Below are 41,612 nucleotides of genomic sequence, written 5' to 3' on the forward strand. Positions count from 1 at the left end.
CCAGAAAACAGACAGCCAGAACGCCTCGCGCCCCGGGCGACATCAAATCGGAATGGTGGGCGAGATCATCTCGGAATCCTGGGCGAGATCAAATCGGAATACCCGGGCGAGATCTTCGGAATCAGCAGGTGGGCAATGATCGCCCAACGAGGGGGATAGCTCTTGAAATCTTTGTCTTCGTTTTCCCGTCGAAGCATCGCCGATAGCTCGGCGCGCCTACCCCTGCAATTCGAGTGCAGAGCGTCCACTGACGACGAGCGGCGAATAGTTGAGAATGGTCTGAAGCGATATGACGACCTGCCACCAGCTCAAAGTTCCGCGCGGCCGGCGAAATACGCTGCCGGCGGGTTGTTCGAGCCAACCGGATTTCACGTAGAGATGTTGGAGTTGGGTCGAGTAAAGCTCTCGGAGAGCGCAGGCTTGTTGACGCGCTTGATGACCAGGCAGGACGGCTTCAATCCTCATCAGATTGCGATCAGCACCAAGCGATCGGTGGTGCCGGCGATCTCGGCGAGCAGTGATAGGGGCGAGGACGTCGGCAAGCCAGGCCTTTGGACCAGCTGATCGCACTTCGGCAGCAGAACGCCGCCTCGCTGAACTTCGACCCATTTCAGCGATGAATGACATCGAGCATCGCGGAGGCCGTTTTTCCGCCCTCGCGATGAGGACGCTGAAGAGCAACAGATGTATGTGGCGGGATTCCTCGATGAAGAGGACGAGGCGTGGGGTGCGCTGATCCCACTGGAGGCGGAGATGGTTGAGCAAGCCGTTATGAGGCACCAGACATTCGGCTGCAAACTGTGGGAGCGGCGGTCGGCGACTCGCGAACAATTCGTTCTCTCATTCATGGCTCTGGCGGATAAACTATTCTTGCGCGCAACGTGATCGAAGCGGACGACTTTTGTCATCTTCCTGCGGTCATGGTTATGCCCACCTGCCCATAAGCGCGACTCGCGCAATCTCGTCAGCGACTGCGCTCGTGGCGCGCACCAACCGTTCATGCGCAGGCGATGAAACGGAGGGCGAGAGCGCTGAGTGGGCGGAGAATCTGCTTCCAGCGCCCGACGACGCTCGATGAGTGGCTCGGTGCGCTCGGCCGGACAGAGCTGATATCGAGGAGGACGTGGCGATTTCGACCGCACCGAGAGCCCGGCGAATGAGTTCGATGGTGACAGACCGCGGAAACGGCAGGAGCGTCGGATATCGACCGCGACGCTGGACGCCGATGGATGAAAGACAGCGCCGAAGACGACGGACGCATTCTTCTTCCGCAACGTCTTCAGCCATTCGCGAAGCTGCAGCGGGCGCCACGGCTTGTGCTTCGCCGAGCTTGTCGACCTGCACCACCCAGGGAACCACGGTGCCATGCGTGGAGAATGCGATCGGGGCGCAAACGCAGCGAAGACCGGACCAGATCCGGACAGCGACGCCGTCCTTGGTGCGCAGCGCGACCAGATTGGGCGCCCTGCACTGCAGCTCGCGCGTGTCCTCGTGATGCTCCACAAATCTCAATAAAGGAGGCAATCTGGCGTCGGCACCGGGGCTGGACTACATTGCGTCTTATTGAGTTATTTCCCGGAGAGCCGCGGATCTGATCTGCGGCTGCATTTTATTTCGTGACTGTCTTTGAGAAGAATGTCGCGATGGCCATCCAGGATTTAAGTGACGCGAGCGTCCTTAAGCTCTACGAAAATATTCGGCTGCGAGTTGCGGCCGATCTGCGCCTAGGCAGCAGACATCGTCTGTTGGGCGAGACTGCAAAACGAGAAGCGCTGTGCCTTGAGGAAGAACTGAAGGGGCCGTCGAGTTCCGTATACCCCCATCAGTTGGGGCTGACGCTCGATCAATATGAAGCCGGCGCGAGCCGCCAGACGCGTGATCAATGGCGCTTGCGTTTGCGAAAGCAATATTAACGTTGCTTATTCACCACACCGGCAGCCCTGCCACCTGGACTACCCGGACGCTCTCAGACTGTCCTGGACGGCAAAGTTGCTGTCTTTCGGTCCGGATTCACTGTTTAGTCGTTTGTGCATTTCCTTGCTCGCCTTGAAGAGCGGAAAGCGCTTCTCGTCGACTTGCACGAGCGCGCCCGTTCGCGGAATTTCTGCTGATGCGCGCCGGCCGTTGCTTGGCAGAAAACACTCCGAATCCTCGAAGCTCAACCCGATCATAAAGGCGCGGATTTCGACCGGCGATACGCTCAACGAGTTCGGACCTTATCATTGGCAATGGCGTCCACGGAATTTGCGGGTGATCATTCCTCGACAACTTCGTCGAAACAGCGCAGGATGCGATCCATGGCCACTTGCCTTTGCGGGCCGTGGCGGTCACGGCCTTCTCCTTGCCGATGCGCCCAGAGATCCGTCCATAAAACCCGCCGAGCGCGGGTGTCTGTACGACCGATGGTCACGGTGGCACGCGTGGAGAAGCGCCGCCCCCCGGCCGCCGGATCGGCGCGTTCGGGACGAGAGCATTCGGCCGCCGGAGACCTTGTTGATCGGCGCCAGTCGCAGCGTTGTTAAAGGAAACTTGGCCGGCTTCGCCGATGAGGAGTTGGGTAAGATGACGCTGGCCCACGCTCGTTTTTGGCATTCTCATCAGCGAGGTCCCACTTGTTGTTGCCGTTCTGACCATCAATGCCTTCGGATGAGACAGGAAGGACGATCTGCTCATGTTTGGCTCTGGCAGGATCGAAGCCCAGTGGCTCGATAGCTCGAGCACGTCGGCGAGCCTCGCCATGTATCCTTCTCCTCAATCAACAATGTCGATTGGGTGTGGTAAAAATGAGCCGCACAGAGGTCCCGCAAGGCCCTCAGTCCGGCCAGTTACGCGGGGATCGAACCCGCGCGAGTGATGCATCGTCGCGTCGAGGCAGAAATCTGCCTACAATTGAATACCGTCCGAGTTCAACGTAAGAACGTCTTTCTACAAAAGAAATTGGCGGTCAGTTGAGAAATGTCACGCCCAAGCGTCGCTCGTCACGCCAGATGACGGAACAATAAAAATCACGTCCAACGCTCGGAATGCGCAGACCGAAAGCGGCTGGCATAAAAGGCGCATCCAAGGTCTGAACGATTGCGGAGGAAGCCGAGAGATGGCGCACCTTACAGCGCATCGGAGAACCATCAATAACGATCTCAGCTATGCGAATACCCCTGTTTCGGCGCTCTTTCGTCACGTCTCTCATCTCTCCCGCTCTAGGGCGCGGGAGATGTGATTGGCGATTTCGGTCTCAATTTGGCTGGATCATGATTTCATTGTCAGGCCGCGAGCTTTTTCTCCATCGCCAACCAACGCTTCAAAGTGAAAATCCTGCGCTCCGACGGCCTTGCGCTCGCTGGACTTGCCGTCGCCCACCCGTTCGCCGCCGCAATCTGGCGCGTGGTCAGGCCGTCCAGGCTCCCCTCCAGTACCGCCAAGTGCTCCCCTGCGCAGCAGCAACGCGAGTCGCGTCCATGTCGGCGATCGTTGTGTCAATCGGCCCTTTGATTGCGGATTGATGCCAATTCTCTTTTTGAAGCCATTCGGCAAGACGATAGCGCTCGCCCCGTTGGAGCGGGTTGGGTTGCGGAGACGGGGCGAGCGCGACTGGTAGATCGATAGCCAGCTCCTAGTCGTGGACCGATTAGCCATTACCTACTCTCCTCAGCTGCGCGCCGCTGGGGTCATGGTCCTTTCCGAAGGTCGCAAGCGCCTCATGATGATGTCCGGATCGGGTGCCTCATCGTTTGCAATGGCGTGCGGGCGAGCCGCCACCAGCCGATTGACCGAGGTCACCACGACCACCGTCCCAGCGGGACATCGCCGGGCCCGGCGAACCGGGTCAGGAACTTGCAAAATAATGTCAGGCCGGCGCGTGGCTTGCGCAATGGCGACCTTTGCCTTTTTCATATCGACCCGCTTCGCGGTTCCCCAGGCCTTGAGGGAACACCATTTCTTGGTCCGATAGAGAAGGACGGTCACTGCCTAAAACAGGGTAGATTTGGAGAAGTCAATCGCCCCATCGAGATATCTTGCCACTAGTGTCAGTTTCGCCAGATTGGTTGCGCAGAGGTGTGAGGCCGAGATAGGGACTGACTGTCGAGGCCGATCGCAGGGGCGGGTGATCGATCGTATGGCGGAAGGTGACGGCAGTCACCAGGCCAACACCAAGAACCGTCATTAGGCGAGGCGTCGTCTCGTCAGACTTCCCAAATCGGCGGACCTCCTCGTCGAATTTGATCTGCTGATGGCAGATATGCTCATGAATTGACAGGAGTGGCTCGATCATGTTGAGGAGTCGATGATCTTCGCCCGATACCTCCCCGAGCTGGTTAAGAACTGTTGGCCAATCGCGCGAGGGAATAGCAACCCACATTTCTTCATCAGACTGGGGGTCCTGGTTCTCGATATCCGGCGCATGGACACAAGGCGGAATTGCGCGACAAGTATCGCTCGAACATTATGGCTCTCCTCGCTCTGGATTTTGACTTCTCGATACCACCCAACCCGCACCCAGTTCGGCAAGGCCCCGAGCATCATTCCGATCGCTCTTGTTCATGCGACCGACAGTGCTGCGTGTGCATGCCTTGCTCGATGCAAACGATGGGGACTTCAACCCTACGAAGCTCGTGCCAAAGCCAGCTTGCCATCGCGCCCGTCTCGAAGCCAGTACCATCCGCCAATGGCGCAGGTTGGGAAGCAGCTTGGACAGATCGCCGGGATCAGACTTGGCCTTTCCTTCAAATATCACTCGACCAGTCTCGTTGACACGCAAACAGAAGTCTCTCTTTGCGAGACATCCAGGTCGTATTGCCTCATGACAGCTCCTCCGAATCTTGGTTACGAGAGCTCGACAAGAACGGAGCTTTCGTGGCCCCGAGTGCTGACGCAATAACGTCATCGTTTGCAAATTTGACCCCGTAGTGCCTCACCTGAGGATGCTACTTTCGCTTAGCAGACGTAGCTCGGACTGTCGGGCGAGCCGAGGTTGCGTCATGGCTCCGCCATATTCGGGTGAAGGAGGGGCGGCGGCTCCGCTGCGTTCGCCAGGAGGTCGACCAACTCGACCTTGCGTGCTTCCAGGGCGCCTATTTTGTCCTTCAGCTTTGTTCCCGGTACGCCGTCAAGGATAGCTTGAACCGCTTTATCCAGCTCGCGGTCAGTACGCTCGAGTTCACGCCTTTGCTCCTCGATATCGGCCCCGCGCTCGATCCTCAGCCGATTCACCTCCGGGGTAAACTCTTGGCAGAATTCCTTGAACAGCTCGGGTTCCATGAGATGCGTGCATAGAGCCTGCAAGGTGAAGACGGGAGAGCCGAAGCGGCGGAGGTTTTGCGCGGGTTGGTCGACCAGGTAACACTCGTCCCCGATGGCGAAGAGCTCGCGATCGTGTTGCGGGGCGACCTGGCTGGGATCCTGCGCTTTGCGGCAGGCAAGAAAAACCCCGACTTCCTTCCGGAGGCCGGGGCTCTGGATGGCTTGAACCTATGACCTTCAGGTTATGAGCCTGACAATCAGATTGATGACTTAAAAATAACAGCTTGATTTTTCAGACTAATTAGCACTTTCCTTATCGCGACAGCAACAGTGCACTAAATAATACCCTAGAAAAAAGAGGGTTTAGGGCTGAAATCGGCCAAAGTGCCCTAGATCAAGGGCGCGATTACGTGAGCGCATTCTATGGCGGGCCACCAATAACTCACTAGCTTTGCAACTCACAAGCATTGCAAGGGCAAGGACGGCGCTAGGCGAACAGGAAATCGCTGGCGTGGATGGAAGTGTTGTTGGCGAGGATGATGAACTCGTCATGCCCGTCGAGGCCGGAATGAATTCTGAGACCTGCGTGAAGGTTGCGCCTTCGCCGCTGGTTCCGAAGCCTTTGAAGATCAGCATGTCTCCTGACGATGCTCCATTGCCGATGAAGTCGGCAATCGTGTCACCATCGGCCTGACCGCTGCGGAAGATGAATGTGTCATTGCCGCCGTTACCAGACATCGTCGCGATGCCCGAGCCGATAAAGGTATCGGTGCCGGCCGTGCCTTCAACAATATTATCAGCGCTGATGCCGAAGACCTGAACCTTGATGCTGGCGCCGCTGCTGTCGCCCAGCGTACTGCTGCCGGGGACGAAGCCATATTGATCACCATCCTGCCAGCTGATGGCGAAGCCGCCATCCGCCAGTGCCGTGATGGAAGGGTTGACCTGATGGCCGTTCGTATTCGTGTTGACCAGAAATTCGCCGCCGATTTTCTCGCCGGCCGCATTGAACGCCTGCGCGAGGATGGCCGTACCGCTGGCATCGCCAGACAATCCATCGGGGTCGGTCCAGGTTACAGCGAAGCCACCATTAGCAAGCGCGATGGTGGGGTTGAGGAAATACTGGCTGTAACCTGTCGGGACCGAGACCTCGATCTTATCGCCGAAAACGTCAAAGAAGACGGAAACTGGAAAACCGTCGATTCCGAGCTCCAAACGATCGCTGCCAAGTCAGCAGCAAGGAGCGCGAGATGCCGTATCGACGCGCCGTCGATGAGACAGATCGTGGGCTCTGCAGGCGCTTCAGAACGATCTTGAGCTTCTCATCGTCGGTCCATCGACGACGCCGGCCAGTCTCAACAACCTCGAACCGCTCGACCTGAGCACTGCACTTAGTGCTGTCCATAAGGGCTGTTACACAGCACTCGTCTTAACCTGACAAGGCGGCCGTCACCGGAGGGAGACGACGATTATCATCGATCGTCATGCCATCAGCCACCGAACTGCCAGCGCTGAAGGAGGAGCTCATACTTGATGAGACGTACGTGATCAAACTTGAACGGGTCGGACGCTCGGCGTCTTTCATACCGCACGGCGGAGCGAAGGTACTCTAGCGCCAGGGCGTTTTGCCCAAGCCGCTTGAAAAGTACCGCAGCTGCGTAGAACGGATAAGGATCAATCTCTGCCGTTTTGAGCTCAGCTAGTGAAAGCAGCACAGCTTTCTCTGCTTCTGCGACGATGGCGTCGCTAGTATCGGAAGAGAGCGCAGCAGCCTCCGCAAATCCCGCCCCATTGTACACCGCATCGCTACCTTGAGGCCGGTCAACATAAAGCTGCCGGTACCGATCTCTAGCTGTTGCAATACGCTTCTGGTCCCCTAGACTTTCTCCCGCCTCAAGTAGGACGGCTGCAAGATCCTCTTGAGCAGGTATGAAGTCAGGAAGATCAGTAACCAGCTTTTCATAAACGGCGATCGCCTCCGGATACTTACGCCACTCCCAGTACAAGCGGGAGCGCGCAAGAAGCGCACTCCTGTAACGAGGCTCAGTCTTGTCGGCCTCACCTGTGACGTTCAGCATTCGAGTGATGTAATCACGCGTCTTGGCAAAGTAGGTGTCCGCGATGTCCGCTCTACCTGCGTCATTGAAGGACACGCCGAGACGCCGCGTGATGTTCTGCAGCCCATTAAGGACATCGTAGTTGTTAGACGAGAGCCTTTCGGCCCTTTCGTAGACGGCCATTGCTTGTTCGTACCGATTGGTTTGACGCAGAGCCCGGCCGTATTGGACCAGCGCGTCCAGATCATCTGGCTGGATTTCAAAGTAGACGCTGTACGATTTGACAGCAGGCTCCCAGTTTTGCTCCTCGTAGGCAAGGCTGCCTCGCTCACGAAAAACCTGCCGAATTTCGAAAGGCAAGCTCTTCGGTGAAAGCGAGAGGATTCGGCCAAGCAACCGATCTGCACCTTGAAAATCGTTATTCTTCCGCGCAACTACAGCTCGTTGGTAGAGGTCGGACGCCTCGCGAAAGTAGTCTTGCTCGGGGCTCAAGCCTTGCCGAAAGATAAAAAAACCGGCTGCGACGATCTCAAGAAGCAACACGGTAAACAAGCGTCCTTGGTACGTTGGCGCGATCTTGAGGACACCGACAAGCCCGAGCAACGTCGCTATTGTCGTTGCAACGAACGCGACGACGATAGACCAACCGACTACCTCAAACATGCTTACACGTCCCCCTCAATGCCCTTCGCGAAGACCGCCCGTCAATTACCTGTCAGGTCGAATGCGGTCAAAAATGCCGCGGCCAATGGAGGTCGTCGAATTGTCGACTGAAAGAGTGATAACGGAATTGGCCAAGGCTCGGCGGCTTACTCCACGCCACGGGATGCTGGTCGACAACAGCACAGCGCGTTCTGGACCGGCCTCGTCCGCCCAACACATCATGCTACAATGCCAACTACTGGGGCTACGCTGACTCTTCAGTAGCCTGTCAGTTCGTCGGCCGTCGGCGGAAACGCAATAGTACCGCCGGCGATGCCCCGCAAGATTGAGGTCATAGTAGCGACGTCGTTGTCAAAGCCCCCGTGTGTGCGGGATTCACTGCTCCCTCCTGATTGAGAGAACGCAATCGAAAGTTTGCCGGACTTAGGCAACAAGTCCAGGTATTTCTGCATGCCGGCCAGGGGCGCCTGCGGTGATTCTTCGTATGCCCTCGATACGAGATATAGCAAGGAATGGCTATACGATGGCACGAGCGGCACGTTGGAAGAAACCGTGTCATCGAGCTCCAGCTCATCCGTAAGATTGTATAAGTAAACCTTGTCCTTGAGCTTGGTCGCCGCCTTGCCGCTAAGATAGGGACCGTAATGCTCCTTGAAGAAGTCTGTGGTGCACGCCGGAGCCATGAGGTGAATACTTCCGACTTGCAGGTTGCTGATCTTGAAGCGTGAAAACGCCGTGAGCAGATGGCCGATCACGATTGCCCCCGCGCTGTGACCAACAAAATGTAGTTTTGGGCGTCTAGCAGATTGATCAAGACCGCGCAGAAGTGGAGATAGCCCTTTGATTGCGCCGCCGTACTCTTCGGTGGTGTCGAATGCAACCCGTGCATCTTGCTTCATGTTGCGCCAAGCGTACGTCCCGAGTTCCTTTCCCATGCCAGCCTCGAAAAGCCAGTCGAAAGCACCACTTCCCATTCTTCCGGCCGTAGGAGAGTCAGACATCCTGCCGAAGATCTCATCGATGAGTCCTGAGCCCCACATCACGTGAAAATTGTAGAGCTTGTTTCGGCTAAAGATCCCGTGCCGCTTCCATGTGGCAATGCGCTTGGCCTCGTCAGCTAAGGAAGTTAGCCCGCCGTGCACGTAGATCACAAGGTTGTCGTACCCGTTGCCACCGTTCGACTTGGGATCAGTCAGGCGTGATACAGTTTCCTTTAGTTCTACCGTTGTGGGCGATCCATACTTTCCGTCAGTCACCAACCGCCCATCATCCACGTTAATAAAATGGCCGACGATGTCTGCTCTATGCGGATCGTTGAATGTAAAAATCTTGGCTGTGGTCGAAAGGCTGGCTCGTGGGGTCGCACCAAAAGCGTTAGGTGCCCGGACGCCGAGTTGCAGCACCCAGGCATCCATGACTGTAGCCGCCCAATCCTCGTAAGCCCAATGTGCAATGCCGGAGATACCCCAAGCGGCGCCCCAAGAGTTCAGCACCCAGAAGCCGCTTTCATTGTAACCCACAATCGCGAAAGCATGTCCTCCAACGTTCTTACCACGAGGGGCGATCTTACCATCTTGGGGCGTGTCCCAGTTGCTATGAATTTGCGCAGACGCGTAGATCACGCCCGCTTCATTGATTGCCGAATGATAATCACTGATGTCGGGCTGCAGGCGGAAATATGCTCCGAGACGCGTCTCCCGTGCCTCCTTCGCCATTTCATATGTTAGAGCCCAGTCCTTGATACCTGGTGTGTCCGGAGCAGTCGCTTCACTGCAAACACCATTCCGATGGAAGCCTTTGATAGCTCCGCGAATGCTGGAGCCCTCGTAGGCGCTGCCCGTCCATTCATCGTTCCTTTTTGCCATCTCGTACAGCATACGCGGACTGACCCGCTTGGGGCTGTCCGGGCCCAATTCCCGAAATTGGAGGACGTCGATAACGTGAGCGAGAGAAAAGCCTGTGCAGCTTGAATCCGATCCTTGATCCCGCACGCCGAATGATATCCGCGGAAAAATCGCCGGATGAAGCGCACGTAGGCTTGGTTGGTAAACTCTATCGCGAATATCAGGCATATCCGGGAGAACATCCAGCTTGCGCTTCCCTAACGCGCTGACGCGCCCCGAAATATCCCGATTTCCGATCTGGATCCTGCTCAAACCTGCGGGCGTCGAGCCTCGTGCGTCGGCGGGAACGGCGTCTGCACTTTGGTTCGCAGTCTTACGCTCCACGGAAACCTTCGGTTTTGCTTTCTTCTTCGTTGGCATGGGACGCTCTTACCGTCTTCCAAGAATGGTGTTCGCTATCCGAAAAATCTCATCAGCCAGCGCGGCCGAAATCGCACTTGAAGCGATTTCGCCCCCCCGACGCGGCTGCGGCTTCCACCATCTCTGTTGATTGCTGCGGCGGCGTTGCTACGATGATGTGCCTGCCAATTGGATTGTCATGCACACCCTCCTTCCTCAGAAATACCTTCACAAAGTTGACTGTCGCGGCGCCGATGTTGACGAGCTGTTCCTCCGGATGCTCTCGAGATCCAAGCTCTCTCTTTGCGGCCCTGATAAATTTAGCCAGAAGCCCCCGCTCTGCTAGGAGTTGGAAGGCGCTAGCAACATCTTGGATTGTCATGATCACTGAGGCGTCGGCCTCCAAAAGTTGTGCCGGCGGCTTCGGCGTCCTCGAACGAACCTTCTTAGCCATCCCGGCTTTTGCTTTTGAAACCACTTTCGCCTTCATGTTCCGAGCGGGCGCTTTCTTCGCCATGGCGGCACCTCTATTTGACTAAAACGTCACGTTGATAGTTGGCCTGAACAATTGAAGTGTGAGCACTTGGTTGACCGCCTCGACCGCAGCGGCTTCCGAGGAAGTCTTCGGTCGTGCGCTAACGAGCGGGGTATAGAAGACCTGATTGCGGACCTCCGACAACAGTCTCGCTCCAGGCCCTGCAACGGCCAACGCCATCGTCAGCTTGTGCCGATCCGTGCGCTTTACCCCCCCAGTAAATGAGACGTCCGCAACTCCTAGGCCGCTTCTAACCGGTGCAAAAGTGAGCTTAGGGGTCGTAGAAGCGGAAAGGATTGTCTCGAATTCTAGTTGATCGGACAACGTAGGAGGCCCGCCGCCAAGATTCTGAAACAGCGAGAGGTTGATGAAGTCTTGGACAAGCTTCTTCGAACCGATCTTGCCGGCTATGGGATACAGGTAGTTCTTTTCCACGAGACGACCATCGCAATAGTCATCAGGTAGCTTGATAAGGCTCGAGAATGTGTCGGTACTCGCGAAAGTGCGGAGATTACCTCGTTGCCGCGCTATCGCAGCGCTCAGGCCCGCGTCCAGCCTCGGAAACGGTGGCGGCGGCCAAACCAGATTACCGCCAGCCGATACGTCGTTGTTCTCGATCATCTGGAGCTGAAAACTATAGGCGACGCCGGTGTCAAAGAAAAGCTGCACAATGTGCCGGACGCGCCCTCTAAACAGCTCTGGACGAAACTGTTGGATGGGACGCCCTCTTAAGAATTGAAGCCCGACTTGATGAGAAGCGAGATCGACACGCCCCTCATGCAGATTGCCTTCGGAGGTCAGCCACCCCAGTGCCGAATCGATGATAGCCTGTCGAGTTTCGCACCGATTCTGTTGAACAATCACATCCGTGGGGACGCCCGAAAAATCCTCGGGCAACGGATGGATCGCACAACCAGCGAAACACAATGCAATCGCGATGACGCCAACCCGCAAATTTAACATCGGAAAGCTCTACTAGGAGCAAAGCGAACAATAATGTCAATAAACTCTAAGCGAGTATGTAACCCTGAATTGCAAGAGTCTGCTACTATTTTGCAACAGTTGCCCTAAAAGTTTGATGAGGTGGCGGCGTAGCGGATCTCATTCGCCGGCGAGGCCCCACCCCGGATTCGGCCAATTCGCAGGCTTCTTGGCCAGGAACACGGTGTCCGGCCCCGCGCTTAGCCCCGACCAAGCTCTCATCGCAGTGGTTCCACCGATTGGGCAAAACCCGAAACTGCCCAGTTTCGGCGGGAAGAAGGATCAGAGTTTGTTTCTTGCATAGCAATAATAGAATTGCCGCCAGGCGTGAATCGGGGATGATAGAATTGTCGGTTGGGTCGATTAGGAATGAGGTGAATTGTCGGCTGATACGTTGAGAATGCCACTTTCGCAGTTCTCCGCGGAGCAGAACCCAAAGACGACGCGATCACCGCGCGGCGATAAAGCAATATACTTGATAGCTTGGTGATGCTGAGTGTTGAAAATGGATGGCGCGCTAAAAGCCTCCATTGTGCTAATTGCCATAGAGCGCCAGAGCGGCAACAGCCGCAAAGATTAGTAGCTTTACCCATCTTAACTTATGATTGTTCACTTTACTCTCCCAACATCGGCATCGATCGTCTTCCGCTGAGCAGGTTGGTCGGGCAAGTTCAGAAATAGCATCGGGCCTCTTGAGTTGTTCTACAGTCTAGCTGTTTGATCACGGTGCGGTTGGCAAGGGCAAAAGGGATTCCGGAAATCGTTTCTCTGTGCGCAAGAAAATCTATGTGCTTACGCCGGACACGGCAGCATGGGCTGTCACTTCACCGGGCGCAAACTGATCGAATTATTGATACACGACGCGTCGAGTCGTCCGCGTGCTCCGAGCGCGATCTGCCCATTGCCCTCTGGACACATGATCGTGTGCGTGAGCAGGACATAGCGATGCCCGTTACCCGTCCCATCCCGCTGTCTTAAGGCGCATAGAGTACGTGAAGAAGATGCCTGCGCTGGTCTAGCCGCGTGAAGCGCCCACCGTGGCCGGCGCTCCCTTGAGAGCTGGTAGAGGAATTCCTGGCTGAAGAGCTGCTGGCGCCGGCAGAGCGAGTAAGAGCCGCTCCTGCGGCGGTGCCAATTGTAGCGGCTCGACGTTCACGTCGCGTGGACCAGCGAGGCCGGCCCAGAGAAGCAGTTGCTCATTCGACGCCAGCAGCAACGCCGTTCGTTTGTATTCCAGGAACGGAAGATCGCTTGAGCGGCCGAGGCGGCTTTTCTTGATGCGATCGTCGAGGTGTCGGACCTCGTCATTGCGCATGTCAATCGCTTCGCCGATCAGCGCCTTCCGCTTTTTCAACGCGATGTCGGCTTTGCTATAAGACAGTCGTAAGCCAGTGAGGCCGCATGCCGCAGCGGCAGCCGAAACAATGGCCGGCGTTTCGGCGAGCGATAGACCGGAGCAGCCAACCCAGGCTGCCGCCGCGCCAGAGAAGAATCCGATCCCGCCGTAGATTGCGCCAAGCCTGGCGCGGTCGGCTTCCGCCATCACGACGATGATCTCCTTGAGCGCCTTAGCGCAGGTGCGTGTAAGGCCATCTAATGTGCTCAATCTCGCCGAGATGGGCTTATTCTTCATGGCTTCGCTCGTTCGCGGGCGGAAGACAGGAAGTCCATCGCGGCTTTCACACCGGCCGCATTGGCCGCAAGAGCGATGTTGACCTTGGCGAGACAGCTCGTGAAACGAAAGACCTCGTTGACGCTCAAGAGGAGCAACAGGACACTTCCAGAGAATCCAAGAGCGAAGAGCGTGTGTTCGGCCTCCGATAGAGTGGCTCGAGGCGCGCTGCGAAACGAGTTAAACAACACCCAGGCGCACGCGACAGCGCCCACCAGCGCCATAGGAGCGGTGAAGGCCCACATCTTCGTTAGCTGATAGAGAGCCGAGCGCCCGGATTGAAGGGAGGCCTCGACATTCTGGTTCTCAACAATCTTCGTCTCAAGGTCATCGAGGTCGACGTGATCGTCGTAGGCGAAATTTTTAGTCCCGGGATCGCTCATACGTGGCTCCGTTACTGAAGGACCGAGCGAGGTCAGTGCCGTCGGGAGCATGATCTGCCCCAATAATTGCGGTGGCAACGCATGGTTGTCAACGCCCTTTCGGCACGTCTCCTTACCCCGTCGCTGGATACCAGAACCGCTTTGCGAAGCTGATCTCCTCCGGCCCGCATACGGCGGCATAGATCGCCGTTGTGCTCAGCCGGGCATGGCCCATCCATCGCTGGATGAGCGTGAGCGGTACACCCGATTGAAGCGTGCCGATGCCGAAAGCATGGCGCAGGCCACGCGGGCATGCGCGTCGACCGAAGACCCGGGCTATCGCCATCACCTTTTTGATGAGGCGCCACGCGGTCACGCGGCACCATTGCCATAGCCGGCGCATCGCGTCGGCACCTTCCTGCAAGCGTCGCAGCGAGAATGTTACCTCAAGTCGTTCGGACAGGTCTGGAGGAATCGGCACCTCGCGCACGACATGCTTGCGCCGCTTCAGCGTGATGATCGTCACGACACCGCTCTCCAATTGAAATGAGCTGGGCGTCAGCGCGAGCACTTCGCTGATGCGGGCCCCCGTCCAGGCGAGCACGAGCGCGAACAAGGATTGCTCGGGCTCCAGCGTTTCCATTGCGGCGAGCACACGCTGTCGCTCATCTCGGTTGAGATATTTGCGCTCGGGACCGGCATAGAGCTGCGACTCTGCGCCTCGCTCAGCGGGTTTGCTGTTATTTTGTCGTGTATCCGTATTGCTCATTCTGTTGCATCGAAAATCGCCTGCATTCTGAATGATCTACGGAACCCGCGCGATGGCCGCACCTTAAAGTCCTGCGGCCTGTGACCGAATTGCCGCGCTTTCAGCGGAGTGTAACAGAATGAGCAAAACTGTTTCAGCCGCGGGCTTGCAGCAGCGCTCGCCTTTGTTCTGATTGCCTCGATTTGCTCGCCCGCCATCGGGCAGCAGGGACCCCAGGGACAGCCTACACCTGCATGCGAGAAGTACCGCCAGCGCGGCGATGACGCCTCGGCCGTCCAGTGCGAATATAACGAATACATGCGGCGCTCGACGGAGCGCATCAAAGATGCGGAGCGGCGTTCAGCCCAATCGCGCGCACAATCCGCGGCCGCTATGGATCACAAGGCTTGCGCCGATTTCCTGCTCGCGGGCGTCGGCGCCGGCAAGTGGACGCGGGAAGCGATTCTCCTAGAGGCCGGTGGCCCGATCAACGATGACAATGTGTGCCCGCTCGCCAGCAGCAAGGGATTCAAGCCCGCGGCTGCGGCCGGGGGACGATGAGATGGGGGCGGCAACCCACGGCGCGGATGATCCGCGCCAATACAGGAGAACGGCTATGAGCGACAACAGCAACGGTAACCAGCAGGGCCGGAGTGAGGCTGGCGGCGGACGAGGCTCGCCGAGCTACGACCATAACAACGCCAACCGCTCGAATGAGGTCAAGCAGGCTATGACCAATACAAAAGCGAACAGCAGAAGAGCGGCTCGTAGGCTGGGCGCCGAGCAGTGCGGAGGCGGCTTGTGCCGCCTCCCTTCGTGCCTCTCATATCGTGAGAAGAACCATGTCATTGCTCTCCCGCCGCCATGTGCTTGGTTTGTTGGCAGGCTCCACGGTCGGCATGTCAGGCCGCAGCTTCGCGCAAACGCGGGAGCTTGAGCTGACACTTGCGGATGCGGGCTCAGACCCGATCGGCCTGTCGAAGGGCGACATTAGCGGCACCGGGCCGTTTCGCATTGGCATGCGGCTCAACGAAGCGCGCGAGGTGATCGTCAAGGAATACGGCGCCGAACCTTCGGAAACGCCCGAGCGCACGCCGCCCGTCGAGAATGTACGCAGCGGGCCTTTCGTCCGCAGCCTGTCCTTCCGGCACCAGTCAAGCGACGGCGCGAAGGAGAAGACAACACTCGACTTCACGAGTCCGGTCTCGGGTGCCCGCCTCTATGCCATCGAACGTGAGATTTCCTATGGCGGGCGGCTCGACTTCAACGAGGCGAGACAATCGCTCCTGAGGCGTTATGCGCCAAACGGACAGCCTACCCAGCTTTCGGAAGCGCCGCCTTATTCCTTCACGCTGGTGCAGGTCTTCAGTGCGGGCCGAGCCGTCAATCATCGCATGGCAGAGAATGCGCCGCATCTGCGCGGCTGCATGTGGCCGGGCTTTCACAACGTCTCCGCGTATGACCCTGAGAGCGTGCGCCAGGCTAAGGCGCAATGGGGATGCGGTGGCGCCATCCGCGCCCAGCTCGGCGCCGGCAATCTCAAGCTGCTCATCGTTGACATGGAGCTGATGTATGCCGATCGCGTCGCGGCTTATGAGTTCATGCAACGCGAGGTGCGGGCGCTACCAAGAGGACGAACGGGGATTAACTGATCCGCCCTGCAGGATCACTAAGGTGCCGGTGCCGCCGCGACTGAACGCGCGGCGGACTCCGCAGGCGGGCCGTTGAGCGCGTTGTAGGCTTCGCTCTTCGCCGCTTGCGCACTTGCGGTTTGCGCCTGAGCCTGCTCTGCCTGATTGACCGCCTGCTGCTCCGCACCCTGCTGGCGCTTCATTGTCTTTTGCAGTTGATTAACCTGACCGGCCTTCTCAGGATGCTTGGTCTTGATGTCGTTCAATGTCTCGTCAAGCTTCTGCCCAGCCTTCGGGTCATCGGGATTGCGGAAGTAGCCCGTCAGGTCATCGCGCGCTTTCGCGCGTTCATCTTTTGGCAGGTCCTTGAGCAGGACCGAAACATCGCCGCTAAGCTTATTGGAGTCGATGTCCTACTTCTTGGCGAATTTCGCGAGGTCGACGACATCCTTTGCGTTGAATCCGGCGTCCTTTTCAAGTCGCTCGAAGCTGGCCTGCGAGAGCTTCGCATCGGCAAGTGCCTGGATGGCTTGCGGTCCCAAGCCCAGCAGCTCGGGTTTGTCCTTCGCCCACCCAACGCCTTGCTGTACAGCGAAGTGCGCTAGAGCCATGGCGCCGAGTCCGCTGCTGATATTAAAGCCTGCGTCACCACGTCGTACGCGACCATCGTTGCCAGTTAGGTTTGAAGATGTGTGAGTGCCGGCGGGAAGATTGCCAGCGAGGGTGCCGTAAGCACCCGTGATTTCTTTCGCAGCCGGATTAGCTTTTGCGGCCGATGCAGCATGCGAGGCCTCAACGGCATTCGGGCCACGGCCATTGGCTTCGGCCTCCAGCGCCTTGAATTCTCCCGCGCTCAAAGCGCCTGGCGACTGATAGGCCAGTGATGTTGTTCGTGATCCGCCCTGCAATGGCATCAAATATCCGTCTTCAATATTCAGCCAGCCTAACAGACGGCGCTTAACGCCCCGTTAATCTTTACAATCTGTTAAAGAAGTGCAGCCGCGGTTATGGCTGCACCGATTTGTCAGCGCCCACAATGTGCCAGACCATGGCCCCGCGCGGACCTGTTCGTCCGACCCAAAGATAGCCGCCGCTCGTGGTGCGAACATATTCGCTTACGAACGGCCGCCACGCTTTCTGTCCTCGTTGAGGCCTAAACGGTCTGGCGGCAGGGTCTCTTGGCCCGCCGGTGTTTCCGACGGGCCGTAATCTTTTCCCGGGTCACGCTGCCTTAGCTCTTCTCGTGATCGGGTAGCCGTCGTTGGTTCGTCGCCTGACTTCGTGGAGGATAGCGACGTTGGGCGGGCGGCTCCGCCAGAAGCGCCAGCCGACCCTGCGCCCGATCCACGACCACCACCGCCTCCCGATCGACCGCCACCGCTTCCCGACCGGCCGCCACCGGCGGCTATTGCGCGAGCGGGTGGGTCGAGCTCCGCACGGCCGGGCGGCGCAAACTTTCGCCTGAGTGATGGCGGTGATGGCCGGTCGAGCTGTTCACGCGCTGAAAGCTGGGGGCGACCATCCTCTTTCTTGCGCTTGTAAGGGGCGTCCACTTCGTCAGCCCGTCGCCTGGCCTCGGCGAGCTTGCCTTCAAGCACGCCCGCAAAATGGTTGTTGCCACGGGCGCGGACCCGGTCGATACGCTTGCTGTTGCTCCATCCACCGGTCGCGCCCACGCCAGTAATGCTCCATGAGATTGCGCGGGTGAGCCTCTCCCTTCCTGTCATATTCTGCGCGACGGGCATTGCGCTCGCGGATGTCAGCGACTTCCCGCATACGCTTCTGGGTGCGCTCGTCCAGCGTTCCACGTTTGCTGTGCTTCTGTCGGCGCTCTTCCTCGATGGCCTTATCACCCAGGACCGGCTCGGGCTCCCGCACGATGCCACGGGCATAGAGGCTGTCTGCCGAAACGCGATCGTGAACGCCGGCCCGTTCAAGAGCGTCATTGACCTTGCCTTCCCAAGCCTTGCGGTCATTCGCGAGCGCCGCTCCCTGTTCGGCACTGCGAAAGAGCTTGCCGAAGCCCTCCGGTCGCAGCTCCCGCCGGGTGAGGAGGACATGCGCATGTATGTGCCGCGAGTCGCCGTCATGGTCCGGCGCGTGGATCGCAAAGTCGGCGATGATGCCCTGCGAGACAAACTGCTCTTTCAGGAAGTCGCGAACGAGTGCGACGTTCTGTTCAACCGACAGTTCGCTCGGAAGGCTGATGACCAGTTTCCGGGCAAGGCGGGCATTCTTCTTCACCTCGCTGGCATCGACCCTGTTCCAGAGCTCCTGGCGGTCGCCTGCCCATTCCGGAGCGCCCTCGGGGGCGAGGATCTCTTTGTGAAGGACACCCCCGGCCTTGTTCTCAAAATTGAATGCCCTGCCGCTTGCCTTGAGGTTTTCGCCCGACTGGTAGGCCGCATTGGCCTGAGCCTCGCCACGACCCTGCTGGCGCAGGTTCTCGGCGGCATAGTAGGCGGCGGTCGCGACGACGCTCTTGCCGGCCCCACGGGTGACATAGCTCTGCGAATACCGAAACGTCGGCACAGCACGCTCCCTGCCGAGCGCCCGCTTTGGCCCCGGTTATGATATGGTTTGTCGGATTTGGAGGCGCATTCTGCCGCCTCGTTCCGGGCCGTTCCGGCCCGCAGCGAACTCGCAAAGCGAGTTTGCGTAACTGCAAGATAGTTTGCTCTTTCTTCTTTCCTGCAGGCATTCAATCTACCAAATTCCGGGGGTGTCCTGCTTACTTTCGTCGCCACACCGGGATGTGTGCGATGCACATACAACCGCATGCCGGATAATCGCTCCGGTAGCTGTCATCGAAACTTCAACATCCGATTGTTACAGTCTCTTGTCAGATCGTCGCCCGCTTTGACGCATCTGCCGTTTCGATGACCGACATATTCTTTCGAATTCCCTTTTCCAGCCTATGGCGACTGGCACCGACAGGACGACCCACGGCTCCGCCAGCTGGCATGACTGGCCGGCTGAGCTTGCCGCGCACTTCAAGGACGTCCGCGGCAAGCCGCTGGTCACGGTCGGCAGGACCGATGACGGCAAACTGGCGCTCTACGCCCCTGACAAGCATCTGATTACTTTTGCGCCAACCCGCGCCGGCAAGGGCACCTCCCTGATTATCCCGACGCTCCTGACCTGGTCGGGCTCCTGCCTTGTTCTCGACCCCAAGGGCGAGAATGCTTGGCGGACGGCGGAGGCCCGCCGGGCGATGGGCCAGACCGTTCACGTGCTCGACCCCTTCGGAGGGGTCGCCCGTTACTCGGGCGGGACCATGGAAGAGAATGTCCGGTTCAACCCGCTTGTCGGGATGACGCCGGAAGATATCGAAGACATCCGCAACCTCGCCGAGGCGCTGGTCGTCACCAGCGGAAGCCGGGATTCGCACTGGGACAATTCGGCGCTCGACCTGATCGAAGGGTTCCTGCTTTTCGAGATCGAACTCGCGCTCCGCGAGGCGCGCGTGCCGTCCCTGGCCCGCGTGCGCGGCGCCATTGCCATACCGAGGATCGGCCGGAACTGGGCGCGGGCGGCCGCGGGCAACGCGGACGCCGAAGAAGAACAGATGCGGGAGCCGTTTCTGGCGGCCAGCAAGCTGGCGCGTTTCACGGCCGACGAGCCGACGGATGAAATCTCCTCGATCTATTCCACCGCGATCACCCAGACGAGCTTTCTCGACAATCCGAAAATTCAGGCCAGTCTCGACGGCGACGGCTTTCGCCTCGCCGACCTCGCCGGGGGCAACACGACGATTTATCTCGTGTTGCCGTCGGAGCTGCTCGATACCTACGGCCGCTGGATGCGCCTCATCCTGTCCCGCGCGATCGCCGATGTCGCCAGGGCCAATCCGAAGATCCCCGTCCACTTCATGCTCGACGAGTTCGGCACGGTAGGGCGCCTCAGCATGATCGCGCGGGCGCTCGGCCTCATGGCCGGCGAAGGCATCCGCATCTGGGCCTTTCTTCAGGACCTGTCGCAACTCAGGGCCCATTACAACGAATGGGCAACCTTCATTTCCAACAGCGGTGTCGTCCAGTTTTTCGGGACCGGCGATTACGACACCGCAAAATACCTCTCGGAATATCTCGGAACCGAGACCATAACGACGCAGTCCCAGACGGGTGAATATCCGATTTCACCCGTGGGAGCCGCGAAGCAGCTTTATCAGGAAGGCGTCATCTCGCGCGGGGAACTCTATACTTACCTCGGCACCTTCACGAGCATCCTTTACCGCATCTGCGCGATATTCCTGTTCTGGTATGCGCGTCCTGCCGGAAGAAGCCTGACGCCCGTCGGCGTCGCGATTCAGATCGTTCCGCTGGCCGTTGGCATCCTGCTCATCAGCTATATGTTTTCCTTTGTCGCCAATTTCATTGGCAGCTCTCTCGGCGTCGCTCCGTTTGCCTTTTTCCGACCGATTCTACCAGCTCGCCAACCTGACCATCCTGCTGGTCGTCGGTGTGCCGACGGTGCTGACCGTTGCGGCCGCCGCTCTGTCGCTCGTCATTTCCCTCATCGTCAGCCGCCCGCCGCTGAAATTAGTCGGAAAGCTGATCTGGAAAAGCGAATTCCGCTTTATCATCCTGGACGTGGCGAAATTCCTGGCTGAATCGGACAGTCCCTTCGCGGTCTGGGCGAGAAAGGTCTATGGGATCATCGGAATCCGCATCGCGATCATTATTGTGGCCGCTATTCTGCTTCTCGCCGCGGCCGGCGCTGTCCTTTGGGCTGCGCTGTGGGTCGCCGGCTTCGTCGCGATCATTGTGCTTTCCCTGATAATCTGGCCGTTGACAAAGATCGAGCCGGCCCTGCCGGTGCTGGGCGCGATTGCCGTGTTCCTTCTGATCATGGAAGCGATTGCCGTCTCGATCGGTTTCAGTATTGCCCGGATGGTTCGCGAGGATGAGGTCAGGAAAGCCACGGGCTCGCCATTCTATCTGGGCCTGGGTGGCCTGCCCGAAGCTCATAAATCCCTCGCTGATGATCCTGCGAAGTACGATATCGCGACGGCTCTCAAGGTGGGCCTCCGTGTTCGCGGACGCTCACAGGGCAACCGCACCGCGCTCATGAGCCAGAGCGCACAGCTTTCACAGCCCACGCGCCGGCAGCTGCTGATGCCGGATGAAGCAATCAGACTGCCCCGCAGTATAATCGTGACGATTCTCAAGGGTCATCCGTCGCGGTTGAAGCAGGCGCCTTATTTCACGCGCACCGAATTCAACCATCTTTATCGCCTGCTTCCCGGCGAGAATTTTCCGGAGCGGGATCAGCAGCTTTGACTGAAAGAGCCCCGCCGCGTGCCGCGGCGGGGCTCGCCCCTGCTTACGATGCCGTCTTCGCGGCGCGGACGACAAGCTTGCCGGAGATCATGATGCCGGGAGGGATGATGACATTGAGGCCATCGTTATCCCTGTGCTTCCAGGCCGCCGCGACTTGCGTCCAGGTGGCGGACTCTCCTTCGCCGGTCACGACATAGACGAGATGCGAGGGGGCGTTGGTGCTGGTGGTGTTCTTGTTCATGTTGATCTCCTTCGGTTTTGTTTGACGTCCGCAATATCGCGGCCGGTCGGGAGCCTTCGAGTCGATGGTGATTGAGGCGGGTGGCAAACACCTTCAGCTGCCCTGGCGGCGCGGAGCTGCAGGAGCAAAGCGACGAAGCGAGCGGTGTTGCCGCCTGTCGCACCGTCGGCAGGGTCTCCCGATCAATCCGGCTGCTCTGTTTGCTGACGCGCAGAACGAAGAGAGATGACCGCCGTGAAGACAGCCCGCTTAGTCACCCTCTGCGTCGTTAAGGGAGGGTCGCTTGCGATTGACCAAGTCTCCAATCTGGCTGCCGCGGCCGACCCATCTGCTAGAGCGTTACGCGAGACCCATCATGGATCGAGGAAACAAATGTCCCTTACATTAGCACGCAGCGTTGTGGATCTTCTCGCCCACTGCAGAAGTTTCGCGGTTTTTGGTTCTGCGCGGCGTGCCCAAAAATGATGGTCGGACAATGATGACAATCAGCAAAGATGACGAAGGCTCGCCGCAAGAGCCATCGGATAGGGAAGCAGGCGCAACTCAAACCCAGCAAGCGGGTTTGTCCGACGGGTTAGCTACAAGAGACCCTTCGTCTGGAGGAGATCATTGGACGACTTCGCTGAAGCATCAGCTCGATTTTTATGAGACATTCCGCTCATACGCGCGGCACGAGGACAATCTTATCAACAATCGGTTGACATGGATATTGACGATCCATGGCTTCTTGTACGCCACCTACGGATTCACCATCCAGAAGAAGCTGGAAATCATCGAGAAGATCTCCGCAGGATCGCCGGCGTTCGTTCACTTTGCTCGATGCTATTCGACATCAAATCACTCAGATGCGCTGCTTTGGTCTTTGCTGCAAGTTGAGGTGTTCATGTTGCTAATTTGCATTGTGGGCAGTTGCATTAGCGCGTTTGGTTTCTGGTCGATTTCCGCCGCAAAGAACTCTGCAATTGCCGTTTCGGCAATCTATGAGAATCAGTTTTCTCCCGCAGATACCGAAATCAACTTTGAAAATGCGAAGGATGGCAAGGACCGTGTCGTGAAGCTGCGTACTGTCCAATTGAAAGGAGATGGCGAGGGCCCGTTCTTGCCGGCTATTCTTGGTGGCGGAGAAAAGTATACAAATGACGTGGGATCCTCAGCGTCTCGAACAATCCCATTGGTACTTCTGGGCAGCTGGTTTTTCGCGGCACTGTCTTCTTTTGCGTTCGCCTGGCCGCAGTTGTTGGCGCTTTTTCGTGCGTCTTGCGCAGCGCCAGAGGACGATTGGGTGAAAGCATTGGAGATGTTTGGCGGTTGACAGGTTCTGGGCGATTTTCTCTACTCTAAAGAGGTTGGCTGTGGGGGCGAACCATTACCCGTTCTACCATTATGTCCGTTGTCTCTACTTAAAAAGTCCTTCAGGGCCATTGGCCGAAGCATCACCCACCTCTCTCATAGCGGCGTTTCCACTTCCTTGACGATCTGCGCGCTGGCAACGGGCGCGCAGTTGCCTTTCACGATGTTTGAAAGTCTCATTCGGGGCGAATTCACGTGGGTCTATCATTTTCATCCAATGTACAGCGTGCCGGTTTCTGGAATGGCAGCGTTTTTTCTTTACGTCGCTCACAACGACGCAACGCAGGAGAAGCGGTACGGCTCTTCACCCTTCATTGACTGGCAGAAGCTCGGAGGCGCCTTGACGCGCCAGCAAGCCAAGCCTTGTCCGCGAAAGGATGCCGTTCCCGAAGATGTGCGGCGACTCTGGCCCGAATACTGCCGGAAGTAGCGACCGCTGCTCACTAGCCGTCGTGCCCGTACATACGCACTCTCGCATGCGATGAGCTTTTGCTCACGATCAATTCTGCAACCACGGCCGGGTTTTCGGCTCCGCCCTCAGGCGACGATACGGCTTTCGCGGCTGGCATCGTCGGCGCAGGCTGAAAGTGCTTTGTCGGCCGTGAAATATAGATCACGTTTAACGCGAAGCCCGTCATCCCGACTTCGTCGCGGGAAGGATCAGAGCCCCAAGTCGGGCGGCTGCCATGAACGCCTGACGGCCCACGGATAACCCGCACGCCCGCCAGTATGTTTATGCAGAGCCGTGTCCCACTGGACATGGACGTTGTAAAGCCGGGACGCGAGCGACAGCGCAGCGGGGGCAGGCCATTCCAGCGCGCGGACGCGCAGCCAGAAGCGAAGCGCGTGCTTCTCGACGAAGCGGCCTGCGTAGCTGCACTGAAAATCAAGCAGGCGCTCACGCCCGCCGCGCTTCGCGCGGCGCCATTCGTCCTCGATTTCATCGATAACGGCTTCGACGCCACTGAATCCCCGGGGCACTGAGCCGGCCATGGAGGCCGCACTTCGCCGTGGCATGCTTTCTCTCCCTGCGTTATCTTCAAACAGCTTACCACACAAAAAAGCCGCGCCCCGTGGGGCGCGGCCGGACTTTTGATTATTTACTTAGGCGACGATCCGGCCTTCGCGGTTGGCTTCGTCCACGTAGGCCGAAAGCGTTTTGTCAGCCGTGAAATAAAGATCGCGCTCGACGCGAAGACCCATCGGGCCGCGCAAGGACGTGATTTCCGACAGGCTGACGCTGCCGAGTTCAGGACTGCCCATCCCCAGATCACAAAGGCCGAAGGCGATATCCTCATTTTCGGGATCAAGTTCGGTAAGCAGCCAGGTCGCGGCGCCCCAGGGCGTGAACAGCTTCACGACCGGCCGAAAATCCGTTGTCCGCTCCTTTCCTGCATTGGCGGCGCCGTTGGCGAGCAATTCCCGGCGTTGCTGTTCGGTGAGAAGTTTCATGGTGGGCACTCCTTCAAGGCTGAGGTTCTGCGCGAACGCCGCGCATGAACCTCTGCCCGTCGGCGAGACCGGGGGAAGCAAGGGCAAGGAGGCTCCGAACATGCGAGCCGAGGTTCCGCGCGAGGGCTCCCTTCAGGGATGCGCGTGGATGCGGCGCGGCATGTTGGGATGCCTTGCGCGCGCGAGGGGCGGCGCCCCTGAGCAGAAACAATGGCGGCGATCAGCCGCCAGGACCAGTATGACAATGCGAGGATGGCCGAGGAGGGTCCGGAAAGCCAGCCAAGGCACCGTCCAATTCTTGCTCTGGTTGCAATCAGTTGACGACCTGCTCTACTTTAGGACAACTCAGTATTAGCGCGACAGTTGGTTAGCAGAGGAGCGAAGTATGCGAGCTTCGTCGTGCACGTCATCGAGATGCTCAGCGCATCTCGTCTTTTCGATCGGATGCGTGATTATGGCCGTGGCCGCATTGTCGGCTCATGGTCAGTCGCGATCAAAAGCTCCCGGTCAAATCGAAAGCATCACCGGCACAGGTAGCACGACGGCATTTCCCGCGATGGTCAAATGGATCGATAGCTACCGCAAAGTGAGCGGCGTTACCGTCGACTACCAATCCTTAGGCTCGGGTGCCGGGATCAACCAGATTCAGGCCAAGACCGTCGACTTCGGGCTAGGAGCAGCTCTCGATTTCGATTCCCTTCGCCGCTTGGAGCTGGTGCAATGGCCAATCGCCGTTTCCGGCATCGAGCCTGTCATTAATCTTCCGGGAATTACCCGCGAAGCTCTCAAGCTTGATGGCCAGGTTCTGGCCGACATCTATCTTGGGAAAATCAAGAAGTGGAATGATCGCGCGGTAAGGGCGCTAAATCCGGAACTGACCCTCCCCAATCTCGACGTCCATCCGGTCCATTGGAGCAATGGATCTTCGACAACCTCTGCATTCACGGCCTATCTTTCGGCGGCAAGTACGGAATGGCGCGTTCGTGCGGGCACCAACTCTTCGATCCAATGGCCGGCGAGCACCGGCGCTAAAAGCAATGAAGGCGTGACGGCTGCCGTGATCCAGAAGCCTGGCGCCATCGGCTATGTTGATCACCGCTTCGCCAACGACAACCGACTGACGACCGCGCTCATTGCAAATCAAAATGGCAAATTCATCAAACCTGACAAGGATACGCTCGCAAAGTGTGTTCTCATGTTTGGCGTCGACAAGGGGCCGCCTCCGCCACAGCTCTCGCTTGGGCGAGGCGACGCCGCGGCAATCTGCGACGTACAATTTGTCTTCATTCATGAAGTATCGCGTGATCCTCGCAGGACGGCTGCCGTGCTGGCATTTTTCGATTGGGTTCTGACCCACGGCGCGGAAGCGGCGTCGCAGGCACATCTCGGCGCCGTGCCCGCAGAAGTCGCCGTGCGCATCCGCGGCCTCTGGTCGCGGCAGCTTCGCGGCGAGAATGGCCAGCAGGTCTATCCCTGAGCGCGGCGCAGGCAGGAGGTTCAGCAATGGACTTGAAGCAAGAGATCGAGTTCGACAAGTTCATCGATCAGCTGGCAACCGCCATCGCCGCCAGGCAAGCATCACCCAAGAAGCCGCGATTTTGGGACAGCTTCGATCATTGGTTCAGAATTCTTGCGGCCGGAGGCGCACTTCTGACGGCGCTCTGGGGCATTTGGCAATATGCCGATGCGGCTCAAAGAGAAGCCATCAAACCTTTTCTTGAACAGCGGCTCAAGAATTGCACCGAGGCGTCGACCGCCGCAGCGCGGATCGCGCAACCCGCGCCGGCAAGCGACCAGGTCGAACAGCAATCGATTTTCTGGAGATTGTACTGGGGACCGCTCGCGATTGTTGAGAGCGAGGCCGTTGAAGCCGAGATGGTCAGGTTCGGGAGATTGCTGCAAACCTCGGACTTCGCCAGACAACTTCAGGCGGGGCACGATATTAATCCGGCCGTCCTCAACGAACTGCGCCAAGCAGCGCTGCGGATCTCACATGCTTGCCGCAAGATGGTCTCCGACGATTTCGCGCTCAGACTTCCACCGGGGCTCGATAAGTTGGCGAAGTTGTTTGGGACGCGCCCGGCGCCGTGAAGCGAGCCGGGCGACCGCGGCGATCAGCCGCGACGCGGAGCGCAGTAATGCACCCGCAGGAGCGTCAGCATAGCGCCGACGCAGCGCGGCGGGACGCGGGACCGAGTGCAATCGCGAGACCGGTCACTTGCGGCTCCCGGGAATGCGGGAGTGATAGCGTTCGGGCCAACAGCCCGAGCCGCCTTCCCGAGCGCCCCCGGCGAGCGATACATTATGCCTCGCGCGAGGGATGGAGCCGGAGGCAGAGACGCGCCTCTTCACTTTTGGCGCGGCTCCGTTCATGACAGCCCGGTCCGCAAAGCGGGCGCGCCGCCAGCGCATGCATACTCTTAGCGCACGGTTCTTGCATCAGCCGCAAATTTCGGGCGGCTCCTCAACGGAGTGAGGCTTGGCGGGCGCTTCGTCAGGCGGTTGAGGTGGCTAGAAGGCTCTTTTGGCAAGCTTTCTAACGCGCGACGCTGAGTGTATCCCGGCGGCTCTTGGGACCACCTCTTACCGCAATCGTTGGCTGGAGAAGCTGACGCTAGAATTCGGTCGCAACAACCGGCAAACGTTTCGTGGGTGCGCGACGCAAATTGAAATCCTTACAGCACAGTGGTAATTCTAGCGGGGCTTGCACAGCTTGAGCAAAGAGTGCTTTCGGGAGGCAGTCATGATGCGTCGCGTCGTGCTGATTTTGCTTTTGACGTTGACGCTGATCTCTCAGCAAGGTGAAGTTGCGGCTCAAGGCTCGTCAGCGAGTCTGGAGTTACGTCCCAAAAGCTGCAAGGCCATCGTGACGGAAGGTGCCAGATCGGCGGAAGCGGTTTGCACGAAGATCGTGATCAATACGTTCAGGGAGAATCTTTCCAGTATCACCTTTGTTGTCCGGGATTCGGCCGGGACATGGCACTTTCTGCAAACTTACATCAAAGGGACGCAGGTGGCGCAAGCCGCACAACAGGGATCTCAACAAGCGTTCGACGTGTTCAGATTCTTTGTCTTCCCTGCGGACCAGGCCGGGAAGAAACCAACAGAGCGGTTGCCGTTGCAGGGCACTTGCAGGCTGTCGCAAGCCGAGATTGCTTGTCGGACGAATGACACAATGTTGGGCTTTGTGGCTGAAGCGACGATGTGATTTAGAGGACGGCCGCTCAGGGAGATGCCGTTCGCGTGCGTCCGACGACGTAATGGCGTGTCACCGCGGGTATCCCCTGGTTATGCTCGGTGTGAAACACCTCGATCCTGACGCCACCCGGGAGCTGTCCGCGCATGGCCGCCATCACCTGACCGGCTCGGCGCACTTCCAGCTCTCGCTTGGCAAGCTCTTGGGGATCGGAGGCGGGGCGCCGACGATCCGCGATGATGCGCTTCGCGGCCTCTCCGGCCCACTCAAGCGTGCCCTGGCGGAAGCCGTAGGCGCAGCCGAGGATGTCGTCGAGTTGCGAGCCGTTGTAGCCGCCTTTGGCCTCGCCGATCACGATCTCACGCGTTGCGGGATCGAAATACACCCCGTCATATCCCTGAGGCCGTGAGCTCGCTGCTGTCGAAGCGATGAGAGGCTCATAGCCCCGGTCGCGCGCGATGCTATCCATGGCGGCTTCGCCGATCTCCTCCGAGACGGATCGCAGCTCCCCGCCCTTCCATTGGGTCTGCCATCGAGAGATTTGCTGGGCGCTAAACCGAGGGTTGGCGACAGGCGGTAGAGGCCCGCACTTTTCATCAGAAGATATCGGGCCCGTGTCAAATATGTCGAAAGAAGCCGTTCTCTCGTCAAGGCAAAGGCAATCCGCACCGTCGATTTGTTCGCTTCGTTCAAAACCTCTCAAGTCGACTTCGGCAAGGCGCGACGAGTCCTCATAAACCGCGTGCGAGTTGAACTCGAATTTCGACCAGTCATGTCCGGGGATCGGAACCAACTTTCCGCCCTTGACGGGGCGAGAAGCTTGAGCGCGGGATCACCGTCGGCTTCGACGCGCACCCAATGCGTCGCCGGCCCATAGCGCGCGTCAAGCACAGGACTTCCGAAGGTCACCACTCGGTCGATCGGGCGGCCGGAACTGGTCATCGCCGCATCGGCGGAGACCCCCAAGCCCACCGCGCCGCCGAGGCTGTGTCCCGCCACGAAATACTGCGTGTCGTCGTCGGCTCCGTATTGACGCATGATGTCGATGACGGAGCGGCGATAGCGGCTCCGGAGTTGCATCCATTCTCTCACAGCGTCATCGAAGTAAGGCGTTGGCTGGCCGTTTTGATGAAGCTCCACGCCTGATAGCGTGACGAGATACAGACGACGGTCGGTCGGCAATGAGACAAGACCTTCGGCTGTGCGTCGCATGCGAGTGGCCGCCGTCAGGCCAATGGGTTGGCGGCTATTCCGGTCGTAGCGTTTTGAGACTTCGGAAGCGAGCTGTCTCAGGTCGCAAACGAGGCGGCGCGGTCGTTCACAGACTGCGGGTTGGCGACGCGGGTCTATCGACGGACTGCGGCCGGGCTCCATCGGCGCGCGTGGCGGCGCATTCTGATGCCCGAAGCACTGTGTGTATGTTCCTCGACATGAGAGGTTCGGGTTCGCAGGGCCTGATTGCGGCGGACTGTTGCTGTTGAAGCGATCACCTGGCGGGCTGTTGGAAGCGAAATATTCTTTGTTCGGCCAGCAGATCGATTTGTTCGGGCCGCACGAGCCACACCGATGCCAGCCCGCGCCCTTGGTTTCTCGGTAAACCCGTTGAGCTTCCTGGAGCGAGACCACTCTTCCGGTCGAACCGAACATTTCATCGTAATAGGACCGGTCGGTACCTCCGCACTCAGCGTCTCTTGGATACTCGTTGGGACTGCGTTCCGGCGTTCGACCCGGCCCCGGCCTTGATGAGTGGTATTCATCCTGCGGCGTCGCGGTCTGAGCATTCAGGCATAGCGCGACAAGCCCCCAGCACAGCGCGCGCGTTAAGGTCCTCATGCCTGTCTCCCACCGCGAGAGGGCGTTGCTTGCGGCCAAGGCTATCCCAAGACTGGGTTCTCGGCCAGATCCGCCGCGGCAGCTGGGCGCCCGCCGGAGCGTTGGCACACCACTCGGGACCAAGCGCTCCAGGCAAGCGATAGATCATGAAAAGCGAGGGATGTCGCGTCGGCGGTCAATGCCCCGGCGCCATTCACCACGCACGCAATAACGGAAGCTGCGATGGGCAACGCAATCGGGAGGAACCTTAGAGCCGCTCGCCCAGTGGATCAGCTCGCAAATCGGCCAGTGCGTGTCAGATGGCGGGGGTACTGGCCATTTTCTGCAGAATTTCCGAGTTAATCGGCTTTGGGGCGTCGCAGCCTCGAGCGGTACGGTGACGAACCTGACGACTTTTCCAGGAAAGGTCGCGTGAGTTCACCCAGGGGTTGTCAACGAATGTTTTAATGCCGTACCATAGAGCACTATTCCTCATAATATCTATCGTTGTTGCCTGATCCCCATGATGATCGTCCAAATTCCAAGGCGATCTTATTGACTACACGCTTTGGCCGCCCATGGCTAATTGGCCATTGCGTGCCATCGCGATAGCTGTGTTGCGCGCGGGCTCTACCAGCTCGCGCCGGCACCCGAAGGCCGTATTCGGCGACCTTCTGTAAACCGAAGGCTTTTAGAGGCATGAGTGACCCGATCTTTGGGCGGCCGGAACGTCCGATTGGCAAGCGCCAAAGCGATCGCTTGCAACGTTCGGAATTTGTGCGCCGCCTGGAAAGCGCACTGATCAACCCACGAACGCGTCGAGCCACCGAAGTTGCCGTCGGCATCGTCGGGCCTTGGGGTAGCGGAAAATCATCGATCCTGAATCTGCTCCAGGAACATATCGCTTATTACTACGATGGCGCTGCAATTGTTGTGCGGTTTGATCCCTGGCTTGTGTCCGGCCGGGATGGCTTGATCAAGGAGTTTCTACTCGAGTTAATTCGTACACTGAAAAGTCACGAGAAAGGAAAGCCCGAGGTACAAGCCGTCGTGAAGACCTTCGTAGCTTACGGAGAATCTTTCGCAACGCTTGTAAGCGCTGTCAGTGCGACCGCCGGTGGAGCCGCAAAAGCGGGGCAGGCGGTCGTTAAGCAATTCATTGAAGGCCGGGAGTCGCTGACGGCCCTCCGAAAACGGCTCGCCAGTGAACTGCAAAATATGTCGACTCCCATCATTGTTTTAATCGACGAGGTCGACCGAATCGAAGACCAGGAGATCCGCACGTTGGCGCAACTCATTCGAGCGGTCGCGGACTTTCCCAACATGTCTTACGTACTCGCCTACGATCCTCGGCGCGTCATCCAGGCGTTGGGTGTTGGTGCCGAATACGATAAGCGTGAAGAGAGCGGCCGCGCCTACCTGGAGAAAATCGTACAGCTTCAAATTCCCTTGCCGCTGACTTTTCCGGAAGAGATAGGGGAGATGATCTCGGACGAGTTGGCTGCACTCAAGTTAGACTGCAGCGTTCCCGACAATTTCAGCTCCAACGAGCGCTATAGGGCACTCCTTCAGATCATCGTCGGAGAGGTCATATCGACTTTGCGCGATATTAGTCGGCTGCTAGGAACTTTTCACGTCCTAGCCAGCATGCTCCAGGGTGAAGTCGACTGGATTGATCTTCTTGCCTATTGCACACTTCTTGTCAAAGCGCCGCAGATCGTCGATGCGATCAAGCAGCGACCGGATGAGTTTTGCGATGAACTATTTTCTGAAGCCGCGGTTGTCCGTCGGCTTGCATGGGAACGGAAAACACCTCAGGAGCGACTTGCAGCCACCTTTCCCGGCGTCGTCCTGGAGGACGGCACACGACGCCTCCTTCAGTTTCTCTTTCCATCGCTCAGCGACCGGAAGCCTGCTGGGAAGATAAGCATAAACGCCCTGCGCCGCCGGCGACCATTGTCGATTACACTCCGGCTTGGTCTGTCACGTCAATTCATCGCGCGCAAGGAGCTGGATCTATTGCTGGCACAACCGTCGGCCCAGTTTGCTGTTGCACTCGAAGCGTACAAAGCCGCGGAAACCCTCGTCCCGCTCCTGGAGCGTCTTTCGGAAATCTACTCGGAGTTGTCAGAAGACGCGCGGATGCGTGCCTGGTCCGGCCTCAGCCTTTTCTTGAAGCGACCGGCAAATACCGAGACAGTCGCGACAACACCGATGCATGAGCTTGTCCGCGCGGCTGCTGGCATCCTGCTCGACGCGGTCAGAGGAGATGCCTCGTTACGCCCGCACTCTAAGGCCATCTTCGAGAAACTGTTTTATGAAGGCGAAGATGAGCTCACCGCGCGCTGGCTGCGTGCTCACTTTCACGCGCTGGGGATTTATGGAAACGAGAGGCGTGAGACGGAGGGAACATTTCTCGACGTAGCGGAAGTGCAAGCCTATGCGCAGGAATTGTCCGTACGGACGCGTGCGGCACATCTAGAGGGCAATCTCCTATTTGAACGTTGGGATATTATGACTCAACTGATCATGCTCGACTGTGGAATGTGGGACGCCGCTTGCAGAAAGAAGCTGGAAGAACTCCTTCGAACAAGTCATGAAGCGTCGGATGCGCTGACCGAAATGCTGTTCGGTGCGTATTTTTCAACACCGAAGGAGACGATTGCAGGGTTGTGTGACTACGGCGACTTCATTCGCCGCGCGAAGACAAGGCTCGAATCGCAACGAGCATCAGAACGCATCAATACGGCATTGCGCAAAGCCGTAGGTGAAGAACTGCTCTGACGCTGAATGATTAAAGAGTAGGGCCCTCTGACATCCTGCGTCGCACGTTTAGCTCCAATTGGCCGCGGTCGGAGCGTTCTACGACGATCTCGGCACTATTCATGATTGGCACAATAGAGACATAGGATCGATAATCGGTCTCAAGCCTGGATCGGTCATACGACAATCCAAGCTGCTTTGCTTGATCCATTGCTTCGCGTTCGAAGTCCAACTTGCTAAGCGGCGTTACCTCTTTTTGCATCTGTCCCCCAGACGGCCAGGTTGATCATATCGTTGTATCGCACTGCACACTTTACCTAAAATCGCACAACGCCTGCTTGCTTTCGACGTCATTTTTGCTTTAAGAATGAATTCCACCTTAAAATGGAACTCTGGTCAGACTGCCCATAAGAAGCGGCCCTTGCATCGTGAGCTACAAGATATAGGGGGGAGAATGAGCGATTCAGTCGATTTTGTCCAGCACGAAGCCGCAAGACTGGCCCGCCGGCTCGGGGCCTCGAGCAAAGCTATCCTCCTCATAGACCCTGAAACGGAGCGAACAATCTCCGTGATCGTGGCCAGCCACACATTCCAAATGTTGCAATATTTGTCGGGTCCGCAGGGCAGCCGCTCGGCCTATAACCGGCTTAACGAGGCATTGCAGGCAGGGCGGACCATCGTTCGGGTCTCGAAGCCGCTAGGAGATGCGTTGAAGGAGCCCTACGGCGATCTAGCCAAAAAAGATCAGTTGCCACGCCTTTATCTGCGGGGCAGTGGCGGCAAGGTGAAAGCCGTCATGGTCTCCTGGACAGAATTTGCTCTTCTTACCCACTCCATCGGTATTCACGCGCGCAAAAATCGGATCGACGAGGTTCGCCGCAACGTCGCGGCAGCGTTTGACGGTGCAAGAGAATTTCAATTCGAATCCATAAAGGCCTAGGACGCAAGAATGCGAAAGACGACAATTGGTCCGTGCACAGTTCTGACCCGGGTCCGCGAGACACTTAATCTCACCCCTGCGGAAACCGCCTGCTTGAGCGGAGTGATCTACCGCATCACAAATGGGGGTATGCAGTGCTGGGTTCAGGAAATCCAGGGCGCGCTATCTTTCATCGATTGTGGGCATCACATCACTTTCGTGGAGCACACGAACACGCCGCAGATCAGCATTATCAAGATCACGCCGACATATGCGTAGTCGACGTTAGGTCGTTGCGCGTTCTCGTGACTTCCTGCCAGGAATGTTTCCAATTCATTCGCCATAAAAGTGGCGCGACAGATCGTCGATGCAAGCGCACCCGACGTCCAAGCTAACATTCGCAAGGCCCAGCAATCGCAACGCGCAACCTGGATGGCCGAAGCAACGCGGTCATTGCAGAACCGCTTGGAATGGACAGGTTGGGGTTTGGAGAAGGCGTAGCGGCCGGGATCGGCGCCTAGGTATCCCTACTTAGTTCGAGCAATACATTAAGAAGCGTGAGGGAGCATCATCTCGAAGGGCCGAGACAAATCGCAGCGTGGCTCGGTGAGCGTGAGCGAGTGGTGTCCCGTCCGCGAAGCGGATGCGCCGCGAGGCAGATTCGACAAGAGCCCCATGTCACGTCCGTATCAGCCCTTGTTCTTATCATGGGGCGCCGTTTAACAGAAATCTGGCGGGCCACATGCGAATACAGAGCCACCTACTGATCTTTGCGCCGTGCTGGCACAGTCTCTCGCTGCGAGACCAAACTAGCGCTCAATCGCGCGTCAAGTTCCCCTGCAATGTTGGGACGGCCACTTCCTGGGATGACGAGATCGACGGGCTCGCGTTCGTCTGCGAAATGAAGCAGGCGTTCGTGTTTCTTCGGAACTGAGCGCGATTGTTGGCCACAATATGCTATCGAACCCTAAGGCGTCGTTCATCGCGTTCTGCGGCCTGACCAGGGGATCTCGGGAGTTCGTTCCGGTTTACCGGGCTGTGCGGATGAAAGCGCTTCAGATCTGTGCCGCGGGCCCGGCAAACTCGAAGGGAAATCCGTTCTCCTGCACGGATCATCTGAACGCGATCGGACTCCGCACGCTCGAGCGGGACGACGCGTTAACCGAGGCCGCGTCCCAAATTGCCGAGCGGTATGTCGGCGACAGCAAGAGCTGTCGGCCCCGCCTACAAGGTGATCAAGGCGCTCGATGCGATCTTGACACATCCGCAGGCGCTTGCGGCCTTAAATGACTTAACGAGGACTTCGGTGGCACGTTGCTTCGGATCGGTACGGTTGTCCGCCTCACACTGGCTGGAGAAACGTTCGACAGATTCCGAAGTGCTGTAAGGATAACGATCCGGCCTACTCATCTCGCAAGTTGCGCGGATATTGGAAAAACGTCGGCGGTGGACAACCTCGGCTCGCATATCGATACTTTCCTGAATAATGCATTCGATTCGCTTCAACGTAGTCTCATGAGGCCAGAGACCGGATCATTGCGATGAGAGTCTGTCTTTCAGCACTCGTTCTTCTGGCGGCCTCTGCTCCTGCGCACGCCGATGCTGTTGACCAGCTCGGCCCGACACTCCGGAACTGGTACGACTGCGTGACTGAGGCTCGCAACTGGGTGCCAAGCCGAATAGTGGCCCGCGCCTTCCGAAGATTCCGGGGTAAAGGTTGTTCAGACCCAAGTGCGGATGATGGCCGAGGAGATCATGGCGAGTTGCCCGGAAGAGCGGCACGTGCTCGAAGATCGCCCGGCGGAGTTGCTGTCGGAGCTGGATCAGCGGAAATATTTCAAGACCGTCGACGAACAGGTGCTGGCCATCGTGAACATGCAAACGGCCTTCTTGTACTCCATGGCGCTCGTTAGGCGGCACTCCAAGTAGAATTGTTTCTCCCAGGGCCGATAGACGAGAAAGGATGGAAAATGGGATGCGGAGACGCGACTCCGTTCAAGATAGCCCGACGGATCGCGCGCCCAAGATCTGCGAGACTGGAAGCAGCCGAAGCCTCAACGAGCCCCTTCGATGAGCCGTTCCGAGATCGGAACAGATCGAAGCGCCCACAGCTTCGTCGGCTGCGGGATAAAGCCTTCATCGGCCAGCGTATGCGATCTCGTTTCTGTCAGAGCCGTGGATCAATATCACTACATGGCGCTGCGCACTTGCGGACACGTCGTATCACTCGACGCTGAGAAGCATCGGGCAGTGGTCGCTCGGATAGCTTTGACCGAATGTCAGGGCCCGGTTGCCCTGCACAAGCATCTCGCCGGTGCATGTCTTGAGTGTCTCGCCGGGCTTCTCGAATCGGTAATAGCCGTCGGTTTCGATCTGATCAGCGATCAGGCGCTGCGCCCCGGAATTGATTAAGACGAAGTGGTCAATGCCAAAATTGCTGGTCGGCGAATAGATGCGCGGCGTCACGCCCTGCGCGTCGAATGCCGGATTGTTGCGTTTCGCCTCCGCCTGGAGCGCCGGGAAGTCGAAGCGGTGCGTGCCCCAGCAGCTTCGCGTTTTCTCATCGGGAAGGATCTTCAGTTTGGTGCCGTAGGAACTGAGAATGTCGCGCCGGATATTGTCGCTGGACGTCAGCAAGCGGCGGTTGAAGTCTCCCGCGACGATGACGGCATCGGAAGCCGGCCGGGTATCGATCCACTGTTTCAGAACCTCGAACTGCTTCTTCTGCGTGACACAGTCATCCTGCGTCCCTGGCTCGACGCTGTTATCCTTGCAAGTGGCCTTGAGATGAACGGATAAGATCCAGGTGGTCTGCCCGTTGATGTCGAGCTTGACGCCCACGCCGCCGCGTATCGGCCTTGTCGAGCCGCATTCGTCGGTATGGTTGATGGAAAGCTCGTCCACCTGAAAGACGGAAGGATTGCCCGCGAGGCCGTCGCGATAGGCGATGGCCGTATAGATGTCGTCATTGTCATCGTTGCATTGCTTTGCGTTTTGCTGGCACCGCGTCTCGAAGGCGATCGTCCAGCCTTCGCCGAGCACACGTTTGGCGCCGGGCATGCTGCCTATCTCCTGCAGCGCGATGATATCGGCGCCCAGCAGATGAATATGGTTCTTAATGGTCTCGTAATCGATCGCGGGACGGCTGAAGCCACGAAGGGCCTTATCCGGCCCGCTTGCCAGATTGGCGATGTTCCAGCTCGCGATCCGAACCCCGGCGGCATGGGCCGAAGCGCTCATGCCGCAAACAGCCAAGGCGAGGAAAAGAAGAAATTTCATGGGCTGCTCCCGAGTTTATCAGCCGGCGAATGTCTCGATGCGAAGTGAAGCGGAGTATTGCGTGATCTCTTTGACCCTAAAGAGCGTGATAGGAACGTTCATGCGCGGCGGCATGGGTACGTCGCCCGGTTCGTTGAGCGTTTGATCGCCGATCCTGATGGCGGCGCCTGGATGCAGCGACATAACGAGAACCTGTCCGCCATGTGGGAAACTGGCGGTGTGGAAATTTGTTGTTTGGTCAAGATTGATGACGGTAACGCTGCCGGGGTCGTCTTCGTCGGCCATAATGCAATTCCATTGACTATGCTTGTATCAAACCACGCGAAAGAAAAAATTCAACTGAAAGATGACGAGGCTTGGTTTTTCACCGTCGTAGACTGATGAACGCCAGCACACTCTCTGAGGTGAGCCCGCCAGAGGGGAAAGCGTTATTCGGGGTTCTCAGGGTGGGACCGGGCTCATGGAGCAATAAGCCAGACGCGCGGCACAGGCGTCAGCCTATTGCAACTTCACATAAGCATCATAAAATGGCTCTACCTTTTCCGGTCGGTGTCGGTTGGGAGGTCCGGGATGAACATCCGACTAAGGTTCGGCTGCGCAGCTGTGCTTGCGATCGTCATCACGGCGGTCCCTGACCGGGCGTCAGCCCTGAAACTCGCTTCATGGAATATGGAGCATCTCGCCGACACGGATGGGGAGGGCTGCCGGCCGCGCAATCCTGCGGACTATGAGGCGCTCAAGAGGCATGCGGCCAAGCTCGATGCGGATGTCATTGCCGTTCAGGAAGTCGAGAACGAGCAGGCCCTCGGCCGCGTCTTCAATCCGGAGGAGTGGTCGCTGGAGATCGCACGCAATCCTGACCAGGACGACGCGCGGTCCTGCACCGGCATGGCGGACAAATTCATCATCACGCAGCGGACGGGCTTCGCCATCCGCAAGACCGTCAAGTATTCGCGCAATCCGGATTTGACCGCCCTCGACATCGGCAATGGCAACCGTCACCGGTATGGCGTCGATATCACGCTGGAAGCCGGTGCGCCGCTTCGCCTTCTGTCCGTCCATCTCAAATCCGGCTGTCCGGCCGCAGTGCCGGGCGGTGGCGACAATGATTGCCAGGTCCTTTTCGAGCAGCAGAAAGTTCTAAAAAAATGGGTCGATGACCGGGCGAAAGACGCCATTCCCTTCATGCTGCTCGGCGACTTCAATCGGCGCCTGCAGGCCGAGGAGCAATTCTGGACCGGCATTGATGCGCCGGGCGACCCGTTGCGCGATTTGCACCTGCCGGTGCGGCGCGATACGGTTGCCCGCTGTCAGCCTGCGTTTCCGCAATTCATCGATTTCATCGTCTTCAACCCCGCGAGCTTCGCGCTCTTCAAGGCGGACAGTTTTCAGGAGCTGGTCTATGAGGCGGCACCGGCGTCCGACCATTGCCCCATCGCCGTCGAACTGACGGTTCCCGATCTCGGCGATGCCGTTCTTGCGAAAGGCGCGATGACAACCGCGCTTAAATGGTATCGTCGCTCGGCCGAGTTTCCGCTTATCTCGCGCTATATCTACGAGATGGCGAGACAGCGCGTCGATGCCATCCGCGCGGCGGGGGGCGACGGGCCCAACTGGGTGGTGTCGCTGGATGCGGATGAGACCATCTTCGACAATTCGCTTGGCCAGCTTGAGAACGAATATCTCGGCCTGGGCTTTGTTGCCGAGCGCTGGCGCGCCTGGGAGATGCGCGGCGCCGCCAAAGAGATCCCGGGGGCAATCGATTTTGTCAATTACGTGCTCGGCAACGGCGGCAAGATCGCCATCATCAGCAACCGCGACGCCGATCTTGAAGAGGCCGCGCGGCAGAATCTTGTTCGGCTCGGCATGCGGGACGATCGCCGCAAAGTTTGCATCCTCGGTCGCCGTAGCGTCGATACGCAGGCGGCGAACGGCGAGGAATGGCAGCGCTTTGGCTACAAGAACGACAAGGATCGCCGGCGCCGTCTCCTCAGCGAGGACAACGCCGCCGGCTGCTGGTCGCGCGACACGGACGGATCGGTTCGTGCTTCCTGGAGCCGGCCGCATAAATTCGTTCTCTGGATCGGCGACAACATTCTTGATCTGCCGAAAACGACGCAGGCCGAGGCGCGTACCGGCGGAACGCCGGACCTTGTGTTCGGGCGGGATTATTTCCTGTTACCAAACCCGCTTTACGGCTCATGGCAGAACAACAAGCCCTAGTGACCGGACATTAAGTCCCTTCATTGGACTGAACTGCTGGATTTGTGAGGTTTCGTGCGATTCTGCTTTGCAATCTCTCGGTGAACTCCATTTTGCTGTCGCTCGGCGCGGCCGCCATCCTACTGACTTTGCGTTCGGCCGGCCAAGAGCTGACGGGTTTAAATTTCGATGGAAGTGATCATGACATTCTTGTTGTCTTTAGGATCGATGTTCCCAATAAATGCGAGGCTCTTGAAGGCCTCTGGTGTTTTCTTTGGCGCCCTGTTCACCGCACAATCTGCGGCATCAGAGCCTTTTGCCTACGTTGTTCATGAGAATGAGACGATTACGATCGTCGACGTGGCGTCGCACCAAGTCGTTGGAAACGTCAAACTCGCGGCCGGGAGCCGCGTGATCAACATCGCGGCTTCGCCCGATGGCAAGTCCATTTGGGTTTCCGACGGGAGATTGCTTGGCCGCGTTTCCATTGTCGACACCGGCACGAGGAAAGTCGTGCGCGATATGGATATCAGCATTGATGCCGGTATGCCCGGCGCGATTGCGATGGCGCCTGATGGCGAGAACATCTACGTAGCCGATTGGGAGTCGGGAAGCGTGGTCGCGTTCGACCGCGTCGGCAATCGCAGGCAGGCCGTGCAAATATCCGACGAGAAGCGCGGGCCCTGCGGAATTGCTGTAACTCCGGATAGCAAGTTCGTGTATGCGACCGACTGCTTTTCCGACGCGGTCGTTGTCATCAACGCCGCAACATCAGAGATTGCCACCAGAATTGTCGTAGGGCAGCATACGGACGCGCTTGCTGTCGCTCCCGACGGCGCCCATGTTTACGTTCTCGTCGGCACTCCTCGATCGCTGACTGCCATTAAGACGGCCGACCACAGGACGGCGGCCATAATCGCCATCCCTGACGGAACGCTTAGCGGCATCGCGATCCCCGCTGATGGAAAGCAGGCTCTTGTTACCGATGGGGATGCGTCCCTTAAGGTCATTGATCTGGTCACCAAAACCGCGACAGCGCGGGTGGGTCTGGGCAAGGAGCCGATTGGCATTGCCATTTTGCCTGATCAGAAATTTGCTTACGTGGCCAACTCCCGGTCGGACAACATCTCTGTCGTTGATCTTGACAAGAAGGCTGTCGTTGCGACGATCCCTGTGCCGAAAGGTCCCCGGCAGATCGCGATCTCGGGGAAGTCGCCAAACTAATCGTCCGACACGGTCGTGGTACGCTGTGGGATGGCCATTTTCGACGAATAGCGGCGATAAGTAACGCACGGAGGATTGCCATGAGCGACGTAGCGACATCCACGACCGGGTCGTTAAACAAGGACAGCAAAAACAAGGATGGTGGCAAAGTTGAAGCGCCCAAAGCTCTCGGGCCTGTTGGGACGGGGGTGGCGGTTCTTCTGATCGCGATCTGGATTATTGCGGTCTTCGCATTGTGGAACCACGTCGACGATACCGATGCGCGGTGGACGCGGATGCTTCTCATCTTCAATTCCGTTGAAGCCATCGCGTTCGCCGCCGTGGGTGCTCTACTGGGCGTGCAGGTGAAGCGGGCGCAGACCGCAGAAAAAGGCGAAAAGGAAGCCAAGAAGGAAGCCGCACAAGAGAAAAAGGTCGCGCAGCTCGGTGAGCGGCTCGCGAGTTCCGTTCTTACGGAGCGAGATTTCGCACCGGTGGCGCGGGCCGCGGGATCGCACTTCTGGCAGGAGAAGACCGGAGCGTCTCCAAGCGTCCGATTGGCGCAGGAGCTGCTTGATGCTCGACACGCGCAGAACTCAGCCCACGAACATTAAGGGCCGGCCGCAAGCCGACGACTCGTCGGGGCTTTCCCAGCTTCCACTCTCCACCCTCGTTGATCCCGCAACTTCGGTCTTTGGCGTCCGGTTTGCGGCGCTCAGGACAGGTCGCGGCGCCCCATGCCTGCACGGCTTCACAACGGACCGGAAGTCTGCTGTCCGCTCCTTTCCAGCATTGGTTCCATTCGAAAGAAGCTAGAAAAGGACCGCGCCGCTGGCGTCATAGCGTTGAAGCGACGGCGTGTCTCGCGGCTCCGTTCACGAGACTCTCTTGTTCTTGCCAACCGCAATTCATTTGAAACCCGCATTGACGACGATCCTAGCCGGCAAACCCTAAGACGTGCCTTTGCATGGCGCGGGATTCTTCACTTCTCGTGACGGCCTAGCGGTCGTTCGATTGAGTTGGGAGGGCGCTCGGCCTCGTACCTTCGGAACAACGCATCGACCTCGGCGGACTCGGCTTTCTGCTTCGCCTCATGCTGGGCGCGGAGCTCGGGCGTCATTGTCCGCCATGCGTATTCGAATTCGTCGTGCAGAAGAAGGCTCATCTTCTCATCTGTGCTGAAGGAAACAGCGTTGCTTTCCGGATCGATGGTGACGTGTGCGACGATAAAGCCTTCGCCCCCGTCGAGCTCCGGCGCCCAATCATCAGCGTCAAACTTGCCGCGCGTACAAAGGAGGTGCGTGGGCTCCATTTCGGGCCTCATGCTGCAAGCCTATCACGCTGTGGTTAAAGCTTCGCATCAAGGCCACATTGCCCATTGTGCGGTGGCCTTCCACTCATCGAACCGCTCGCTGTGCTCAACGTTACTTGTCAATGAGCCGCTTCCTCCGCATTCGTGGCGGGCGGGAAGCAAAACCTAGATGCGCTTGAACCAGCCAGCCGCCTGGAACTCGTCAACCCGTTTCCCGAGCTGCTCGCTGGCGGACGTAAACCCGAGCAGTTCATTGGCCGCGACGACGGTGCCGAGGAGAGCATTGCAGGCATGAATAATTGTCTCTTGCTGTTCCTTGACCGGCGCATTTGCTTCCACGCTGATGCTGATTCCGAAGATCTCGCCCGGGTATTCCGATTTGATCTCGCCCAGGATTCCGAGATGATCTCGCCCACCATTCCGATTTGATGTCGCCCGGGGCGCGAGGCGTTCTGGCTGTCTGTTTTCTGG

44 protein-coding genes and 5 pseudogenes are annotated in these 41,612 nt (G+C 58.3%); 18 read left to right on the forward strand and 31 right to left on the reverse strand.

The window, feature by feature from the left end; all coding sequences use genetic code 11:
- Positions 1–216: 216 nt before the first annotated feature.
- The 3 genes and pseudogenes from P0R31_RS40920 to P0R31_RS36880 all read right to left on the reverse strand — a co-directional run.
- The gene (locus P0R31_RS40920; RefSeq protein ID WP_338122785.1) at positions 217–627 is read right to left on the reverse strand and encodes an AbiEi antitoxin N-terminal domain-containing protein; all 411 of its coding nucleotides are present in this window, start codon (positions 625–627) and stop codon (positions 217–219) included.
- Between the two features lie 648 nt (positions 628–1,275).
- Positions 1,276–1,374: pseudogene (locus P0R31_RS36875) on the reverse strand (conjugal transfer protein TrbF); the annotation flags it as partial.
- Positions 1,337–1,491 (reverse strand): annotated as a pseudogene (locus tag P0R31_RS36880) (ATPase, T2SS/T4P/T4SS family); the annotation flags it as partial. The pseudogenes P0R31_RS36875 and P0R31_RS36880, both read right to left, overlap by 38 nt.
- A 152-nt stretch (positions 1,492–1,643) precedes the next feature.
- Here P0R31_RS36880 and P0R31_RS36885 point away from each other — a divergent pair.
- Entirely contained in the window at positions 1,644–1,913 is a 270-nt protein-coding gene (locus tag P0R31_RS36885; protein ID WP_275519864.1) for a hypothetical protein, read from the forward strand.
- A 39-nt stretch (positions 1,914–1,952) separates the two neighbouring features.
- Here P0R31_RS36885 and P0R31_RS36890 read toward each other — a convergent pair.
- The 6 genes and pseudogenes from P0R31_RS36890 to P0R31_RS36915 form a co-directional block, all read right to left on the reverse strand.
- Positions 1,953–2,223: pseudogene (locus P0R31_RS36890) on the reverse strand (HU family DNA-binding protein).
- Positions 2,224–2,310: 87 nt separating this feature from the next.
- Positions 2,311–2,513 (reverse strand): annotated as a pseudogene (locus P0R31_RS36895) (IS110 family transposase); the annotation flags it as partial.
- A gap of 431 nt (positions 2,514–2,944) precedes the next feature.
- Positions 2,945–3,187: a hypothetical protein gene (locus P0R31_RS36900; RefSeq protein ID WP_157288107.1), complete on the reverse strand. Its 243-nt coding sequence runs from the start codon at positions 3,185–3,187 to the stop codon at positions 2,945–2,947.
- 59 nt (positions 3,188–3,246) lie between these two features.
- Positions 3,247–3,633, reverse strand: coding sequence for a hypothetical protein (locus P0R31_RS36905; RefSeq protein ID WP_157288105.1), 387 nt, complete (start codon positions 3,631–3,633; stop codon positions 3,247–3,249).
- A gap of 228 nt (positions 3,634–3,861) precedes the next feature.
- A pseudogene (locus tag P0R31_RS41185) lies at positions 3,862–4,800 on the reverse strand (IS110 family transposase); the annotation flags it as partial.
- 174 nt (positions 4,801–4,974) lie between these two features.
- Positions 4,975–5,256 (reverse strand): hypothetical protein, encoded by a 282-nt coding sequence (locus tag P0R31_RS36915; protein WP_275519866.1) that lies wholly within the window; start codon positions 5,254–5,256, stop codon positions 4,975–4,977.
- 66 nt (positions 5,257–5,322) lie between these two features.
- On the opposite strand from P0R31_RS36915, the gene P0R31_RS36920 reads away from it, so the two are divergent.
- Positions 5,323–5,472, forward strand: coding sequence for a hypothetical protein (locus tag P0R31_RS36920; protein ID WP_157287204.1), 150 nt, complete (start codon positions 5,323–5,325; stop codon positions 5,470–5,472).
- Positions 5,473–5,601: 129 nt separating this feature from the next.
- On the opposite strand, the gene P0R31_RS36925 is transcribed toward P0R31_RS36920, so the two are convergent.
- From P0R31_RS36925 to P0R31_RS36965, 9 genes are all read right to left on the reverse strand, one after another.
- Complete coding sequence (locus P0R31_RS36925; protein ID WP_275519868.1) at positions 5,602–6,453, reverse strand: hypothetical protein; 852 nt, start codon at positions 6,451–6,453, stop codon at positions 5,602–5,604.
- Positions 6,410–6,643, reverse strand: a complete 234-nt coding sequence (locus P0R31_RS36930) for a transposase (RefSeq protein WP_275519870.1) — start codon at positions 6,641–6,643, stop codon at positions 6,410–6,412. The genes P0R31_RS36925 and P0R31_RS36930 overlap by 44 nt, the downstream gene beginning before the upstream one ends.
- A gap of 85 nt (positions 6,644–6,728) precedes the next feature.
- The gene (locus tag P0R31_RS36935) at positions 6,729–7,958 is read right to left on the reverse strand and encodes a tetratricopeptide repeat protein (RefSeq protein WP_275519872.1); all 1,230 of its coding nucleotides are present in this window, start codon (positions 7,956–7,958) and stop codon (positions 6,729–6,731) included.
- A 257-nt stretch (positions 7,959–8,215) separates the two neighbouring features.
- Positions 8,216–10,222 carry a C1 family peptidase gene (locus P0R31_RS36940; RefSeq protein WP_275519874.1) on the reverse strand — a complete coding sequence of 669 codons (2,007 nt, stop codon included), beginning with the start codon at positions 10,220–10,222 and terminating at the stop codon, positions 8,216–8,218.
- 52 nt (positions 10,223–10,274) lie between these two features.
- A complete protein-coding gene (locus P0R31_RS36945; protein ID WP_275519876.1) occupies positions 10,275–10,718 on the reverse strand; it encodes a hypothetical protein in 444 nt (147 codons plus the stop codon).
- An 18-nt stretch (positions 10,719–10,736) separates the two neighbouring features.
- Positions 10,737–11,699, reverse strand: a complete 963-nt coding sequence (locus tag P0R31_RS36950) for a hypothetical protein (RefSeq protein WP_275519878.1) — start codon at positions 11,697–11,699, stop codon at positions 10,737–10,739.
- A gap of 1,033 nt (positions 11,700–12,732) precedes the next feature.
- The gene (locus P0R31_RS36955) at positions 12,733–13,350 is read right to left on the reverse strand and encodes a hypothetical protein (protein WP_275519880.1); all 618 of its coding nucleotides are present in this window, start codon (positions 13,348–13,350) and stop codon (positions 12,733–12,735) included.
- Positions 13,347–13,772, reverse strand: a complete 426-nt coding sequence (locus P0R31_RS36960; protein WP_275519882.1) for a hypothetical protein — start codon at positions 13,770–13,772, stop codon at positions 13,347–13,349. Before P0R31_RS36960 ends, P0R31_RS36955 begins: the two co-directional genes overlap by 4 nt.
- Positions 13,773–13,884: 112 nt before the next feature.
- Positions 13,885–14,520, reverse strand: a complete 636-nt coding sequence (locus tag P0R31_RS36965; RefSeq protein WP_275519884.1) for a tyrosine-type recombinase/integrase — start codon at positions 14,518–14,520, stop codon at positions 13,885–13,887.
- Positions 14,521–14,817: 297 nt separating this feature from the next.
- Between P0R31_RS36965 and P0R31_RS36970 the strand changes: the two genes are divergently transcribed.
- Both P0R31_RS36970 and P0R31_RS36975 read left to right on the forward strand, forming a co-directional pair.
- Positions 14,818–15,060, forward strand: coding sequence for a hypothetical protein (locus P0R31_RS36970; protein WP_275519886.1), 243 nt, complete (start codon positions 14,818–14,820; stop codon positions 15,058–15,060).
- Between the two features lie 287 nt (positions 15,061–15,347).
- A complete protein-coding gene (locus tag P0R31_RS36975; RefSeq protein ID WP_275519888.1) occupies positions 15,348–16,151 on the forward strand; it encodes a hypothetical protein in 804 nt (267 codons plus the stop codon).
- Positions 16,152–16,168: 17 nt separating this feature from the next.
- On the opposite strand, the gene P0R31_RS36980 is transcribed toward P0R31_RS36975, so the two are convergent.
- The 3 genes from P0R31_RS36980 to P0R31_RS36990 form a co-directional block, all read right to left on the reverse strand.
- The gene (locus P0R31_RS36980) at positions 16,169–16,396 is read right to left on the reverse strand and encodes a hypothetical protein (RefSeq protein ID WP_275519890.1); all 228 of its coding nucleotides are present in this window, start codon (positions 16,394–16,396) and stop codon (positions 16,169–16,171) included.
- A 147-nt stretch (positions 16,397–16,543) separates the two neighbouring features.
- Positions 16,544–17,044, reverse strand: a complete 501-nt coding sequence (locus P0R31_RS36985) for a hypothetical protein (protein WP_275519892.1) — start codon at positions 17,042–17,044, stop codon at positions 16,544–16,546.
- A 676-nt stretch (positions 17,045–17,720) separates the two neighbouring features.
- Entirely contained in the window at positions 17,721–18,662 is a 942-nt protein-coding gene (locus P0R31_RS36990; protein ID WP_275519894.1) for a MobA/MobL family protein, read from the reverse strand.
- Positions 18,663–19,047: 385 nt separating this feature from the next.
- Here P0R31_RS36990 and P0R31_RS36995 point away from each other — a divergent pair, with 385 nt between their 5' ends.
- A complete protein-coding gene (locus tag P0R31_RS36995; RefSeq protein ID WP_275519896.1) occupies positions 19,048–20,742 on the forward strand; it encodes a type IV secretory system conjugative DNA transfer family protein in 1,695 nt (564 codons plus the stop codon).
- 280 nt (positions 20,743–21,022) lie between these two features.
- Complete coding sequence (locus tag P0R31_RS37000) at positions 21,023–21,412, forward strand: type IV secretory system conjugative DNA transfer family protein (RefSeq protein WP_275519942.1); 390 nt, start codon at positions 21,023–21,025, stop codon at positions 21,410–21,412.
- 43 nt (positions 21,413–21,455) lie between these two features.
- On the opposite strand, the gene P0R31_RS37005 is transcribed toward P0R31_RS37000, so the two are convergent.
- On the reverse strand, positions 21,456–21,653 hold the full coding sequence (locus tag P0R31_RS37005) for a hypothetical protein (RefSeq protein WP_275519898.1): 198 nt from the start codon (positions 21,651–21,653) through the stop codon (positions 21,456–21,458).
- A gap of 397 nt (positions 21,654–22,050) precedes the next feature.
- Here P0R31_RS37005 and P0R31_RS37010 point away from each other — a divergent pair, with 397 nt between their 5' ends.
- Positions 22,051–22,965 carry a hypothetical protein gene (locus tag P0R31_RS37010; RefSeq protein WP_275519900.1) on the forward strand — a complete coding sequence of 305 codons (915 nt, stop codon included), beginning with the start codon at positions 22,051–22,053 and terminating at the stop codon, positions 22,963–22,965.
- 156 nt (positions 22,966–23,121) lie between these two features.
- Positions 23,122–23,433, forward strand: coding sequence for a hypothetical protein (locus P0R31_RS37015; RefSeq protein WP_275519902.1), 312 nt, complete (start codon positions 23,122–23,124; stop codon positions 23,431–23,433).
- 230 nt (positions 23,434–23,663) lie between these two features.
- Here P0R31_RS37015 and P0R31_RS37020 read toward each other — a convergent pair whose 3' ends face one another.
- Entirely contained in the window at positions 23,664–24,020 is a 357-nt protein-coding gene (locus P0R31_RS37020; RefSeq protein WP_275519904.1) for a hypothetical protein, read from the reverse strand.
- An 87-nt stretch (positions 24,021–24,107) separates the two neighbouring features.
- Entirely contained in the window at positions 24,108–24,455 is a 348-nt protein-coding gene (locus P0R31_RS37025) for a DUF2958 domain-containing protein (RefSeq protein ID WP_275519907.1), read from the reverse strand.
- Positions 24,456–24,909: 454 nt separating this feature from the next.
- On the opposite strand from P0R31_RS37025, the gene pstS reads away from it, so the two are divergent.
- The 3 genes from pstS to P0R31_RS37040 all read left to right on the forward strand — a co-directional run bounded on the left by pstS (position 24,910) and on the right by P0R31_RS37040 (position 27,663).
- The gene (gene pstS / locus P0R31_RS37030) at positions 24,910–25,932 is read left to right on the forward strand and encodes a phosphate ABC transporter substrate-binding protein PstS (RefSeq protein ID WP_275519909.1); all 1,023 of its coding nucleotides are present in this window, start codon (positions 24,910–24,912) and stop codon (positions 25,930–25,932) included.
- Between the two features lie 26 nt (positions 25,933–25,958).
- The gene (locus P0R31_RS37035) at positions 25,959–26,546 is read left to right on the forward strand and encodes a hypothetical protein (protein ID WP_275519910.1); all 588 of its coding nucleotides are present in this window, start codon (positions 25,959–25,961) and stop codon (positions 26,544–26,546) included.
- Between the two features lie 652 nt (positions 26,547–27,198).
- A complete protein-coding gene (locus P0R31_RS37040) occupies positions 27,199–27,663 on the forward strand; it encodes a hypothetical protein (RefSeq protein ID WP_275519911.1) in 465 nt (154 codons plus the stop codon).
- A gap of 16 nt (positions 27,664–27,679) precedes the next feature.
- On the opposite strand, the gene P0R31_RS37045 is transcribed toward P0R31_RS37040, so the two are convergent.
- Positions 27,680–28,036: a hypothetical protein gene (locus tag P0R31_RS37045; RefSeq protein WP_275519913.1), complete on the reverse strand. Its 357-nt coding sequence runs from the start codon at positions 28,034–28,036 to the stop codon at positions 27,680–27,682.
- Positions 28,037–28,350: 314 nt separating this feature from the next.
- Positions 28,351–28,863 carry a lipase family protein gene (locus tag P0R31_RS37050; RefSeq protein WP_275519915.1) on the reverse strand — a complete coding sequence of 171 codons (513 nt, stop codon included), beginning with the start codon at positions 28,861–28,863 and terminating at the stop codon, positions 28,351–28,353.
- Positions 28,864–30,162: 1,299 nt separating this feature from the next.
- On the opposite strand from P0R31_RS37050, the gene P0R31_RS37055 reads away from it, so the two are divergent.
- From P0R31_RS37055 to P0R31_RS37065, 3 genes are all read left to right on the forward strand, one after another.
- Positions 30,163–32,247: a KAP family P-loop NTPase fold protein gene (locus P0R31_RS37055; RefSeq protein WP_275519917.1), complete on the forward strand. Its 2,085-nt coding sequence runs from the start codon at positions 30,163–30,165 to the stop codon at positions 32,245–32,247.
- A gap of 433 nt (positions 32,248–32,680) precedes the next feature.
- On the forward strand, positions 32,681–33,166 hold the full coding sequence (locus P0R31_RS37060; protein ID WP_275519919.1) for a hypothetical protein: 486 nt from the start codon (positions 32,681–32,683) through the stop codon (positions 33,164–33,166).
- 9 nt (positions 33,167–33,175) lie between these two features.
- Positions 33,176–33,424, forward strand: a complete 249-nt coding sequence (locus tag P0R31_RS37065; protein ID WP_275519921.1) for a hypothetical protein — start codon at positions 33,176–33,178, stop codon at positions 33,422–33,424.
- Positions 33,425–34,369: 945 nt separating this feature from the next.
- Here P0R31_RS37065 and P0R31_RS37070 read toward each other — a convergent pair.
- Positions 34,370–34,651: a hypothetical protein gene (locus tag P0R31_RS37070; protein WP_275519923.1), complete on the reverse strand. Its 282-nt coding sequence runs from the start codon at positions 34,649–34,651 to the stop codon at positions 34,370–34,372.
- Positions 34,652–34,885: 234 nt separating this feature from the next.
- Between P0R31_RS37070 and P0R31_RS37075 the strand changes: the two genes are divergently transcribed.
- Positions 34,886–35,074, forward strand: a complete 189-nt coding sequence (locus P0R31_RS37075; RefSeq protein ID WP_275519925.1) for a hypothetical protein — start codon at positions 34,886–34,888, stop codon at positions 35,072–35,074.
- Between the two features lie 294 nt (positions 35,075–35,368).
- Here P0R31_RS37075 and P0R31_RS37080 read toward each other — a convergent pair whose 3' ends face one another.
- The gene (locus P0R31_RS37080) at positions 35,369–36,424 is read right to left on the reverse strand and encodes an endonuclease/exonuclease/phosphatase family protein (protein WP_275519928.1); all 1,056 of its coding nucleotides are present in this window, start codon (positions 36,422–36,424) and stop codon (positions 35,369–35,371) included.
- Between the two features lie 18 nt (positions 36,425–36,442).
- Positions 36,443–36,709, reverse strand: a complete 267-nt coding sequence (locus P0R31_RS37085; protein ID WP_275519930.1) for a hypothetical protein — start codon at positions 36,707–36,709, stop codon at positions 36,443–36,445.
- Between the two features lie 318 nt (positions 36,710–37,027).
- Here P0R31_RS37085 and P0R31_RS37090 point away from each other — a divergent pair, with 318 nt between their 5' ends.
- From P0R31_RS37090 to P0R31_RS37100, 3 genes are all read left to right on the forward strand, one after another.
- Positions 37,028–38,647, forward strand: a complete 1,620-nt coding sequence (locus P0R31_RS37090; protein WP_275519932.1) for an HAD family acid phosphatase — start codon at positions 37,028–37,030, stop codon at positions 38,645–38,647.
- A gap of 180 nt (positions 38,648–38,827) precedes the next feature.
- Positions 38,828–39,850, forward strand: a complete 1,023-nt coding sequence (locus P0R31_RS37095; protein ID WP_275519934.1) for a hypothetical protein — start codon at positions 38,828–38,830, stop codon at positions 39,848–39,850.
- Positions 39,851–39,930: 80 nt separating this feature from the next.
- Complete coding sequence (locus P0R31_RS37100) at positions 39,931–40,443, forward strand: hypothetical protein (RefSeq protein WP_275519936.1); 513 nt, start codon at positions 39,931–39,933, stop codon at positions 40,441–40,443.
- Positions 40,444–40,811: 368 nt separating this feature from the next.
- Here the strand turns inward: P0R31_RS37100 and P0R31_RS37105 are convergent, their stop codons facing one another.
- Both P0R31_RS37105 and P0R31_RS37110 read right to left on the reverse strand, forming a co-directional pair.
- Positions 40,812–41,141 (reverse strand): hypothetical protein, encoded by a 330-nt coding sequence (locus P0R31_RS37105; protein ID WP_275519938.1) that lies wholly within the window; start codon positions 41,139–41,141, stop codon positions 40,812–40,814.
- Positions 41,142–41,306: 165 nt separating this feature from the next.
- Positions 41,307–41,612 (reverse strand): hypothetical protein (locus P0R31_RS37110; protein ID WP_275519940.1); only part of this gene is annotated, 306 nt, incomplete at its 5' end.

It is taken from the genome of Bradyrhizobium yuanmingense (assembly GCF_029167105.1).
Taxonomy (GTDB): domain Bacteria; phylum Pseudomonadota; class Alphaproteobacteria; order Rhizobiales; family Xanthobacteraceae; genus Bradyrhizobium; species Bradyrhizobium yuanmingense_A.

Bases quoted from the DNA above. Each gene is read 5' to 3' on its own strand.
- P0R31_RS36995 (WP_275519896.1), top strand. From the start codon at position 19,048: ATGGCGACTGGCACCGACAGGACGACCCACGGCTCCGCCAGCTGGCAT.
- P0R31_RS36915 (WP_275519866.1), bottom strand. From the start codon at position 5,256: ATGGAACCCGAGCTGTTCAAGGAATTCTGCCAAGAGTTTACCCCGGAG.
- P0R31_RS37000 (WP_275519942.1), top strand. From the start codon at position 21,023: ATGGTTCGCGAGGATGAGGTCAGGAAAGCCACGGGCTCGCCATTCTAT.
- P0R31_RS36960 (WP_275519882.1), bottom strand. From the start codon at position 13,772: ATGAGCGATCCCGGGACTAAAAATTTCGCCTACGACGATCACGTCGAC.
- P0R31_RS36955 (WP_275519880.1), bottom strand. From the start codon at position 13,350: ATGAAGAATAAGCCCATCTCGGCGAGATTGAGCACATTAGATGGCCTT.
- P0R31_RS36930 (WP_275519870.1), bottom strand. From the start codon at position 6,643: ATGGACAGCACTAAGTGCAGTGCTCAGGTCGAGCGGTTCGAGGTTGTT.
- P0R31_RS37055 (WP_275519917.1), top strand. From the start codon at position 30,163: ATGAGTGACCCGATCTTTGGGCGGCCGGAACGTCCGATTGGCAAGCGC.
- P0R31_RS37100 (WP_275519936.1), top strand. From the start codon at position 39,931: ATGAGCGACGTAGCGACATCCACGACCGGGTCGTTAAACAAGGACAGC.
- P0R31_RS36935 (WP_275519872.1), bottom strand. From the start codon at position 7,958: ATGTTTGAGGTAGTCGGTTGGTCTATCGTCGTCGCGTTCGTTGCAACG.
- P0R31_RS37035 (WP_275519910.1), top strand. From the start codon at position 25,959: ATGGACTTGAAGCAAGAGATCGAGTTCGACAAGTTCATCGATCAGCTG.
- P0R31_RS36905 (WP_157288105.1), bottom strand. From the start codon at position 3,633: ATGGCTAATCGGTCCACGACTAGGAGCTGGCTATCGATCTACCAGTCG.
- P0R31_RS37105 (WP_275519938.1), bottom strand. From the start codon at position 41,141: ATGGAGCCCACGCACCTCCTTTGTACGCGCGGCAAGTTTGACGCTGAT.
- P0R31_RS37065 (WP_275519921.1), top strand. From the start codon at position 33,176: ATGCGAAAGACGACAATTGGTCCGTGCACAGTTCTGACCCGGGTCCGC.
- P0R31_RS37050 (WP_275519915.1), bottom strand. From the start codon at position 28,863: ATGCGACGCACAGCCGAAGGTCTTGTCTCATTGCCGACCGACCGTCGT.
- P0R31_RS36900 (WP_157288107.1), bottom strand. From the start codon at position 3,187: ATGAGAGACGTGACGAAAGAGCGCCGAAACAGGGGTATTCGCATAGCT.
- P0R31_RS37085 (WP_275519930.1), bottom strand. From the start codon at position 36,709: ATGGCCGACGAAGACGACCCCGGCAGCGTTACCGTCATCAATCTTGAC.
- P0R31_RS37080 (WP_275519928.1), bottom strand. From the start codon at position 36,424: ATGAAATTTCTTCTTTTCCTCGCCTTGGCTGTTTGCGGCATGAGCGCT.
- P0R31_RS37025 (WP_275519907.1), bottom strand. From the start codon at position 24,455: ATGAAACTTCTCACCGAACAGCAACGCCGGGAATTGCTCGCCAACGGC.
- P0R31_RS37075 (WP_275519925.1), top strand. From the start codon at position 34,886: ATGGCCGAGGAGATCATGGCGAGTTGCCCGGAAGAGCGGCACGTGCTC.
- P0R31_RS37095 (WP_275519934.1), top strand. From the start codon at position 38,828: ATGACATTCTTGTTGTCTTTAGGATCGATGTTCCCAATAAATGCGAGG.
- P0R31_RS36940 (WP_275519874.1), bottom strand. From the start codon at position 10,222: ATGCCAACGAAGAAGAAAGCAAAACCGAAGGTTTCCGTGGAGCGTAAG.
- P0R31_RS40920 (WP_338122785.1), bottom strand. From the start codon at position 627: ATGTCATTCATCGCTGAAATGGGTCGAAGTTCAGCGAGGCGGCGTTCT.
- P0R31_RS36970 (WP_275519886.1), top strand. From the start codon at position 14,818: ATGCGGCGCTCGACGGAGCGCATCAAAGATGCGGAGCGGCGTTCAGCC.
- P0R31_RS37005 (WP_275519898.1), bottom strand. From the start codon at position 21,653: ATGAACAAGAACACCACCAGCACCAACGCCCCCTCGCATCTCGTCTAT.
- P0R31_RS36985 (WP_275519892.1), bottom strand. From the start codon at position 17,044: ATGCCATTGCAGGGCGGATCACGAACAACATCACTGGCCTATCAGTCG.
- P0R31_RS36965 (WP_275519884.1), bottom strand. From the start codon at position 14,520: ATGAGCAATACGGATACACGACAAAATAACAGCAAACCCGCTGAGCGA.
- P0R31_RS36885 (WP_275519864.1), top strand. From the start codon at position 1,644: ATGGCCATCCAGGATTTAAGTGACGCGAGCGTCCTTAAGCTCTACGAA.
- P0R31_RS37040 (WP_275519911.1), top strand. From the start codon at position 27,199: ATGATGCGTCGCGTCGTGCTGATTTTGCTTTTGACGTTGACGCTGATC.
- pstS (WP_275519909.1), top strand. From the start codon at position 24,910: ATGGCCGTGGCCGCATTGTCGGCTCATGGTCAGTCGCGATCAAAAGCT.
- P0R31_RS37020 (WP_275519904.1), bottom strand. From the start codon at position 24,020: ATGCCACGGCGAAGTGCGGCCTCCATGGCCGGCTCAGTGCCCCGGGGA.
- P0R31_RS36945 (WP_275519876.1), bottom strand. From the start codon at position 10,718: ATGGCGAAGAAAGCGCCCGCTCGGAACATGAAGGCGAAAGTGGTTTCA.
- P0R31_RS37060 (WP_275519919.1), top strand. From the start codon at position 32,681: ATGAGCGATTCAGTCGATTTTGTCCAGCACGAAGCCGCAAGACTGGCC.
- P0R31_RS36950 (WP_275519878.1), bottom strand. From the start codon at position 11,699: ATGTTAAATTTGCGGGTTGGCGTCATCGCGATTGCATTGTGTTTCGCT.